Source organism: Jannaschia formosa, from assembly GCF_003340555.1.
Lineage (GTDB): Bacteria > Pseudomonadota > Alphaproteobacteria > Rhodobacterales > Rhodobacteraceae > Jannaschia > Jannaschia formosa.
Window position 1 is genome coordinate 54,939 of the sequence record NZ_QPLJ01000012.1, and the last position, 56,699, is coordinate 111,637.

Annotated in this window: 49 protein-coding genes (1 of these 49 only partly in view); 27 read left to right on the plus strand and 22 right to left on the minus strand. The window is 71.5% G+C overall.

Annotation, left to right across the window (positions count from 1 at the left end; genetic code table 11):
- Positions 1-111 precede the first annotated feature (111 nt).
- Positions 112-1,458, plus strand: a complete 1,347-nt coding sequence (locus DR046_RS13460) for a nitrate- and nitrite sensing domain-containing protein (protein ID WP_115382910.1) — start codon at positions 112-114, stop codon at positions 1,456-1,458.
- A gap of 158 nt (positions 1,459-1,616) precedes the next feature.
- Here DR046_RS13460 and DR046_RS13465 read toward each other — a convergent pair whose 3' ends face one another.
- Positions 1,617-3,182, minus strand: coding sequence for a phospholipase D family protein (locus DR046_RS13465; protein WP_115382911.1), 1,566 nt, complete (start codon positions 3,180-3,182; stop codon positions 1,617-1,619).
- 195 nt (positions 3,183-3,377) lie between these two features.
- Between DR046_RS13465 and DR046_RS13470 the strand changes: the two genes are divergently transcribed.
- The 7 genes from DR046_RS13470 to DR046_RS13500 are packed head-to-tail and all read left to right on the plus strand — an operon-like array spanning position 3,378 to position 17,644.
- Positions 3,378-5,168, plus strand: coding sequence for an autotransporter assembly complex protein TamA (locus tag DR046_RS13470; RefSeq protein WP_167767109.1), 1,791 nt, complete (start codon positions 3,378-3,380; stop codon positions 5,166-5,168).
- Positions 5,168-11,716: a translocation/assembly module TamB domain-containing protein gene (locus tag DR046_RS13475; protein WP_115382913.1), complete on the plus strand. Its 6,549-nt coding sequence runs from the start codon at positions 5,168-5,170 to the stop codon at positions 11,714-11,716. The genes DR046_RS13470 and DR046_RS13475 overlap by 1 nt, the downstream gene beginning before the upstream one ends.
- Positions 11,717-11,718: 2 nt before the next feature.
- Positions 11,719-12,342, plus strand: coding sequence for a paraquat-inducible protein A (locus DR046_RS13480; RefSeq protein ID WP_115382914.1), 624 nt, complete (start codon positions 11,719-11,721; stop codon positions 12,340-12,342).
- Positions 12,309-12,962 (plus strand): paraquat-inducible protein A, encoded by a 654-nt coding sequence (locus tag DR046_RS13485; RefSeq protein WP_115382915.1) that lies wholly within the window; start codon positions 12,309-12,311, stop codon positions 12,960-12,962. Before DR046_RS13480 ends, DR046_RS13485 begins: the two co-directional genes overlap by 34 nt.
- On the plus strand, positions 12,955-16,341 hold the full coding sequence (locus tag DR046_RS13490; protein ID WP_115382916.1) for an MlaD family protein: 3,387 nt from the start codon (positions 12,955-12,957) through the stop codon (positions 16,339-16,341). The genes DR046_RS13485 and DR046_RS13490 overlap by 8 nt, the downstream gene beginning before the upstream one ends.
- Before the next feature lie 4 nt (positions 16,342-16,345).
- Entirely contained in the window at positions 16,346-16,882 is a 537-nt protein-coding gene (locus DR046_RS13495) for a PqiC family protein (protein ID WP_167767110.1), read from the plus strand.
- 51 nt (positions 16,883-16,933) lie between these two features.
- Entirely contained in the window at positions 16,934-17,644 is a 711-nt protein-coding gene (locus tag DR046_RS13500) for a CDP-alcohol phosphatidyltransferase family protein (RefSeq protein WP_115382918.1), read from the plus strand.
- On the opposite strand, the gene DR046_RS13505 is transcribed toward DR046_RS13500, so the two are convergent.
- From DR046_RS13505 to cobS, 4 genes are read right to left on the minus strand one after another with little or no spacing between them, the layout of a single operon-like run.
- Positions 17,631-17,951 (minus strand): hypothetical protein, encoded by a 321-nt coding sequence (locus tag DR046_RS13505; RefSeq protein WP_115382919.1) that lies wholly within the window; start codon positions 17,949-17,951, stop codon positions 17,631-17,633. The two genes, DR046_RS13500 and DR046_RS13505, sit on opposite strands and share 14 nt — an antisense overlap.
- Before the next feature lie 3 nt (positions 17,952-17,954).
- A complete protein-coding gene (locus DR046_RS13510) occupies positions 17,955-18,977 on the minus strand; it encodes an endonuclease/exonuclease/phosphatase family protein (protein ID WP_115382920.1) in 1,023 nt (340 codons plus the stop codon).
- Positions 18,974-19,654, minus strand: a complete 681-nt coding sequence (locus DR046_RS13515; RefSeq protein WP_115382921.1) for a molecular chaperone DjiA — start codon at positions 19,652-19,654, stop codon at positions 18,974-18,976. Before DR046_RS13515 ends, DR046_RS13510 begins: the two co-directional genes overlap by 4 nt.
- A 9-nt stretch (positions 19,655-19,663) precedes the next feature.
- Positions 19,664-20,398, minus strand: a complete 735-nt coding sequence (gene cobS / locus DR046_RS13520) for an adenosylcobinamide-GDP ribazoletransferase (RefSeq protein WP_115382922.1) — start codon at positions 20,396-20,398, stop codon at positions 19,664-19,666.
- Positions 20,399-20,474: 76 nt separating this feature from the next.
- Between cobS and cobT the strand changes: the two genes are divergently transcribed.
- Positions 20,475-21,476 (plus strand): nicotinate-nucleotide--dimethylbenzimidazole phosphoribosyltransferase, encoded by a 1,002-nt coding sequence (cobT, locus tag DR046_RS13525; protein ID WP_115382923.1) that lies wholly within the window; start codon positions 20,475-20,477, stop codon positions 21,474-21,476.
- Between the two features lie 141 nt (positions 21,477-21,617).
- Here the strand turns inward: cobT and DR046_RS13530 are convergent, their stop codons facing one another.
- Together DR046_RS13530 and hemB are read right to left on the minus strand one after the other, a co-directional pair.
- Entirely contained in the window at positions 21,618-22,100 is a 483-nt protein-coding gene (locus DR046_RS13530) for a hypothetical protein (protein ID WP_115382924.1), read from the minus strand.
- Positions 22,101-22,310: 210 nt separating this feature from the next.
- Complete coding sequence (gene hemB / locus DR046_RS13535; RefSeq protein WP_167767112.1) at positions 22,311-23,324, minus strand: porphobilinogen synthase; 1,014 nt, start codon at positions 23,322-23,324, stop codon at positions 22,311-22,313.
- A 133-nt stretch (positions 23,325-23,457) separates the two neighbouring features.
- Between hemB and DR046_RS13540 the strand changes: the two genes are divergently transcribed.
- From DR046_RS13540 to DR046_RS13560, 5 genes are all read left to right on the plus strand, one after another.
- Positions 23,458-23,979: a component of SufBCD complex gene (locus DR046_RS13540; RefSeq protein WP_115382976.1), complete on the plus strand. Its 522-nt coding sequence runs from the start codon at positions 23,458-23,460 to the stop codon at positions 23,977-23,979.
- A gap of 65 nt (positions 23,980-24,044) precedes the next feature.
- A complete protein-coding gene (gene mfd / locus DR046_RS13545) occupies positions 24,045-27,551 on the plus strand; it encodes a transcription-repair coupling factor (RefSeq protein ID WP_115382926.1) in 3,507 nt (1,168 codons plus the stop codon).
- A gap of 68 nt (positions 27,552-27,619) precedes the next feature.
- Entirely contained in the window at positions 27,620-28,000 is a 381-nt protein-coding gene (locus tag DR046_RS13550; protein WP_115382927.1) for a SpoIIAA family protein, read from the plus strand.
- 161 nt (positions 28,001-28,161) lie between these two features.
- Positions 28,162-28,989 (plus strand): MBL fold metallo-hydrolase, encoded by an 828-nt coding sequence (locus tag DR046_RS13555; protein ID WP_115382928.1) that lies wholly within the window; start codon positions 28,162-28,164, stop codon positions 28,987-28,989.
- Positions 28,986-30,398 (plus strand): FAD-binding oxidoreductase, encoded by a 1,413-nt coding sequence (locus DR046_RS13560; RefSeq protein ID WP_115382929.1) that lies wholly within the window; start codon positions 28,986-28,988, stop codon positions 30,396-30,398. The genes DR046_RS13555 and DR046_RS13560 overlap by 4 nt, the downstream gene beginning before the upstream one ends.
- 184 nt (positions 30,399-30,582) lie before the next feature.
- Here DR046_RS13560 and DR046_RS13565 read toward each other — a convergent pair whose 3' ends face one another.
- The 4 genes from DR046_RS13565 to DR046_RS13580 all read right to left on the minus strand — a co-directional run bounded on the left by DR046_RS13565 (position 30,583) and on the right by DR046_RS13580 (position 33,967).
- Complete coding sequence (locus DR046_RS13565; protein WP_115382930.1) at positions 30,583-31,605, minus strand: extracellular solute-binding protein; 1,023 nt, start codon at positions 31,603-31,605, stop codon at positions 30,583-30,585.
- Between the two features lie 178 nt (positions 31,606-31,783).
- On the minus strand, positions 31,784-32,320 hold the full coding sequence (locus tag DR046_RS13570) for an adenine phosphoribosyltransferase (RefSeq protein WP_115382931.1): 537 nt from the start codon (positions 32,318-32,320) through the stop codon (positions 31,784-31,786).
- A 136-nt stretch (positions 32,321-32,456) separates the two neighbouring features.
- Positions 32,457-33,113: a DUF2927 domain-containing protein gene (locus DR046_RS13575; RefSeq protein ID WP_115382932.1), complete on the minus strand. Its 657-nt coding sequence runs from the start codon at positions 33,111-33,113 to the stop codon at positions 32,457-32,459.
- Positions 33,110-33,967, minus strand: a complete 858-nt coding sequence (locus DR046_RS13580) for an S-methyl-5'-thioadenosine phosphorylase (RefSeq protein ID WP_115382933.1) — start codon at positions 33,965-33,967, stop codon at positions 33,110-33,112. Before DR046_RS13580 ends, DR046_RS13575 begins: the two co-directional genes overlap by 4 nt.
- Before the next feature lie 120 nt (positions 33,968-34,087).
- On the opposite strand from DR046_RS13580, the gene meaB reads away from it, so the two are divergent.
- Positions 34,088-35,068 carry a methylmalonyl Co-A mutase-associated GTPase MeaB gene (meaB, locus tag DR046_RS13585; RefSeq protein WP_115382977.1) on the plus strand — a complete coding sequence of 327 codons (981 nt, stop codon included), beginning with the start codon at positions 34,088-34,090 and terminating at the stop codon, positions 35,066-35,068.
- Positions 35,069-35,161: 93 nt separating this feature from the next.
- Entirely contained in the window at positions 35,162-35,467 is a 306-nt protein-coding gene (rpmB, locus tag DR046_RS13590; protein WP_115382934.1) for a 50S ribosomal protein L28, read from the plus strand.
- Between the two features lie 72 nt (positions 35,468-35,539).
- Here rpmB and DR046_RS13595 read toward each other — a convergent pair whose 3' ends face one another.
- The 3 genes from DR046_RS13595 to DR046_RS13605 form a co-directional block, all read right to left on the minus strand.
- Positions 35,540-35,722 carry a hypothetical protein gene (locus tag DR046_RS13595; protein WP_115382935.1) on the minus strand — a complete coding sequence of 61 codons (183 nt, stop codon included), beginning with the start codon at positions 35,720-35,722 and terminating at the stop codon, positions 35,540-35,542.
- 65 nt (positions 35,723-35,787) lie between these two features.
- Positions 35,788-36,465: an NAD-dependent deacylase gene (locus DR046_RS13600; protein ID WP_115382978.1), complete on the minus strand. Its 678-nt coding sequence runs from the start codon at positions 36,463-36,465 to the stop codon at positions 35,788-35,790.
- 50 nt (positions 36,466-36,515) lie between these two features.
- Positions 36,516-38,522 carry a protein-disulfide reductase DsbD family protein gene (locus tag DR046_RS13605; protein ID WP_115382936.1) on the minus strand — a complete coding sequence of 669 codons (2,007 nt, stop codon included), beginning with the start codon at positions 38,520-38,522 and terminating at the stop codon, positions 36,516-36,518.
- A gap of 168 nt (positions 38,523-38,690) precedes the next feature.
- Here DR046_RS13605 and DR046_RS13610 point away from each other — a divergent pair, with 168 nt between their 5' ends.
- From DR046_RS13610 to DR046_RS13640, 7 genes are all read left to right on the plus strand, one after another.
- Positions 38,691-39,410: a DsbA family protein gene (locus tag DR046_RS13610; RefSeq protein WP_115382937.1), complete on the plus strand. Its 720-nt coding sequence runs from the start codon at positions 38,691-38,693 to the stop codon at positions 39,408-39,410.
- 353 nt (positions 39,411-39,763) lie between these two features.
- Positions 39,764-40,966, plus strand: a complete 1,203-nt coding sequence (pcaF, locus tag DR046_RS13615) for a 3-oxoadipyl-CoA thiolase (RefSeq protein WP_115382938.1) — start codon at positions 39,764-39,766, stop codon at positions 40,964-40,966.
- Positions 40,967-40,969: 3 nt separating this feature from the next.
- On the plus strand, positions 40,970-41,947 hold the full coding sequence (paaA, locus tag DR046_RS13620) for a 1,2-phenylacetyl-CoA epoxidase subunit PaaA (protein WP_115382939.1): 978 nt from the start codon (positions 40,970-40,972) through the stop codon (positions 41,945-41,947).
- Positions 41,944-42,282: a 1,2-phenylacetyl-CoA epoxidase subunit PaaB gene (gene paaB, locus DR046_RS13625; protein WP_115382940.1), complete on the plus strand. Its 339-nt coding sequence runs from the start codon at positions 41,944-41,946 to the stop codon at positions 42,280-42,282. The genes paaA and paaB overlap by 4 nt, the downstream gene beginning before the upstream one ends.
- Positions 42,279-43,040 (plus strand): 1,2-phenylacetyl-CoA epoxidase subunit PaaC, encoded by a 762-nt coding sequence (gene paaC / locus DR046_RS13630; RefSeq protein WP_115382941.1) that lies wholly within the window; start codon positions 42,279-42,281, stop codon positions 43,038-43,040. The genes paaB and paaC overlap by 4 nt, the downstream gene beginning before the upstream one ends.
- 89 nt (positions 43,041-43,129) lie before the next feature.
- Positions 43,130-43,561 (plus strand): 1,2-phenylacetyl-CoA epoxidase subunit PaaD, encoded by a 432-nt coding sequence (gene paaD, locus DR046_RS13635; RefSeq protein ID WP_245190940.1) that lies wholly within the window; start codon positions 43,130-43,132, stop codon positions 43,559-43,561.
- Positions 43,558-44,604, plus strand: coding sequence for a 2Fe-2S iron-sulfur cluster-binding protein (locus DR046_RS13640; protein WP_115382979.1), 1,047 nt, complete (start codon positions 43,558-43,560; stop codon positions 44,602-44,604). The genes paaD and DR046_RS13640 overlap by 4 nt, the downstream gene beginning before the upstream one ends.
- Before the next feature lie 96 nt (positions 44,605-44,700).
- Here DR046_RS13640 and DR046_RS13645 read toward each other — a convergent pair whose 3' ends face one another.
- Genes DR046_RS13645 through paaI form a run of 3 tightly spaced genes read right to left on the minus strand, consistent with a single transcriptional unit; the run spans position 44,701 to position 47,038 of the window.
- The gene (locus DR046_RS13645) at positions 44,701-45,318 is read right to left on the minus strand and encodes a TetR/AcrR family transcriptional regulator (RefSeq protein ID WP_115382943.1); all 618 of its coding nucleotides are present in this window, start codon (positions 45,316-45,318) and stop codon (positions 44,701-44,703) included.
- Positions 45,318-46,613: a phenylacetate--CoA ligase PaaK gene (paaK, locus tag DR046_RS13650; RefSeq protein ID WP_115382944.1), complete on the minus strand. Its 1,296-nt coding sequence runs from the start codon at positions 46,611-46,613 to the stop codon at positions 45,318-45,320. The genes DR046_RS13645 and paaK overlap by 1 nt, the downstream gene beginning before the upstream one ends.
- Positions 46,610-47,038, minus strand: a complete 429-nt coding sequence (paaI, locus tag DR046_RS13655) for a hydroxyphenylacetyl-CoA thioesterase PaaI (protein ID WP_115382945.1) — start codon at positions 47,036-47,038, stop codon at positions 46,610-46,612. The genes paaK and paaI overlap by 4 nt, the downstream gene beginning before the upstream one ends.
- Positions 47,039-47,111: 73 nt before the next feature.
- Between paaI and paaZ the strand changes: the two genes are divergently transcribed.
- From paaZ to DR046_RS13670, 3 genes are all read left to right on the plus strand, one after another.
- The gene (paaZ, locus tag DR046_RS13660) at positions 47,112-49,133 is read left to right on the plus strand and encodes a phenylacetic acid degradation bifunctional protein PaaZ (RefSeq protein ID WP_115382946.1); all 2,022 of its coding nucleotides are present in this window, start codon (positions 47,112-47,114) and stop codon (positions 49,131-49,133) included.
- A gap of 71 nt (positions 49,134-49,204) precedes the next feature.
- The gene (locus DR046_RS13665; RefSeq protein ID WP_115382947.1) at positions 49,205-49,936 is read left to right on the plus strand and encodes a PaaX family transcriptional regulator C-terminal domain-containing protein; all 732 of its coding nucleotides are present in this window, start codon (positions 49,205-49,207) and stop codon (positions 49,934-49,936) included.
- 64 nt (positions 49,937-50,000) lie between these two features.
- Positions 50,001-50,228, plus strand: a complete 228-nt coding sequence (locus DR046_RS13670) for a DUF2798 domain-containing protein (RefSeq protein ID WP_115382948.1) — start codon at positions 50,001-50,003, stop codon at positions 50,226-50,228.
- A gap of 22 nt (positions 50,229-50,250) precedes the next feature.
- On the opposite strand, the gene DR046_RS13675 is transcribed toward DR046_RS13670, so the two are convergent.
- The 5 genes from DR046_RS13675 to DR046_RS13695 all read right to left on the minus strand — a co-directional run bounded on the left by DR046_RS13675 (position 50,251) and on the right by DR046_RS13695 (position 56,175).
- On the minus strand, positions 50,251-50,793 hold the full coding sequence (locus tag DR046_RS13675; protein WP_115382949.1) for a pseudouridine synthase: 543 nt from the start codon (positions 50,791-50,793) through the stop codon (positions 50,251-50,253).
- Positions 50,794-50,799: 6 nt separating this feature from the next.
- A complete protein-coding gene (locus DR046_RS13680) occupies positions 50,800-51,192 on the minus strand; it encodes a hypothetical protein (RefSeq protein WP_115382950.1) in 393 nt (130 codons plus the stop codon).
- A complete protein-coding gene (gene polA, locus DR046_RS13685; RefSeq protein WP_115382951.1) occupies positions 51,192-53,984 on the minus strand; it encodes a DNA polymerase I in 2,793 nt (930 codons plus the stop codon). The genes DR046_RS13680 and polA overlap by 1 nt, the downstream gene beginning before the upstream one ends.
- 254 nt (positions 53,985-54,238) lie before the next feature.
- Positions 54,239-54,916: a PAQR family membrane homeostasis protein TrhA gene (trhA, locus tag DR046_RS13690; protein ID WP_115382980.1), complete on the minus strand. Its 678-nt coding sequence runs from the start codon at positions 54,914-54,916 to the stop codon at positions 54,239-54,241.
- A 116-nt stretch (positions 54,917-55,032) separates the two neighbouring features.
- On the minus strand, positions 55,033-56,175 hold the full coding sequence (locus DR046_RS13695; protein ID WP_115382952.1) for an alpha-D-ribose 1-methylphosphonate 5-triphosphate diphosphatase: 1,143 nt from the start codon (positions 56,173-56,175) through the stop codon (positions 55,033-55,035).
- A gap of 20 nt (positions 56,176-56,195) precedes the next feature.
- Between DR046_RS13695 and DR046_RS13700 the strand changes: the two genes are divergently transcribed.
- Positions 56,196-56,699, plus strand: partial view of a DUF1045 domain-containing protein gene (locus DR046_RS13700; protein ID WP_115382953.1) — the 5' portion only. 162 nt of this gene lie beyond the right edge of the window; the window shows 504 of its 666 coding nt (coding positions 1-504); its start codon is at positions 56,196-56,198; its stop codon lies off the right edge, out of view.

The window sequence follows — 56,699 nt, forward strand, 5'->3', positions numbered from 1 at the left end:
AACCCTGACCCGCCCGCGCACGGGATGCAATGGCCGTCGCGCCCGCCGGCCATTGGTAAGGATTTGGCAAGACCTGATGCCCATAAGACCGGCAGAAAGTCGGAGTGAGACATGGACAGGTTGAAAACCTTGACCGTCAGTCAATCGATGGCGGTGATCTTCTTCGCGGGCCTGTCGGTGGCGATCCTGTTCGCCGCGGCCTCGCTGATCGGGGACCTGTCGGAACGACGGAAGCTGGCGCAGGACCGGCTGATCGTGGCCGAGGCGCGAGAAATCGGCGCCGTCGTCCACGAGATGCAGCGCGAGCGGGGGCTGACCGCAGCCTGGCTCGCCGCGCCGCTGGACGGGCTGCGCGAGGAGGTTACAGCCCAGCGGATGCGGACCGACGAGATGGTGACCCGCGCCCGGCTGCTGCTGCGCGAGGACCGGCGGCCCGGACAGGCCGGGGCGTCGGCCCCCGACTTCCCGGCGCTGGCGGCCTGGCTGGAGCAGGCCCGCGCGCGCGCCGACGCAGGCAGGGTCGGGTCGCGCGCGTATCGCGACCTCATGACCCGCGAGACGGCGCGCCTGATCGGCGCGGTCGCCGATGGCGGGACGGCGGCGCATTCGGGCCGCGTCGCGACGATGTCCCATGCGCTGGCCAGCCTGATGGCGGCCAAGGACGCGATCGGGCTGGAGCGGACGATCGGCCTCGTCCTCCACGCGGCGCGGGGCACCCCGCAGCCGGGCGAGGACCGCGCGGCGCTGACCGCGCAGGCGCTGGTCACCCGCACGCGGCTGCAGGCCTTCCGGCTGGTCGCCGACGACGAATCCCGCGGCTTCCTCGACCTCTGGGAAAGATCGAGCGCGGTCCGCCGGTTCGAGGCCGCCCGCGCCGACCTGCTGTCGGAGGAGGGTTCCGCGCGCGACGTGGTGCCGGCCGACTGGCTGGAGCGCGCGGACGCGGCCATCGGCGCGCTGCGCGCGGTCGAGACCGGCGAGACGGCGCGGCTTGTCGAGCGGCTCGACGGGGAGCTGGCCGCCATCCGCGCGGGGATCTTCCGCGACATCGCGTTGTTCTGCGCGCTGCTGCTGCTGTTCGGCGGCATCGCCCATGTGACGCGGCGGCGCGTCGACAGCTCGATCCGCAACCTGATCGGCACGGTCTGCCGGTTGACGACCGATGCCAGCACGACCCGGATCCGGCCCTGCCCACAGCGCGACCTCAACCAGATCTCCGACGCGCTCGACATCCTGCGTGCCGTGCAGATCGAACGCCACCGCTCGCAGCTGGCCACCGAGGCGCTGCGCAGCAGCGTCGATGCGGAGCTCGACCGCCTCTTCGCCGCGATCGAGCAGGGGGCGACCCATGGCCGGATGACCGTGCTGGGGCTCGACGCCCACGGCGCGACGCTGGCGCGCGGGGTGAACCGCCTGCTCGACCGGATCGAGCGGGACCGCACGCCGAAGGCTTCGTGACGGGTTTTGTGGGGCTGGCACCGTTGGCCCGGCTCCGGGCCTGACGCCGGGGCGGCTTCCCGGGCGGGGCGGGCGGAATCCGAGGCGGGGGATTGGGCGAGGCGGCCGGAGACCGAGGCAGGGGATCCGGCCGCCGCCCCGGCCGGCGCCAGGCGCGATCAGACCATCTCGTCCGGGACGACGGGCAGGTCGCGGCCGAGGCGCAGGCCCGGCCCGCTGGGATAGGGCACGAGCAGGCCGCGGCGATGCTCGGGCGCGCGGGCCGCGTTCTTTCCCGCCAGCTCGCGCCAGGCGGCGACGCAGCTTTCGCCTTCGAGCAGCGGGCCGCTCTCCCCCTCGCCCAGCCAGTGCTGAAGCAGCCGGCGGCGCGTGGCCGCGACCTCGGCGGCGCCGCGCAGCGGGACGCCGAACTCCGTGTCCCAGCGCAGGCTGCGGCCGTTCAGGTTGGCGCTGCTGATCAGGCCGCGGTCGTCGTCGAAGAGGCAGACCTTGGCGTGGACGTAGATCAGCGGCGCGCCGTGCAGGGTGTCGCGGCCCCGGCTCCGGGCCGGGCGGCGCTGCGCGGGCGCGCCGATGAAGGTCCGCGCCCCGAAAGCGCGGCGCAGTTTGCGCACGGCGCGGGCCTGCAGGTACTCGCCGAAACGCGCATCCGCGCGGCGCGAGCCGAAGAAGGCCACGTCCTCCGGCGCGCCGGGCAGCACCAGGAACAGCCGCAGCCCGGGCCGCGCGCGGGCGGCGCTGGCCAGCGCCCGGGCGATCAGGCGGTCGCGCATGAACTGGGTCTCGAGGTAGATCAGGTCGCGAGCCGAGGCGATGCCGTCCAGGATCGCCTCCTCCAGCTCCGACAGGACGGTCTGAGGCGAGAACAGCCTGGGCGTCCCCGGCGCGCGCGAGGACAGGGTGCGCAGGACGACGGGCGGCCCGGGCGGGGGATCGGCGGCGCGATGGGTGACGGCGACGAAGTCGATCAGATGGGCACGGGTCGCGGCGGCCGTCTCGGGGTCGTCGCGCAGAAGCTGGACGTCGTGCCAGGTCTCCTCGGCGGGGCGGTCGTGGTTCCAGTCGTCGTAGCGCCGGGCGTTGAGGTCGAGCCCGCCGCAATAGACGCGCCGCCCGTCGATCACGGCGACCTTCTGGTGATGCGTCACCGGGACCAGCTCCGGCAGGCGCAGGCGGCGGGGCCGGTGGCTGTTCTTCTGCCTGACGAGATGGGCGAGCAGCCCCGGCCGGTCGCGCAGCAGGTTGACCCGCGCCGCGTCGGGCATCGCATCGAGCTCGCGGATGCGGGCCTCGAGCATCTTCTGCACCCGCGGCCAGAGCGCGAGACGCACCGGCCAGGCCAGCCGCGCCGGGTGCAGCGCGGCGTGGGTCTCGAACACCGCCCCGGCCGGCGCCACCTCGCGCAGGGCGGCGGCGAGGCGCAGGGTGCGCCATGTGGACGCATGCAGCGCCTCGGCCACGACCGGGTCGAAATCCGACAGGATCAGCCGGACCCGCACCCCGCGCGACACGGTGTGGAGCAGCAGGTCGAACCAGTCCTGCCCCACCGCGCGCGCGCGCGACCCGACCAGCGGGGTCGACAGGTCGAAGATGCGAAAGCCCGCGAACACTTCGTCTTCTGCGTCGAGGACGGCATCCTCGAAGGCGGGATAGGCCTCGGACGCGGTGATGAAGACCCGCGTCCGGCCGTCTGGGGCGGGGTCGTTCTGAACTTGCAAGGCCATGGGCGAAGCGGTCGGTCCGGGTCGGTCAATCCCCTCTCCTATCCGCGACGGCGGGGCGCCGCACAACCCCGGCTTGCGCCCCCCGGCGGCTTTCCCCTTCCGGACCGGGATGCTAGCACCGGTGGAAACGAGGTTTGCATGGGCCATGTTCCGGCTAACTCGGCAGTGCCGGGCATGTCGGCTGGGGGGCAAAATATGAAGTTTCGGAATGCCTTCCTGGCTGTGCTGGTCAGCGGTGCGGCGACCGCGGACGCCGACGCGGCGGAGTTCCAGCTGACCTTCCAGGGCGACAACGAGGCCCTTGCCCAGACGATCCAGGCGACCTCGCTGGTGGCGAACACGATCCGCGAGGAAGAGGACGCGACCCGCCGCGAGATCGTCGCCGCCGCCCAGGCCGACTATTCCCGCCTGCTGGCGGCGATGTTCGAGGCGGGGCATTTCGGCCCGGTGATCTCGATCCTGATCGACGGGGTCGAGGCGGCGGAGCTTCCGGTGATCGGCACCGACGCGCCGGTCGACCGGGTCGAGATCCAGGTCGCGCCCGGCCCGATCTTCCTGTTCGGCGAGGCGCGCATTGGCCCGCTGCCCGAAGGCGTGGCGCCGCCCGAGGGCTTCGCCCCGGGCGCGCAGGCGGGCACCGACATCCTGCGCGAGGCCACCTCCGAGGGCATCGACGCCTGGCGCGCCCGCGGCTTCGCCAAGGCCGAGCTGGAGAGCCAGGAGATCGTCGCCCGGCACCCGGTGAACCTGCTGGACGCGCGGCTGACGCTCGATCCCGGCCAGCGGCTGAGCTACGGCCCGCTCCTGATCGAGGGCAACGAGAACGTGCGGGCGGGGCAGATCCGCCGCATCGCCGACCTGCGCCCGGGCCGCGTCTTCGATCCCGAGGAGGTGCGCACCGCCGCGCGGCGGCTGCAGCAGACCGGCGCGTTCCGCTCGGTCGCGGTGGTCGAGGCCGACGAGGCCCTGCCCGACGCGACCCTGCCGCTGACGGTGCAGGTCGTCGAACGGCTGCCGCGCCGCATCGGCTTCGGCGCCGAGATCAGCACGACCGAGGGCGCGGGCCTGTCGGCCTTCTGGCTGCACCGCAATCTGACCGGCTTCGCCGACAGCTTCCGGGCCGAGGCCGAGATCACCGGGATCGGCGGCGATTCGGGCGGCGAGGATTATCGCCTGGGCTTCGCCTACAACCGCCCGGCCACCTTCAACAGCGAGACCGACCTCTTCGTCACCGGCGAGGTCGAGAGCCTGGACCAGGACGACTTCACCTCCGACCGGGCGGAGCTGGTCGTCGGCGCGCGGCGCATCGTCTCGGAGGAGTTCCAGTACAGCTACGGGCTGTCGCTGGAATATTCCGACGTCGAGGACGCTTTCGGCGAGCGTGAGTTCCTGATCGCGTCGATCCCGCTCAAGGCGCAGTACGACCGCCGCGACGAACCGCTGAACCCGGCCGACGGCTATTACGTCGAGGCGGGGCTGGACCCGTTCTACGGGTTCGAGACCGCAGGCGGGGGCGTCCGCTTCACCGCCGACCTGCGCGGCTACCAGGGCTTCGGGGACGACCGCCGCACCGTCATCGCCGCACGGCTGCAGCTTGGCACGGTGGTCGGGCCGGACCTGGAGGACACGCCTCCGACCGACCTGTTCTTCTCGGGCGGGGGCGGAACCGTGCGCGGGCAGCCCTTCCAGTCGCTGAGCCTGGAGCTGCCCTCGGGGCGAGAGGTCGGTGGACGATCCTTCGTCGGCCTCTCGACCGAGCTGCGCCGGAGGGTCACCGACACGATCGGCGTGGTCGGCTTCATCGATGCAGGCCAGATCAGCGAAAGCTCCGACTGGTCCGGCGGCGAGAGCCATGTCGGCGCGGGCCTCGGCGTGCGCTACAATACCGGGATCGGGCCGATCCGGGTCGATCTGGGCGTGCCGGTCTCGGGGCCGGGCGACAATTCGGGCTTCGAGATCTATATCGGAATCGGGCAGGCCTTCTGATGCGCAAGTACCTCATCCCGCTGGCCTTCGTCGCCGCCCCCGCCCTGGCCCAGGACACCGAGGAGGCCCGAGACCGCGGCTTTCTCGTCGGGCTGATCGAGGACAACCTCTCGGCGCCGGGCCTGTCGGTGCGGCTGGACGGGTTCGAGGGGGCGCTGTCCTCGGAGGCGAGGCTCGACGCGCTGACGGTCTCGGACGACGAGGGCGTCTGGCTGCGGCTGGAGGACGTCGTGCTCGACTGGAACCGGTCCGCGCTGCTGCGCGGGCGACTGGAGGTCGAGGCACTGACCGCGGGGCTGATCCGGGTCGAGCGGGCACCGCTGCCCCCCGAGGGGGTCGAGGCGCTGCCTGACGCAGGGGCCTCGGGCTTCTCGCTGCCGAACCTGCCCGTTTCGGTCGATATCGAGACGCTCCGCGCCGACCGGATCGAGCTGGGCGCGCCGCTTCTGGGGCAGGACCTGGCGCTGACGCTGGAGGCTTCGGCGCGGCTGGCCGACGGGTCGGGGTCGGTCTCGCTGGAGGGGCGGCGGCTGGACGCCGTCGAGGGCGTATTCGACATCGAGGCGAGCTTCGACGCCGAGACCGAGGTGCTGGCGGTCGACCTGGAGGTGGCCGAGGCCGAGGGCGGCGTCGCGGCCACGCTGCTGCAGCTTCCGGGCGCGCCCGCGATCGAACTGTCGGTCGAGGGCGAGGGCCCGCTGGACGATTTCAGCGCCGACGTGACGGTCGCCTCGGACGGGGTGGAGCGGCTCGACGGCGCGATCACGCTGACCGGGGTGGACGCCGGCCGCCGCTTCGACGTCGATATCGGCGGCGACCTGACGGCGCTGCTGGCGCCGCGCTACCGGCCGTTCTTCGGCGAGGATGTGGGGCTGCGCGTCGCGGGCCTGCTGCGCGACGAAGGCGGGACGGTGCTGGACGCGCTGTCGCTGGAGACCCGCGCCCTGACGCTGGAGGGCGAGGCCGCGATCGGCGCGGACGGCTGGCCGACGCTTCTGGACATCGAGGGGCGGCTGGCGTCCCAGGATGGCAGTCCGGTGCTGCTGCCGACCTCCACCGCGATCAGCGTCGAGGGCGCGCGCTTCGTGCTGCGCCACGACGCCTCCGAATCCGAGGATTGGGCGCTGGAGCTGACGGTGGACGGGCTGGACCACCCCGAGCTCGCGCTGTCCTCGGCCGAGATCTCGGCCACCGGGGAAGTGTCGCGCGAGGGCGGCACGGTCACCGCAGCCACGGGCGACCTGGCGGTCGAGGCCAGCGGCCTCTCCTTCACCGACCCTGCCCTGCAGGAGGCGGTGGGGACACAGGCGGCCCTGACGGCCGACCTGAACTGGCAGAACGGCGCGCCGGTCCGGATCGAGAACCTGGAGCTGCGTGGCCCCGCGCTGGAGGCCGACGGCTCCGTCGCCTATGACGCCACGGCGGAGCTGCCGATCCTGCTGGACCTCGCCGCGCGCGTGCCGGACCTGACCCGTGTCGCCGAGCTGGCCGGGCTGGAGGCGCTGGCCGGCAATGCCGAGGTGGCGGTCGAGGGCGGTCTGGCGCCCGGGGGCGCCTTCGACCTGAGCGTCGCCGGCGAGGCCAGCGACCTGCGCACCGGCATCGAGCAGGCCGACGGGCTGCTCGACGGGCGCACGCAGCTTTCGGTCGAGGCGCGGCGCGACACGACCGGCACCTATCTCGACGCGCTGAGCCTTTCGAACCCGCAGGTTTCGGTGACCGGCGAGGCGGCGATCTATGCCGAGGACGCGCCGGAGCGCGCCGAGGGCCGGACCAGCGCGGCCGACCTGGAGATCGTGCTGGCTGACGGCTCGGTGATCGACCCGCGGCTTGCCGGAGAGACCCGCGCGACGGTCTCGCTGACGCAGGACGAGGGGGGCGTCTGGCAGGGCACCGCCGCCATCGACGCGCCGGAAGGCGTGGCGTTGCGCGCCGAGGGCACCCTGACCGGGCCCGAGGCCGATCTGGATTTCGCGCTGACCGTCCCGGAGATCGGCGACTTCGTCGAGGGCATCCCCGGCGGCGTCGCCGCCGAGGGCCGCGCCTTCGTCGACGCGGACGGGTTCTGGAACGTCGATGCGGACGCGACCGGACCCTGGGACCTGACTGCCGCCGTCGAGGGCCGCGTCACCGGCGACCGGCCGGAGATCAGCTATACCGCCCGCCTGCCCGACCCGACCGCCCCCGTCCCCGCACTGGAAGCCGTCCCGGCGCTCGCCGCGCCGGTGGAGCTGTCGGGGACGCTGGCGCAGGAAGGCGCGGCCTGGGTCACCGACACCCGCGTCGACGGGCCCGAAGGCATCGTGATCCGCGCCGAGGGCCCGGTGACCGGGCCGGGGCCGCGGCTGGATATCGCGGTGACCGTGCCCGAGTTGCAGGACTTCGTGGAGCAGGTCGAGGGCACGCTGTCGCTCGATGGCACCGTCGCCCGCGAGGGCGAGGACTGGCGCGCCACGGTGCGCGCCGCCGGTCCCTACGACGCGCAGGCGACCGTGGAGACGGTGCTGACCGACACGCCGCTCGCCATCGACTTCTCGCTGCTCGTGCCGGACCTGTCCGAGATCGTGCCGGCGGTGCCCGGGGGGCTGGATATCGCGGGCATGGCCGTGCAGGCGCCCGAGGGCTGGCGGGTCGATGTGACCGGCACCGGCCCCTACGATGCGGCGCTGGAGGTCATGGCCCGCCTGCCCGAAGCCGGGCCGGAAGTCGACGCGACCATCCGCATCCCCGATTCCTCGGCCATCGCCGAAACGCTGGAGGGCCCGCTGGTCGTCGAGGCGCAGGCGCGCCAGCGCGACGGGGTCTGGTCGGCCGACCTCGACGCCTCCGGCCCCTTCGGCGCGACCGCGACCGCGCAGGCGAGCCTGCGGCCGGAGGGCGCCGAGGTGACCGCCGACATCCGCATCCCCGACGTGAGCGAGATCGATCCGCGCCTCGACGGCCCGCTGACCGTCGATCTGGACGCGCAGCAGGTCGACGGCGTCTGGGAGGCCGAGTTCGACGCCGACCTGCCCTTCGACGGCACCGCCGTCGGCACCGCCCGGCTTGGAGGAGAGAACCCGGAGGTCGACCTGGAGATCGTGCTGGCTGACGGCTCGGTGATCGACCCGCGGCTTGCCGGAGAGACCCGCGCGACGGTCTCGCTGACGCAGGACGAGGGGGGCGTCTGGCAGGGCACCGCCGCCATCGACGCGCCGGAAGGCGTGGCGTTGCGCGCCGAGGGCACCCTGACCGGGCCCGAGGCCGATCTGGATTTCGCGCTGACCGTCCCGGAGATCGGCGACTTCGTCGAGGGCATCCCCGGCGGCGTCGCCGCCGAGGGCCGCGCCTTCGTCGACGCGGACGGGTTCTGGAACGTCGATGCGGACGCGACCGGACCCTGGGACCTGACTGCCGCCGTCGAGGGCCGCGTCACCGGCGACCGGCCGGAGATCAGCTATACCGCCCGCCTGCCCGACCCGACCGCCCCCGTCCCCGCACTGGAAGCCGTCCCGGCGCTCGCCGCGCCGGTGGAGCTGTCGGGGACGCTGGCGCAGGAAGGCGCGGCCTGGGTCACCGACACCCGCGTCGACGGGCCCGAAGGCATCGTGATCCGCGCCGAGGGCCCGGTGACCGGGCCGGGGCCGCGGCTGGATATCGCGGTGACCGTGCCCGAGTTGCAGGACTTCGTGGAGCAGGTCGAGGGCACGCTGTCGCTCGATGGCACCGTCGCCCGCGAGGGCGAGGACTGGCGCGCCACGGTGCGCGCCGCCGGTCCCTACGACGCGCAGGCGACCGTGGAGACGGTGCTGACCGACACGCCGCTCGCCATCGACTTCTCGCTGCTCGTGCCGGACCTGTCCGAGATCGTGCCGGCGGTGCCCGGGGGGCTGGATATCGCGGGCATGGCCGTGCAGGCGCCCGAGGGCTGGCGGGTCGATGTGACCGGCACCGGCCCCTACGACGCGGCGCTGGAGGTCATGGCCCGCCTGCCCGAGGCCGGGCCGGAAGTCGACGCGACCATCCGCATCCCCGATTCCTCGGTCATCGCCGAGGCGCTGGAGGGACCGCTGGTCGTCGAGGCGCAGGCGCGGCAGCGCGACGGGGTCTGGTCGGCCGATCTCGACGCCTCCGGGCCCTTCGGCGCGACCGCGACCGCACAGGCGAGCCTGCCGCCGGAGGGCGCCGAGGTGACCGCCGACATCCGCATCCCCGACGTGGGCGAGATCGATCCGCGCCTCGAGGGACCGCTGACCGTCGATCTGGACGCGCAGCAGGTCGAGGGCGTCTGGGAAGCCGAGTTTGACGCCGCCGGACCGCTCGACGCGACCGTGACCGCCTCGGCCCGCCTGCCCGAGGAGGGTGCGGAGGTCGTGGCCGACGTGCGCATCCCCGATTCCTCGGTGCTGTCGCCCCGGCTGAGCGGACCGCTGACCGCCGATCTGGACGCCGCGCAGACCGATGGCGTCTGGACCGTCGATTTCGACGCCGACCTGCCTTTCGACGGCACCGCCGTCGGGACCGCACGGCTGGATGGCCAGGATGCCGAGGCCGATCTGCGCCTGCGCCTGCCCGACAGCTCGGTCATCGCGCCGCAACTGAACGGACCGCTCGACGCGGACGTGGTCGCGCGGCAGGTGGACGGGGTCTGGACCGTCGATGTCGACAGCGAGGGGCCCTTCGGGGGCACGATCGTCGCCGATGCGCGGATCGCGCCGGACGGGATCGAGGCGGATGCCAGCGTCAGCCTTCCCGACAGCTCCCGCGTGGCGCCGCAGCTGAGCGGACCGATCGACGCGGAGATCGAGGCCCGGCAGAGCGACGGCGTCTGGACGGTGACGGCGAACAGCCAGGGGCCGTTCCAGGGCACCGCCTCGGTCGAGGCCAGACTCGACGGGTCCGACGCGGACGTGACGGCCAATCTCCGGCTGCCCGACGTCTCGGTGCTGGCGCCGCAGCTGAGCGGGCCGCTGACCGCAGAGGTCGACGCCAACCAGCGCGACGGGGTCTGGCGCGCCGACGTGACGGCGAGCGGCCCGCTGGGCGCCTCGGCCGAGGTGTCGGGCGTCGTCGCGGGTGCGCCAGTCAACGTCGACGTGTCGGTCTCGGTGCCGGACGTCTCGCCCCTGGTGCCGGACCTGTCCGGGCCGCTGCGCGCGACGGGACAGGTGGACCAGGTCGGCGACGACTACCGGCTGGACCTGGACGTCTCGGGCCTGTCGGGGACGCAGGCCGATGTCTCGGGCACCGTCGCGCCCGACGGGACGCTGGCGCTGGACGTGGCGGGAACCGCGCCGCTGGGCCTCGCCAATCCGTTCATCGAGCCGCGCCGCCTGGGCGGCACCGCCCGGTTCGACCTGTCCATCGACGGCCCGCCGGAGCCCGGCTCGGTCACCGGGACGATCACCACCGAGGCCGCGGCGCTGGAGCTGCCGACCCTGCGCACCAGCCTGGACCCGATCTCGGCCACGATCCGCCTGACCGGCGGGCAGGCGGTGATCGACCTGACCGGCGCGGTCGAGTCCGGGGGCGACCTGACGGTCACCGGGCCGGTCGGGCTGGCCGCGCCGTACAACGCCGATCTCGCCATCCGCTTCGACGGGACGATCGAGGACCCGAACCTCTATACCGCGCGCGTCACCGCGGCCATCGCCGTCCAGGGACCGCTGGCCGGCGGCGCGACGATCACCGGCGACGTGCTGATCCCCGAGGCCGAGATCGCGGTGCCCTCCACCGGCATCACCTCGGTCGGGGAGCTTCCCCCCATCGACCATCTCGGGGCGACCCGTCCCGTGCAGCGGACCCTGGCGCGGGCCCGTCAGGACGCCGCCTCGCAGGCGGAGGACGCCGCAGCGGCCGCGGTCCCGGGGCCGGGCTATCCGCTGAACATCACCGTGCGCGCGCCGGACCGCATCTTCGTGCGCGGGCGCGGGCTGGACGCGGAGCTGGGCGGGCAGTTGCTGGTGACCGGGACGACCAACAACGTCATCACCTCGGGCGGGTTCGAGCTGATCCGCGGGCGGCTCGACATCCTGCAACAGCGCTTCGAACTCGACGAGGGATCGATTACCTTTCAGGGCGACTTCGTGCCCTATATCCGCCTCGTCGCGGTGACGGAGGCCGAGGCGCTGACCGCCTCGATCGTGGTCGAGGGGCCGGCGGACGACATCGACGTGAGCTTCGAATCCTCGCCCAACGCGCCCGAGGAGGAGATCCTGGCGCAGATCTTCTTCGGCCGCGACCTGAGCCAGCTGTCGCCGCTGCAGGCGCTGCAACTGGCCAATTCCATCGCGGTGCTGGCCGGGCGCGGCAATGGCGGCCTGCTGGAGCAGCTGCGCGGTGGCGCCGGGCTCGACGATCTGGACGTGACCACCGACGCGGAGGGCGAGACCGCGGTGCGGGCGGGCAAATACGTCTCGGACAACGTCTACACCTCGGTCGAGATCGACCAGGATGGCGATGCGGCCGTGTCGCTCAACATCGACCTGACGCCCGACCTGACCGTGCGCGGCACCACCAGCGCCTCCGAGGGCAGCAGCCTCGGCCTCTATTTCGAGCGGGACTACTGAGCATGCAGCCCTCTCCCGACATGGTCTGCTGCCCGGTCTGCGACGCGCTCCACTGCTTCCCGGCCGATCCCGACCCGGGCGAGCGCGCGCGTTGCGTCCGCTGCCGCACGGTGCTCGCAAACGGGAAGGACCAGGCGATCCTGCACATCGTCGTGCTGGCGGCAACGGCGCTGGTGCTGATGACGATCGTGGTGTTCTACCCCTTCCTGGAGCTGCGCAACGGCGTCTTCGACAGCCGTGCCTCGGTCTTCGAGACCGTGATGAGCTTCAGCGAGGGCGTCATGGCGCCACTCTCGATCGCGGTGGCGGCCTTCGTGATCGTGCTGCCGATCGCGCGATTGTCGCTGCTGATCTGGGCGCTGGGGCCGCTGTCGGTCGACCGCGAGCCGTGGCCCGGGGCGGCCCGGGCGCTGCGCTGGGCCGAGATCCTGAAGCCCTGGGCCATGGCCGAGATCTTCATGGTCGGCGTCGCGGTGGCGCTGGTCAAGCTCGCCGATCTCGCCACGCTGTCGATGGGCCCGGCCTTCTGGTCCTTTGCCGCCATCGTCATCATCACCGCCCTCAAAGACACGCAGATGAGCAAGCATTCCGTATGGACGGCACTGGACACGGCCAAGACCCGCTAGGCGCGCACACGCTGACGGCGCGAGAGGCGGGGCTGGTCGGCTGCCGCCACTGCACGCGCGTCTGCGCAGCGACCGACGAGCGCTGCCCGCGCTGCGGCGGAAAGCTCGTCAGCCGCGACCCCGGGGCGCTGCAGCGGGTCTGGGCCTGGTGGGTCGCGGGGGTGCTGCTGTTCATCCCGGCGAACCTCTACCCGATGCTGATCACCTCGACGGTCGGGCGCGCCTCCGAGGCGACCATCGTCGGCGGTGTGATCGAGCTGATGCATTACGGCGCCTATGCCGTGGCCGGCATCGTCTTCTTCGCCTCGGTGATGATCCCGGTCGGCAAGTTCGTCGCCATCGCCTATCTCGCCGTGCTGGTCCAGCGGGGCCACCGGACGAAGCCCTCGCACCTGCTGCACCTGTTCGAATTCGTCGAATGGATCGGCCGCTGGTCGATGATCGACGTGTTCGTGGTGGCAATTCTGGTCGCGCTGGTGCAGTTCGACCTGATCGCAACCATCAACCCCGGAATCGCGGCGGTCTGCTTCGCGCTGTCGGTCGTGTTCACCATGCTCTCGGCGCTCAGCTTCGACAGCCGCGCCATCTGGGACCGGATCGAGACGCTTTCGGATGACTGACACGCCTTCGCCGCAGGACCGGCCCCCCGCGCCGCAGATGGAACGGCCGCGCCGCCGCCGCATGGTCTCGGCCGTGTGGCTGGTGCCGATCGTGGCAGTCATCATCGCGCTGGCCATCGCCTGGCAGTCCTATGCCAATCGTGGCGTGCTGATCGCCATCGCCTTTCCCGACGCGTCCGGCGTGCAGATCGGCACGACCCAGCTGCGCTTCCGCGAGGTGACGGTGGGCGTGGTCGAGGACGTGGGCTTCTCGGCCGACCTGACGCAGGTCAACGTCTATGTCCGCGTCTCGCGCAACATCGCCCCCTATCTCGACGAGGACGCCGCCTTCTGGGTCGTCCAGCCGGAGGTGACGACGCGCGGGGTCGAGGGGCTGAACACGATCCTGTCGGGCACCTACATCCAGGGCACCTGGGACAGCGAGATCGGCGAGCCGCAGACCGCCTTCCTCGGCAACGAACGGGCGCCCATCGTGCCGCCCGGCGTGGAAGGCACGGCCATCGTGCTGGCGTCGCGCGAAAGCTCGCGCCTCGGGCCGGGCGCCCCGATCCTCTACCGCGGGATCGAGGTCGGCGAGGTCGCGCAGCCGCGGCTGTCCCCCGACGGCTCCGAGATCCGGATCGACGCCTTCGTCCGCGCCCCCTACGACCGTCAGTTGTCGACGGCGACCCGGTTCTGGGACGCCTCGGGCGTGTCGGTCGACATCGGCGCGGGCGGGGTCGAGCTGAACATCGGCTCCATCGCGACGCTGGTCGAGGGCGGGCTGAACTTCGACACGCTGATCTCGGGTGGGAGCGAGATCGAGCCGGGCCATGTCTTCACCATCTATGCCGACGAGGAAGCCGCCCGCGCCTCGACCTTCGAATCGCCCGCGCAGCGGTCGATCCTGGTCTCGACCCTGCTCCCCGCCTCGCAGCAGGGCCTCACCGTCGGGGCGCCGGTGCGTTACCAGGGCCAGCGGGTCGGGACGGTGGCGTCGATCACCGGCTTCGTGCGGCCTGACGATCCGACGGGCTCGGTCGAGCTGCTGGCGGTCATGTCGCTCCAACCCGCGAAGATGGGGCTGGAGGGGATGCAGACCGATCTGGAGGGGATCGATTTCATCACGGAACTGGTCAATGAGGAGGGGCTGCGCGCCCGGCCGGCCGCGACGGGACTGCTGGGCGGCAGCCTCGCGGTCGAGCTGGTCGAGCTGCCCGACCCCCCGCCCGCGCGGGTCGAGATCGGGGTGACGGACACGCCGCTTCTTCCGGCGGTCGAGGGCGAGGAATCCGGTCTCGCCGCCAGCGCGTCCAGCGTGCTGGACAGGCTGGCCGCGCTGCCCGTCGAGGAGCTGCTGGACGCGGCGACGAGCCTGCTCAACAACGTCAACAGCATCGCCGCCGACGAATCGACCCGCGCGATCCCCGGCGCGGCATTGTCGGTGCTGGAGGAGAGCCAGGGCCTCATCGCCGAGGGCCGCAGCGTCATCGCGGCACCCGAGATCGCGCGCACGCTCGCCTCGATCGACACGGCTGCCGCCGACATCGCCGCGCTGTCGCAAGCGCTGCGCGAGCGGGAGGTGGCACGGGAACTGGCCGAGACCTTGGGCTCCGCCAACATCGCCTCCGACAACATCGCGCGGGCAACGCAGGACCTGGACGAGCTGGTGGCCGACCTGGCCGAGGTCTCGGCCGCGGCCCGGACCATCCTTGCGGACCCGGCGACGCAGGCGATCCCCGGCGCGGCGCTGGCCGCGGTCGAGGACGGGCAGGGGCTGATCCGCGACGGGCGCGCGATCCTTTCCTCGCCGCAGGTCGCGTCGGTCCTGATCGACATCGAGACGCTGGCCGACGACCTGGCGACCCTGTCCCAGCAGCTGGTCGAGACCGGCCTCGTGACCCAGGTCACGAGCACGCTGGAGACCGCCGACGCGGCGGCAGGCAACATCGCGCGGGGCACGCAGGATCTGGACGCGCTGACCGCCTCGATCCGGCAGGTCGCCGAAGAGGCGGGCGCGCTGCTCGCCGACGAGGCCACGCGCGCCCTCCCCGGCGCGGCGCTGGCGACGCTGGAGGAAGGTCAGGCCTTGATCGCCGAGGGACGCGAGATCGTCGCCAGCGGCCAGATCGCCACCATCCTCGACGAGGCGGCGCAGGCGACGGCCAGGATCAACTCCATCGTGGGCGAGTTCAGCGCGGCCGCGCTCGCGCCGCAGATCACCGAGGCGGTGTCGGCGGCGACCACGGCCGCGCGCAACATCGCGGACGCGACGGTGGGGCTCGACGCGATCGCGCAGGGCGTCGACCGCGTCGTCGCCTCCGCCGACGCGCTGCTCGCCTCCGAGGAGGCGCAGGCATTGCCCGGCGCGGCGCTGGCCACGCTGCAGGAAGGTCAGGCGCTGATCGCCGAGGGACGCGAGATCGTCGCCGGCGGCCAGATCGCCGCCATCCTCGATGACGCCGCCGCGGCGACGGCCACGATCAACGACATCGTCGGCGAGCTGGGCGCGGCAGCGCTGGCGCCGCAGATCACCGAAGCGGTGTCGGCGGCGACCACCGCGGCCCGCAACATCGCCGACGGGACCGTGGGGCTGGAGAACATCGCGCAGGGGATCGACCGCGTCGTGGCCTCCGCCGACACGCTGCTCGCCTCGCAGGAGGTGCAGGCCCTGCCCGGCGCGACGCTGGGCCTGATCGAGGACGGGCGCGCGCTGGTCGCCTCGCCCGAGATCACGACGCTCATCCGCGAGCTGTCCGAGACGGCGACGAGCATCCGCACGATCACCACACAACTGGCCGCCGAGGATGCCGCGAGCCGTCTCACCGCCGCGCTCGCCGCCGCGGAGGAGGCCGCGCAGTCCGTCGCGGAAGGCACGCGCAATCTGCCCAGCCTCTCGGCCTCGGCCGAGCGGGTGCTGGCGCAGGCCGAGGAGCTGGGCGCCGGGCTGAACCGCCTGACGGTCAAGGCCGAGAGCCTCGCGCTGGAGGAGCTGGTGAACGCCACGACGGACCTGATGGTCACAGCCGACGCCTTCCTCTCCTCGGACGAGGCGGGGGACGTGCCGGTCGTGCTGTCGAACACGCTGGAGGAGCTGCGGCTGACGATCGAGACGATCCGCACCGGCGGCACGCTGGAGAACCTGAACCGCACGCTGGTATCGGCCGGAAACGCCGCCGACAGCGTGGCCCAGACGACCGGAGAGCTGCCGGCGCTGGTCCAGCGCCTCGCCGCGCTGACCGAGCAGGCGGGTACGCTGCTGGAAAGCTATTCAGACGGCTCCCGCGTCAATCAGGAGCTCTATGCCGCGCTGCGCGCAGCCACGCGCGCCGCCGAGGACGTCAGTTCGCTCTCGCGGACGATCGAACGCAACCCGAACTCGCTCCTGCTGGGAAGATAGACCGATGCGCCTGACCCTCCCCTTCGTTCTGGCGCTGGCCGCCTGCAGCCAGACCCAGTTCTACGTCCCGCCGCCCAGCTCCTCGGAGCTGCGCCTGAACGTCGGGCCGGACACCGTGATGATCAACGAGGCGTCGATCCCGGAATACGCGGTCAACCAGGAGATCCCGATCCAGCAGCCGGACGGGTCGCTGACGACGGATACCGGCCAGCTCTGGGCCGACCTGCCGGACCGCGCGCTGGCGGGGTCGCTGATGCGCCACCTGAACCTGATCACGGACGCGGAGGTCGCGGTGGAGCCCTGGCCGCTGGGCGGCTTCCCCGATGCGGAGGTCTCGATCTTCGTAGAGGACATGATCGTGCTTGCCGCCGGCAGCCTGCGCTTCACCGGCAGCTACGCCATCCGCCGCGAGGAGGGGCGCGGCGAGGTCGAGACCTTCTCGATCCAGGTGCCGATGACCTCCTTCGACTACGTCACCATCATCGCCGCCCACGAGGCGGCCTGGCTGCAACTGGCCGAGCAGATCGCCCGCGCGCTCTGAGGCGTGGGAAGTCCGCTTGCGCCCCCTGCCCGGCTCCGCCATCGTCGCGGCATGCAGCAGACCCCCAAATGGTCGCGGACCCGGGCCCATTCCGTCCACGCGCTGACGGCGACGGGCGCCGTCTTCGCCATGTTCGCCCTGCTCGCGGCGGTCGAGGCGAACTGGTCGTGGATGTTCCTGTGGCTGCTGGCCGCCCTGTTCGTCGACGGCATCGACGGGCCGCTGGCCCGCCGCTACGACGTGAAGCTGCATGCGGCGCGCTTCGACGGGGTGCTGCTGGACCTGATCATCGACTACCTGACCTATGTCTTCATCCCGGCCTACGCGCTCTATGCGTCGGGGATCGTGCCGGGCTGGGCGGGCTGGGGCATGCTGATCGTGATCCCCTTCGCCTCGGCGCTCTATTTCGCGGATGTGCAGATGAAGACCGAGGATGCCAGCTTCGAGGGCTTTCCGGGCTGCTGGAACATGGTCGCGCTGGTCGTCTTCGTGCTGCAGCCCAACCCGTGGGTCGTGCTGGTGCTGTCGCTGGTGCTGTCGGCGGCGATGTTCCTGCCGATCCGCTTCGTCCATCCGACGCGGACCGCGCGCTGGCGGCCGCTGACGCTGGCCGTCTCGATCGCCTGGATGATCCTTGCGGTGATGGCCGCCTGGGGCGAGTTCGGACTGTCGGGGGCCTGGGCCTGGGCCTTCGGGCTGAGCTCGACCTACCTGCTGCTGGCGGGGGCGGCGCAGCAGGTGCTGAGCCTCAGAGGTCGATAGACCCGTCCTCGTTCGGCGTGACCTCGATCTCGCCGGGCTGCTTGCGGCGGATGAGGATGTCGCCGTTCTCCAGCACTTCGGGCGCGTGGTAGCGGTTCAGGTCGATGCCGCTCAGCGTCTCGCCCCAGTTCTCCAGAAGCGGTTTGGCACCTTCGGCCAGATCCTCCAGATCACGGAAGGCAGGCTCCATCTCCTGCATGAGCCCGTCCATGAAGAGCCGCAGGCCCCGTTCCATGACCGAGGGGGGCTCCACCTCCTGAGCGGCGGCGGGCAGGGCGAGGAAGGGCAGGATCAGCAGGACTCTCATGCCCTATATGTTGGCGTCGGCGCCCGTCAGATCAAGGACGACCGGGAAATGGTCCGAGGCGTCGAGCAGGTCGCGCTGCAGCTCCGGGTCGGCCAGCGCCTCGGGGGAATCGAACGGGTGCAGGATGCGCCAGCGCGCGCGGGGTATCAGATCGGCGCTGACCATCGCGAAGTCGAGCAGCGCGTTCATGTAGCGCTCGGCCGAGGCGTCCCAGAACCGCGCCGTACTGGGCGCGGCGGCCCCGATCCGGGGCGGGACGGCCGCCGGGTCGTGCAGCGCGGTCGGGCCGCTGCCCAGCACGATCTCGACGCCCGAGCGGCCGAAGAGCGATTCGAACCGGTCGAGCCCCGGCCCGTCGTTGAAATCGCCCGCGACGACCAGGCTGCGCCCCTCGGCCAGCCGCTGGTCGACCCGGGCGCGAAGCCAGATGCATTGGGCGAGCTGCTTGCGGCGGTTCAGGATCGCGATGCGCAGCGCGTCCTGCGCGTCCGTCGCGCCATGGGCGGCCTTGGACTTGGCATGCACGCCGATCAGGTGCAGCGCCCCGGCAGGCGTGTCGAGGTCCAGCTCCAGCGGGGGCTTCGACCAGAGCAGCGTGTCGGATCGCAGGTCGAGATCGAGATCCATCCCGAAGACCTTGTCGAAGCGGGGGGCGGCCGCGCTCTCGCCCGGGGCGTGGCGGGGGGCGACGCGGTCGGGGTCGTAGAGCAGCGCGATCTCCTGCTGGGTCTCGTTCGGGAAGCCCAGCCGCGCGCGCCGGGTGCGCAGCCCGGCCTCCTCGGCGAAGATTTCCAGGGCGGCGCCCCCGGCGCGGCGTTCGGAGACGTCGGGCGCCTCGACGATCACCAGCGCGTCGGCGTCGATCCGGCGCATCACGGCGGCGACGGCATCGAGCTGGCGGGCCTTGCTCACCCCGTAGCGGCCGATCCCGGCGGAGCGGTCGGGCCGGGCGGCGTCGTCGAACAGCCGGTCGAACCATTCCACGTTCCAAGCCGCCAGCCGGAACGCCCCCGGCGCATCGGTCACGCGGTGCCCGCCTGGATCCTCTCCCAGGCGCGGTTGACGGCGACCAGCCGCTTCTCGGCAAGCTTCACGGCCTCTTCGGGCAGGCCGCGGGCGACCATCCGGTCGGGATGGGTCTCGCGCACCAGGGCGCGCCAGGCGGCGCGGACCTCCTCCATGGGCGCGCCGTGCTCGACGCCCAGCACCTCCCAGCAGTCGGGGTCGCGGCCGGGCACCAGACGGGCCCGCAGCGACCGGAAGACCCGCTCCTCCAGGCCGAAGATCTCGGCCACGCGGGTGAGGAAGGCGTCCTCGGCCGGGTGATAGGCGCCGTCGGCCACCGCGATGTGGAACAGCCCCTCCATCAGGTCGAGGAGAACGGCGCGGTCGCTCTCGAACATGGCGGCGATGCGGGTGGCATAGGCCTCGAAGCCGGCCACGTCGGTTCGGGCCAGGTCGAAGACGCGCGCGGCGTTGTCCTCCTCGCCCTTCGGGATGAGGAAGACCTCGCGGAAGGCCGCGACCTCGGCGCGGGTCACCTGCCCGTCGGCCTTGGCCATCTTCGCGCCCAGCGCGATCACCGCGATGGTGAAGGCGACCGACCGCTCCGGCGGGGTGCGGAGTCGGTCGAACAGGGACAGCAGGCGCTCGCCGGGGGCGAGCCGGGCCAGCGCCTCGAGGATTCGCTGCCAGAGCGTCATGCCCGGACCCTAACGCGCGACGAGCGCGGCGAGAACGGCGATTTCGGAAAGTTGTTGGGTTGCGCCCAGGACGTCGCCGGTCTGCCCCCCGATCTTGGCGCGGGCGAGCGCGGCGACCCCCGCCGCCGCCAGCAGGGCGAGCCCCGCGCCGAAGAGCGCGTGCAAGACGCCCTGGCTGGCCAGCGCCAGCGCGGCGAAGCCGAGCCCGACCCAGACCGCGCGTGCGCCGGGCCGCCCCGCCCCATGCGCCAGCCCGTCCTCGCGCGCGGGCGGCAGGTGGCGCAGCAGCACCGCCATCGGCGCGCGGCTGACGACGCCCGCGACGAGGCAGGCGCCCAGCAGGTTTCCCTGCGCCAGCGCCAGTTCCAGCAGGACCCAGCGGGCGATCAGCGACAGGCCCAGCGCCAGCACGCCATAGGTGCCGATGCGCGAATCGCGCATGATCTCCAGCCGACGCGCGGGATCGAAGCCGCCCCAGAAGCCGTCGGCGCAATCGGCCAGCCCGTCCTCGTGCATCGCCCCGGTCAGCACCACCAGGACGGTCAGCGCGACCGCGGCGGCCAGCCCGCCGGGCAGGTTCGACGCCGCGACCGCCATCCCGGCAAGACCGGCGGGCAGGCCGACGAGAAGGCCGGCCAGCGGCCAGGCCCAGGCCGCGTCGGCGGCGCGCGCCGTCGGCGTCCCGCGCACCGGCAGGCGGGTCAGCAGCAACGTGGCCGAGACGAGGTCGGAGCGGAGAGACATGGGCGGCTTGTGCTCAGGGTTTCCGCGCCCTTAACCGGCGCTTGCGCCCCGGTAAAGACGCGGCCACACGGGCACCATGACCGACCTCAGCAGCTTCTCCGCCCTCCGTGCCGCGCTCGCCGCCCTGCCCGGCCCCGACGCCGCGGCGGCCGCGGGCGCCGCCGACCGCAACGCCCAGCTGACCAAGCCCCCGGGCGCCCTGGGAAGGCTGGAGGAGCTGGCACAATGGTATGCCGGCTGGCGCGGCGACCCGCGGCCGCAGATCGCCGCGCCGCAGGTGGTCGTCTTCGCGGGCAATCACGGCGTCGCCGCGCGGGGCGTCAGCGCCTTCCCGGCCGAGGTGACGGTGCAGATGGTCGCAAATTTCCGCGCGGGCGGGGCAGCGATCAACCAGCTGTCGGAACTGGCGGGGGCGCGGATGGACGTCCACGCGCTGGAGCTCGACCGGCCCACGGCGGACTTCACCGAAGGCCCTGCGATGACCGAGGCCGACTGCTGCGCCGCCTTCGCCACCGGCTGGGCGGCGGTGGACGCAGGCGCCGACCTGCTGGTGGCCGGCGAGATGGGAATCGGAAACACCACCTCGGCCGCCGCCATCGCCGCCGCGCTGCTGGGCGGGACCGGCTGGGCCGGGCGCGGCACCGGGGTCGACGATTCGGGGCTGGCCCGGAAGGAGGCGGCGGTCGCGGCGGGGCTCGCCGCCAATCCGGGGCGCGAGGGGTTTGCCGTGCTGGCCGCGCTGGGGGGGCGCGAGATCGCGGCGATGGCGGGGGCCATCGCGGGGGCGCGGGCGCGGCGGGTGCCGGTGATCCTCGACGGCTTCATCTGCGGCGCCGCCGCGCTGGCGCTGCGGGCAGAGCGGGCGGACGCGCTGGACCACTGCGTGGCCGGGCATCTGTCGGAGGAGGGCGCGCATCGGCGGATGCTCGAGGCGATGGGCAAGCGGCCCCTGCTCGACCTCGGGCTGCGGCTGGGCGAAGGCTCGGGCGCGGCGCTGGCGGTGCAGGTGCTGCGCGGCGCGCTGGCCTGCCATTCCGGCATGGCGACCTTCGCCGAGGCGGGGGTGGCAGGGGGCTGAGCGCTATGGGCGGCAACGCGCCGGCGTGTCTGCGCGGCAGGGTCCCCGGCGAGGCTGCATCTCCCGCCTTTCGTCGGAGGCGGACCAGCGGGTCGATATTGTGCCTCGGCCGGTCGAGGCGCGCGCCCCGTGTGACGCGGCTCAGCCTTCCCGGGCGTCCCGCTGCGCGATCATCAACGACAGCGCGTCGGCCATGATCTTCGTCTCGGCCCCGCGGGTGACGCCGCCGATGCCGACGCGCCGGCCGATCCGCCACCACATGCCCGGGACCCAGGCGCGGCCGAGCGGCGCGTCGAGCCGGATCAGGAAACCGTTCGAGGGCTTGAAGCTGAACAGCGCCCGGTCGACCGAGGCGATCCGGTCGAGCGGGGCGATGGAACGCCCGCTCTCCTCGCGCAGGCCATGGGCATCGAGCACGATTCCCTGCGCGGAGCCGGTCCAGCCGCGCTGCCCCAGCATCAGCGCGGCGATCCCCAGCGCGATCAGGAACAGCCGCCAGCCCAGAACCTGCGGCGGGTGCGCCACCGCGAGATAGAGCAGCGCCAGCCCCAGCGCGACCTGCACGGCAAAGCCGAAGGCGCGGCGGGGCGCCGAGGGGCGCAGGATGTGGATGGGCTCGTTCATGGGGTGGACCTAGCGGGCGGCGGGCGGCTCCACAATCGTCCGCAGCGCGGGGCGGAGGATCCGCGGGCCTCCGTGCCCGCCTAGGCGTGCCGAGAGCACGGGATCCCGGGGGGCTCTGGCCCCCGCACGACCCTCAGGCAGAGGAATGAAGGGATGTCGCCCTCGTAGGGACGTCGAAAACGGGTCCCGGCGGAACTTTCTACGACAGCCCTACTCCCATCCCGCCCGGATCAGCGCCGCCGCCTCGGGGGCGAAATAGGTCAGCACCCCGTCGCAGCCGGCGCGGCGGAAGGCCATCAGGCTCTCCATCATGGCCTTCTCGCCGTCGATCCAGCCATTGCCCGCCGCCGCCCGGATCATCGCGTATTCGCCCGAGACCTGGTAGGCATAGGTCGGCAGCCCGAAGTGGTCCTTCACCCGGCGGCAGACGTCGAGATAGGGCATGCCCGGCTTGACCATGACCATGTCCGCGCCCTCCGCGATGTCGCGGCCGACGCAGCGCAGCGCCTCCTCGGCGTTGAGCGGGTCGAGCTGGTAGGTCTTCTTGTCCCCCTTCAGCGCGCCCGAGGCGCCGACCGCGTCACGGAAGGGGCCGTAGAACGCGCTCGCGAACTTGGCGGCGTAGGACATGATCGTCACCTGGCCGTGGCCCGCCTCCTCCAGCGCCGCACGCATCGCGCCGATGCGCCCGTCCATCATGTCCGAGGGCCCGAGAATGTCGGCCCCCGCCTCGGCCTGGGCCAGCGCCATCTTCACCAGCGCCTCGACAGACTCGTCGTTGAGGATGATCCCGTCGCGGACGAAGCCGTCATGCCCGTCCGGGTTGTAGGGGTCGAGCGCGATATCGGTCATCACCGCGATGTCGGGGACTGCGGCCTTGATGCCGCGGATCGCGCGGTTCGTCAGGTTCTCGGGGTTCCAGGCCTCGGCGCAGTCGGGGGTCTTCACCGAGGCGTCGGTATAGGGAAAGAGGCAGATCGCCCGGATGCCCGCTGCATGCGCCTCGGCGGCGGCCTCGACCGTCAGGTCGACCGAGCGGCGGAGGACGCCGGGCATCGACGCCACCTCCTGGGTGACGCCCTCGCCGTCGCACAGGAAGACGGGCCAGATCAGGTCGTCGGTGGAGAGCCTGTCCTCGCGCATGAGCGCGCGGAGCGCGGGCGTGCGGCGCATCCGGCGCGGACGCGACAGGGGAAAGGCGGGCGGGGCTTGGTTCGGCATGATGCACCTGTGCGACACCTCGGATGGGTCGCATGGCGGGGGACGGGGTTCAAGCGCCCCGCGCCCTTGCACCCGCCGGGGCGCCGGGCGACACCGGGGGGCCGCAGAAGACACGAGGCAGCAGGGCCCCTTGGACATCTCCCTTCTGGACACCGCGCTCGAGCTGATCGACTTCCGCTCGTTCTCGAACCTGTGGTTCTGGATCGCGCTCGCGGCGCTGTGGTCGACCGCCTCTCACTGGGTGGTGGGCGTGCCCTTCGACCTCGTGCGCCGGGCCGCCGCCGGCGAGCCGCAGGCGCTGGACGACATGGTCGTGCTGGCCAACATCCAGGCGCGGCGGATCCTGTTCATCGCCGACGCGACGGGGCTGATCTCGACAGCGCTGACCTTCTTCATGGTCACGACCCTGACGCTGCTGGGCTTTCTCTACTGGATCGAGTTCGCGCAGGCGCTGCTGCTGCTGTTCCTGCCGATGATGGTCGTCTTCTGGCTGACGGTGCGCACGGCGCGCCGGATCGACGAGGGGCTGGACCCGGTCGACCTGGGCAACCTGCTGGCGCAGCACCGGCGCATGGTGCAGGGCGTGGGCGTCGTGGCGATCTTCGTGACCTCGATGTTCGGCATGTGGATCAACATGAACCATTCCGCGCTCGGCTGACGTCTTCCCATGAGGGCATCGCCCCGCGCCGTTGACACCGCCGCCGGAGCCGTTACCTGACCGCGATGCCCGACAGCGCCGCCCCCGAGACCGAAGCCGACACCGCCCGCCGCCCCCTTCCCGCCGGGCACATCCGCGCGGGCGGCGCGCCCGAGGGGTTCGACGCCCGCCTCGTCCTGCGCGAGCTGGAGCGGGGCCATCCCGTCGTCCATGTCGCCCGCGACGACAAGCGGGCCGAGGCGATGGCCGCCGCGCTACGCTTCCACGCGCCGGGCACGACCGTCCTGCGCCTGCCCGCCTGGGACTGCCTGCCCTATGACCGGGTGTCCCCCGCCGCCGAGATTTCGGCCACCCGCATGGCCACGCTCACGGCGCTGGCACATGGGCTGTCGGGGAAGTTCGTCCTGCTGACGACGCTGGCCGCGGCGACGCAGCGGGTGCCGTCGCGCAGGACGCTGAAGGGCGCCGGCTTCGCCGCCCATGTCGACCAGCGCATCGATGAGGCCGCCCTGCGTGACTTCCTCGTGCGCATGGGGTTCACCCAGACGCCCACGGTGATGGAGCCCGGCGACTGGTCGCCCCGCGGCGGCATCATCGACATCTGGCCGCCGGGCCAGCCCGCGCCGGTGCGGCTCGACCTCTTCGGCGACACGCTCGACGGGCTGCGCCGCTTCGACCCCGTCACCCAGCGCACGACCGAGCAGCTGAAGGCGATCGAGCTCGCCCCCGTCTCCGAGGTCATCCTCGACGGGCCGGCCATCACCCGCTTCCGCCAGACCTACCGGATCGAGTTCGGCGCGGCGGGGACGGACGACCCGCTCTATGAGGCAGTCACGGCGGGGCGGAAGGCGCAGGGCATCGAGCACTGGCTCAGCTTCTTCCACGAGACGCTGGAGACGCTGCCCGAGGTCCTGCCCGACGCCTCCTGGGTGCTGGACGACGCCACCCCCGCCCACCATGCGGAGCGGTGGGCCCAGATCATCGACATGTACGACAACCGGCGCGAGGCGATGACCGCCAAGGGCCGCGTCGATTCGGTCTACAAGCCCGCCCCGCCCTCCGGGTTGTACCTCTCGCCCGACGCCTTCGAGGCGGCGCTTGCGGGCAGGCGGGCGCTGCACCTGTCGCCCTTCGCCGCCGCCCCCGGCCCCGGCGTGATCGACGCGGGCGGGCGGGTCGGGCGCAGCTTCGCGGCCGAGCGGCAACTGGAGGGGGTGAACCTGTTCGAGGTGCTGGCCGGGCACATCGCCGAGAAGCGCAAGGAGGGGGCGGTCGTCATCGCCTCCTATTCCGGCGGCGCGCGGGAGCGTCTGCAGGGCCTGCTGGAAGACCAGGGCGTGGCGGGCGCGCGGCCCATCCGCTCTGCGAAGGACGTGGAGAAGGGCGAGGTCGGCCTTGCCGTCTGGCCGCTGGAACGGGGCTTCGAGGGCCCGGCGGGCAAGACCCGGCTGACGGTCATTTCGGAACAGGACGTGCTGGGCGAGCGCCTGATCCGCGGCAAGAAGAAGAAGCGCCGGGCCGAGAACTTCCTCAGCGAGGCGCAGTCGCTGTCGGTCGGCGACCTCGTCGTCCATGTCGACCACGGCGTCGGCCGGTTCACGGGCTTCGAGACGGTCACGGCGGCCGGCGCCCCGCACGAATGCCTGGCGCTGGAATACGCAGGCGGCGACCGGCTGTTCCTGCCGGTCGAGAATATCGAGCTGCTCAGCCGCTACGGCTCCGAGGAGGGGCTGCTCGACCGGCTGGGCGGCGGCGCCTGGCAGGCGCGCAAGGCCAAACTGAAGGAGCGTATCCGCCAGATCGCCGAGCGGCTGATGCGCATCGCCGCCGAGCGCGCCCTGCGCAAGGGCAACATCCTGGAGGCGCCCCGCGACATGTGGGAGAGCTTCGCCGCCCGCTTCCCCTACGAGGAGACGGACGACCAGATGCAGGCCATCGAGGACGTCGCCACGGACCTCGCCAGCGGCACGCCGATGGACCGGCTGATCGTGGGGGACGTGGGCTTCGGCAAGACCGAGGTCGCCATGCGCGCGGCCTTCATCGCCGCCACGAGCGGAAAGCAGGTCGCCGTCATCGCGCCGACCACGCTGCTGGCCCGCCAGCACGCCAAGTCGTTCCAGGACCGGTTCCGGGGCCTGCCGCTCGCGGTGCGCCAGCTCAGCCGCTTCGTGCCGGCGAAGGTCGCCACCGAGACCCGGCGCGGCATCGCCGAAGGCACCGTCGACATCGCCATCGGCACCCATGCCCTGCTGGCCAAGCAGGTGAAGTTCCGCGACCTCGGCCTGCTGATCATCGACGAAGAGCAGCATTTCGGCGTCACCCACAAGGAGCGCCTGAAGGAGATGCGGTCGGACGTCCACGTCCTGACGCTGTCGGCCACGCCGATCCCCCGCACGCTGCAGATGTCGCTGACCGGCGTGCGCGACCTGTCGATCATCGGGACGCCCCCGGTCGACCGCCTCGCCATCCGCACCTATGTCTCGGAATTCGACGCCGTGACCGTCCGCGAGGCGCTGCTGCGGGAGCATTACCGCGGCGGCCAGTCCTTCTTCGTCGTCCCCCGCATCTCGGACCTGCCCGAGATGGAGGCCTTCCTGCGCGAGCAGCTGCCCGAGCTGACCTATGTGATCGCCCACGGCCAGCTCGCTGCGGGCGATCTCGACGAGCGGATGAACGCCTTCTACGACGGGCGCTACGACGTGCTGCTGTCGACCACGATCATCGAAAGCGGGATCGACATCCCCACCGCCAACACGATGGTCATCTGGCGCGCCGACATGTTCGGGTTGAGCCAGCTCTACCAGATCCGGGGGCGGGTCGGACGCTCCAAGACGCGGGCCTATGCTTACCTCACGACCAAGCCCAAGTCGAAGCTGACCCCGCAGGCGGAGCGGCGGCTGAAGGCGCTGGGGTCGCTCGACGCGCTCGGGGCGGGTTTCAACATCGCCTCGCAAGACCTGGACCTGCGCGGCGGCGGCAACATCGTCGGCGAGGAGCAGTCGGGCCATATCAAGGAGGTCGGGTTCGAACTCTACCAGTCGATGCTGGAAGAGACGATCCAGAAGCTGAAGGCGGGCGACGCGGGGCTGGCCGATGCGCTGTCGGACGACTGGTCGCCGCAGATCGCGCTGGGCGTGCCGGTGCTCATCCCCGAGGACTACGTCGTCGACCTGGATGTCCGTCTCGGCCTTTACCGCCGCCTGTCGGGGCTGGAGAAGAAGGTCGAGCTGGAGGGCTTCGCCGCCGAGCTGATCGACCGCTTCGGCCCGCTTCCGCGCGAGGTGAACGTGCTGATGCGCGTCGTGCGCATCAAGGCGATGTGCAAGGCCGCCGGGATCGAGAAGCTGAATGTCGGCGACAAGGGCGCCACGGTGGAGTTCCACGGCAACCGCTTCGCCCGCCCCGAGGGGCTGGTCGAGTTCATCCAGGACCGCAAGGGCGGCGCGAAGATCAAGGGCGACAAGCTGGTCGTGCTGGAGGAGTTCCCGACCGAGGCCGACCGCATCAAGGGCGGCTTCGCCATCGCCCGCGATCTGGCAGTAAAGGCGGGAACGGTGAAGGCCCGGGACTGAGAACGGCGCGAGACGCAACCGCAGGGCGGCCCCGCGCGTTCGGCCACGACACATCCGAGGAGAGCCCCATGCCCCACGCCGTCCGCCAGATCAGCACCACCTCCCCGACCGTCTACGCCTTCGAGATCGACGGGAAGGTCTCCGCCGCCGAGATGAAGGCCATGGGCGAGACCATGAACGAGGCCTTCGACCGGCACCAGGAGGTCAACATGCTGCTGATCTTCCGCCGCTTCGAGGGCAGCGAGATGGGCGCCTCGATGAACTGGGACGCGATGACCTCGCAGGTCCGCTCCGTCGCCAAGGTCGGCCGCTACGTCACCGTCGGCGCCCCCGACAGCGCCAAGGCGATGATCGAGGCGATGGGCAAGATCATCCCGGTCGAGGCTAAGACCTTCGACATGCACGAGCTGGACCTCGCCTGGAGCTATGTCGGCGCCCGCCCGGCCTGAGGCCGGCGGCGCGGGGGCCCTGCCGCCGTCGCCCTGCGGGCGACTCCCCCGGCATATTTTCGGAGCATCGAAAGCAGGGCGCGCCCGGATGAGGGCGGGGCGCGGATTGTGAGGTGAAGCCTGATGCCGGTGCGCTATGCTGTCCCGCAGGAGGGACCGCCATGCTACGACTGCTCGCCTGCCTGATGCTCCTGCCCGCCGCGGCGCTGGCGCAGGACCGGGATCGCCGCCCCAGCCATTGCATCGCCATCGCCGAGGCGCCGGGGCTGGAATATGTCCGGAAGGCCAGCTACCGCGCGCCGCTGCCGGACGAGTACACCGTGCGGCTGAGCTATATCGACCATGCCATGTTCATGCTGGAGACGGCGGGCGGCCTGCGCGCCGTGACCGACTATGTCGGCTTCATCGGCGCGGCCGACCTGCCCGACGTGGTGACGATGAATCGCGCCCATATCTCCCACTGGGACCCGACGCCCGATCCCGGCATTGCCCATGTCCTGCCCGGCTGGTCCGAGATCGTCGGCGAGCCGGTGGACCACCATCTGGACCTCGGCGAGATGCTGGTGCGGTCCGTCTCGACCGATATCCGGTCGCGCTTCGGCGGCGGGGTCGAAGAGAACGGAAACGCGATCTTCGTCTTCGAGGTCGGCGGGCTCTGCATCGGGCATCTGGGCCACCTGCATCACGAGCCCTCGGCCGAGCAGTATGCCGCGCTCGGGCGTCTGGACGTCGTCATGGCGCCCGTGGACGGAGGGCTGACGCTGGACATCGACACCATGATCCGGGTCCTGACCCGGCTGCGTTCGTCCATCGTGATCCCGATGCACTGGTTCGGGGAGAGCGCGCTGCAGCGCTTCCTCGCCGGGATGGAGGGCGATTTCCTTATCGAGCGCCGCGACGACAACCATCTCGAGGTCTCGCTGCGGACCCTGCCCTCGCGGCCGACCATCGTCGTGCTGCGTCCCGCCTACCTGACGGAGCCCGAATGACCTACGCCCCGGCGAATGCCGCCTTCGCCGACGCGCTGCGCGCCGACCTCTCCGCCTCGGCCTTCCGCGAGCTGGAGCCGCGCTTCCTGGAGGAGCCGCGGGGCCGCTGGGCCGGGACCGGCGGCCTGCTGCTCGCGCCCTCCTCCACCGAAGAGGTCGCGGCCATCGTCCGGGCCTGCGGGGCGCGGGGCGTGCCGATCGTGCCCTATGGCGGGGGCACCGGGCTGGTCGGCGGGCAGGTCTCGGGCGACCTCGAGTCCCCGGTGATCCTGTCGCTGGAGCGGATGACCGCCATCCGCTCCGTCGATCCGGTCGAGAACGCCATGGTCCTCGAGGCGGGCGTGATCCTGCAGCGCGCGCAGGAGGTCGCGGCCGAGGCCGACCGGCTGTTCCCGCTGACCATCGCCTCGCAGGGCTCGGCCCGGATCGGAGGCATCCTTGCGACCAATGCGGGCGGCGTGAACGTGCTGCGCTACGGCAATGCGCGCGACCTCTGCCTCGGGCTGGAGGCGGTGCTGCCGGACGGGTCGGTGCTGCGCGGGCTGTCGCCGCTGCGCAAGAACAACACCGGCTACGACATGCGCCACCTGCTGATCGGGGCCGAGGGGACGCTGGGGATCATTACGGCGGCGACGCTGAAGCTGCTGCCGCGGCCCGCGAAGACCGGGGCCGCGATGATGGTCGTCCGCGATCCGGCCGCCGCACTGGAGCTGCTGAACCTCGCGCGCGACCGGATCGGCGAGGGCGTGTCCGCCTTCGAGTTGATCGACGGGATGGGGCTCGACTTCCTGGCAGAGACGATGCCCGACATCCGCCTGCCGCTCGGGCGGCCGGACTGGTCGGTGCTGATCGACCTCGGACTCGGCGGCTCCGGCGATCCGGAGGCGGCGCTGACCGGCCTGTTCGAGGCGGCTGCCGAGGCGGATCTGGTCAGCGACGGGGTGATCGCGCAGTCCGAGGCGCAGCGTGACGATTTCTGGGCGGTGCGCGAATCCATCCCGCAGGCGAACCGCAACATCGGCGCGGTCAGCAGCCACGACATCTCGGTCCCGCTGGCCGCGATCCCGCGCTTCATCGCCGAGGGGTCCGAGGTCGTGGCGAAGGTCGGCGACTTCCGCATCAACTGCTTCGGCCATGTCGGCGACGGCAACCTGCATTACAACGTCTTCCCGATGCCGGGCCGCAGCCGCGCCGATCACGAGCACCAGCGCAACGAGATCAAGCGCGCCGTGCACGATCTGGTCGAGGCGCATGGCGGCTCGGTTAGCGCCGAGCACGGCGTCGGGCGGCTGAAGGTCGGCGACCTGGAACGCTATGTCGACCCGACCAAGCTGGCCGCGATGCGCGCGATCAAGGCGGCGCTGGACCCGAAGGGGATCATGAACCCCGGAGCGGTGCTGCGGCCATAGGCGCGCCGCCGGGCCAAAAGGAAACGCGCCCCGTCTTCGGGGGGAGACGGGGCGCTGGGGGAATGAGTGGCTGTCTGCCGAAGCCACCAGCCTTGGGTAGCCTGCAGAGTCTTACCAATTCGCTAACGAGCGGAAAGAATCCTCAGGCGGGTTGCCGGGCCGCAGGGAGGGCCCGGCACGGCGCTCACTCCCAGCCGACCTCGGCGAAGATGCGGTTCGCGGTCTCGAGGTTCTCGGCCACCGACGAAAGTTTCACGTCGTCCGCGGTGAAGTCGCCCAGCTGCTGGACCGCCGCAGTCGTCTCGACGCTCTCGACGACCGGGTATTCGTTGTTGCCGGCGGCGAAGTACTGCTGCGCGCTGTCCGAGGCGAGATATTCCAGGAAGGCCACTGCGTTCTCGCGGTTCGGCGCGTTCGCGGCCACGCCGCCTCCCGAGAGGTTCACATGCGCGCCGGTCGAGTCCTGGTTCGGGAACACCCAGCCGACCTGGTCGGTGTTTCCGGTCAGACCATCCACATCGCTGGCGAGCGCGCGGGCGAAGTAATACGTGTTCGACACGGCGATGCTGCACTCGCCCGAGACCAGTCCGAGAAGCTGGTCGGTGTCGCCGCCCTGCGGATCCCGTGCCATGTTCTCGACGATGCCCTGCGCCCACTCGCGCGCGGCCTCTTCGCCCTCGTTCTCGATGATCGAGGCCAGAAGCGTCTGGTTGTAGGTGTTGGTCGAGGACCGGATGCAGATCATGCCCTCGTACTCGTCGTTCGCGAGGTCGGCATAGGTCTGCGGCGGGTTCTCGACCGCCTCCTTGTCAAAGAAGATGATGCGGCTGCGGAGCGAGAAGCCGAACCACTGGTTCTCGTCGTCCTGGTACTGCGCGGGAATGCGCTCTTCGAGGATCTCGGAGTCGACGCTTTGCAGAAGGCCCGCCTCGTCGGCGCGATGCAGGCGCGAGGTGTCGACGGTCAGAAGCACGTCCGCCGGGGAATTGGCGCCCTCGGCTTCCATCCGGGCGATCAGCTCGTCGGCATTGCCCTCGATGCGGTTGATGGTCACGCCGGTCATTTCCTCGAAATCGGAATAGAGCCGCTCGTCGGTGTCGTAATGGCGCGAGGAATAGAGGTTCAGCTCGCCGGACAGCTGCTGGTCCTGCGCGAAGACGGGCAGCGCGACGGTCGCGGCGAGGAAGGCGAGAAGGGATCGGGTCATCAGGAACTCCCAGAAGATTTTCCGACTATTATTGTCGGGTAGTGGTGCGCCCTTCATACCGAGGGGAAAGACAAAGGCAACCGTTTTTGTCGGAAATGCGCGACTGCCCGCGCGGCAGGGTCCCGCCGCGTCGGTGGTGGTCTTTAGGTGGCGGGCCTTACGGCCCGGGAAGTGGGAGTCAGGCGCCTTCGAATTCGCAGAGCGCGTGGATCGGCATGCCCATCGCCTCCAGCGCGGCGCGGCCGCCGAGCTCCGGCAGGTCGATGACGAAGGCGCAGCCGATCACCTCGCAGCCCAGCCGTTCCAGCAGGGCGATGCCCGCCCTGGCGGTGCCGCCGGTGGCCAGAAGGTCGTCGACCAGCAGCACCTTCGAGCCGGCGGGCAGCGCGTCCCGGTGCACCTCCACCGTGGCCTGCCCGTATTCCAGCGCATAGTCCTGTGCGAAGGTCGGGCCAGGCAGCTTGCCCTTCTTGCGGATCGGGACGAAGCCCTTGCCGAGCTGATGCGCCATCGCGCCACCGAGGATGAAGCCCCGCGCCTCCAGCCCCGCAATGGCGTCGATCTGGCCGCCCGCGAAGGGGTCGAGCAGCTGGTCCACGCAGAGCCGCATGCCGCGCGCATCCGCGAAAAGCGTGGTCACGTCGCGGAACATGATCCCCGCATGGGGGAAATCCGGGATCGTGCGGATGTAGTCGCGGACGGTCTTGTTCTGCATCGCACGGGGTCCCCTCGTTACAGCCGGGTCAGCGCGCCCGCCCGGACAGGCAAAGCGCATCGCGCCGGGGCGCGCAAGCGCCGGGCGAGGGGATGAAACGAGCGATCGAGGCGAACAGACCGACGTGCCGTTTGCGTCAGTCCCCCGGCTCGCCATAGTGGCGACGAAGTGCCATCGCGTCCTGCCCCTCCAGCCGGGTGACGGAGTTGCCGTCCTCGCTGAAGACCGAGCGGCGATAGGCGGGGCCGGAGATATCGGTCATCAGACCCATCGCCTGCGTGATCTCCTCCAGCAGGACCGAGGCGACCTCCCGCCGCCGGGCCTTGGCCGAGACGGCGATCATCGCCTCGGTGATCACGCCGTCCCGGGCGCGCAGGGCCACGCGACCCAGGGGCAGCAGCGCCCCGTCGAGCGCCGGGATCCCGGTCCCGGTCATCACCCCGCCGGGGGGCGTCGCGACGACGTGGATGGCGATGTCGGGCGCCTTGTCGTCGCGGCGCAGCCGAATGCCCGCCCCGAGGGCGTTGATCTCCTCCACCGCGCCGGCCAGCCCCTGCTCGAAGAGGCGCATCTGATAGGGCTGAAGCACATCGGCGACGCTGACCAGCCCGACGGTCAGGTCGGTGCGCCGCGCGTCCGACCAGCGCAGCAGCGGCTTGCGGCAGGACTCCCCGGGCGGGGCGGCGCAGGCGACGGCGCGGTAGAAGGCGTCGTCGGACAGCTTGGCGGGCGCCTCCACGAATTCCTGCGCCGCGACCGGCGTCGCGGCCAGCAGCAGCGCGACCAGCTTCACAACAGGCGGCCCGCGATCGGGCGCAGGCGCTCGACCATCGCGGAATCGCGCGCATCGGGGGCGGTCATGATCGCATGGTCCAGCGCCGTGGCGCAGCCGGTCTCGCAGGCGCCGCCGACCTCGGCGGGCAGGGCTGCCACCAGGGCGGCGGCGGTCGCCACGTTGGCCTTCAGCGTCGCGATCACGTCCGAGACCGCGACCGCGTCGTGGCCGTCGTGCCAGGCGTCGTAATCGGTGACCATCGCGACGGTCGCGTAATGCAGCTCCGCCTCACGGGCGAGCCGGGCCTCGGGCAGGTTGGTCATGCCGATGACGTCGCAGCCCCAGCTTCGGTAAAGCCGCGATTCGGCAACCGAGGAGAATTGCGGCCCCTCCATCGCGAGATAGGTCCCGCCCTCGTGCACCGTCGCGCCCGCCGCGCGGCCCGCCCGCGCGCAGGCGGCGGCGAGCGCGGCGCAGACCGGGTGCGCCATCGAGACATGGGCGACGAGCCCCGTGTCGAAGAAGCTGGCCGCGCGCGCCACAGTCCGGTCGACGAACTGGTCGACGATTACCAGGTGGCCCGGCGCCATCTCCTCCCGGAAGGAGCCGACGGCCGAGACCGAGACGAGATGGGTGACCCCCGCCGCCTTCATCGCGGCGAGGTTGGCGCGGTAGGGCACGGTCGAGGGCGTGTGGACATGGCCGCGCCCGTGACGGGGCAGGAACACCATGCGCGTGCCGTCGAGCGTGCCGTGCAGCAGCGCGTCCGAGGGCGCGCCCCAAGGTGTCTCGACCGCGCGCCATTCGGCGCCGGTCAGCCCGTCCACGCCGTAGAGGCCGGAGCCCCCGACGATCCCGATTACTGGTTCCATTGTCCCGCTCCGGCCGTTCGGCCGCCAAGGTAGCAGGCTCGGGACCGGAGGCAATTCGGAACGCGCGTCAGGCACGGGACCGGCTTGCCCCGCCCTGCCGCCTCGGGCATCCCCGGCGTCATGACCGATGACCCGCTCCATCGCCCGCTGCTCGAGGGAGACCGCCGCGCCCTGTCGCGCGCGATCACCCTCGTCGAGAGCACCCGCACCGACCACCGCGCGCGGGCGGCGGCGCTGCTCGACGCGCTGCGCCAGGAAGGGCGGGAGGCGCTGCGGATCGGCCTGTCCGGCACGCCCGGCGTCGGCAAGTCGACCTTCATCGAGGCCTTCGGGATGAAGCTCTGCGCCGAGGGCAAGCGCGTCGCCGTGCTGGCCGTCGATCCGAGCTCGACCCGCACCGGCGGCTCGATCCTGGGCGACAAGACACGGATGGAGCGGCTGAGCCGCGAGCCCCGCGCCTTCATCCGGCCCTCGCCCTCGGCCACGCATCTGGGCGGCGTCGCACGCCGCACGCGCGAGGCCGTCAGCCTCTGCGAGGCGGCCGGGGTCGACGTGGTGCTGATCGAGACGGTGGGCGTCGGCCAGTCCGAGACGATGGTGGCGGGGATGTGCGACCTCTTCACGCTGCTGCTGGCCCCGGCGGGGGGCGACGAGCTGCAGGGCGTCAAGCGCGGCATCATGGAGATCGCCGACCTGATCCTGGTCAACAAGGCGGATGGCGACCTGAAGGCTGCCGCAACCCGCACCGTGGCCGACTACGCGGGCGCGCTGCGCCTGTTGCGCAAGCGGCCGCAGGACCCGGCGGGCTTTCCGAAGGCCCTGCCCGTCTCGGCCGTGACCGGCGACGGGCTCGACCGCGCCTGGGACGAGATGCGGGCGCTGGCCGACTGGCGCCGCGAGACGGGCCATTGGCAGGGGACTCGCGCCGCGCAGGCCGCGCGCTGGTTCGAGGAGCAGGTCCGCGAGGGGCTGCTCGCGCGGCTGGAGCGGGACCCGGCGACGCGCGACCGGATGCGCGGGCTCGCGCAGGCCGTGGCCCAAGGCGACCGCGCGCCCGAGGCCGCGGCGGCGGAGATGCTGGAATCGTTGCGGGGCGCTTGACGCCCCGGCCCCGGCCCCTTAGACGGGCGCGACCGCGGGGCCGTTTACGGCCCTGCTCGCCTTTTGATGAACCCTGATCCCCATAGGTGCCCCATGTCGCGCGTCTGCGAGCTCACCGGAAAAGGCCCGATGTCGGGCAACAACGTCTCCCACGCCAACAACAAGACCCGGCGTCGCTTCCTGCCGAACCTGAACGACACCACGCTCCAGTCCGAAACGCTGGGCCGGTCGTTCAAGCTGCGCATCTCGGCCTCGGCGCTGCGCACGGTCGATCATCGCGGCGGGCTCGACGCCTTCCTGGCCAAGGCCAAGGATGCGGACCTGTCGGCGAAGGCGCTGAAGATCAAGCGCGACATCCAGAAGTCGTCGGATACCACCGCCGCCGCGCTGCAAGCCTGATCCCGTCCCCAGGACGGCAGAAGGCCCCCGCCGCTGGCGGGGGCCTTTTTCGTCCGAAGGCGGAGGACCGGCTCAGTCCTCGTTCGCCTTCCTCTCGTCCGCCTTCTTCTTGTCTTCCTTCGCCTGGTCCATGACGGCGCCGCCGCCCATGCCGCCGACGGGCTTGCCCTTGTCGACAGCGGCCGAGGTGGCGCGCAGGAAATAGACCGTCATCGCGAGCAGTCCGAGAAGCAGGATAAGGGGCAGGTAGGCCATGGGCAGGATCCTTTCGAGAACGTGACGGATTTAAGCTAGACCGGCCATCGCTGTCGGCAAAGGTCTCATTGCGGCAGGATCTCCGCAACCCAGGCCGGCACGATCCGGCTGGCCGGTCCTTCGCGGGTGACGTCGAATCGGCCGCCGGATGCCTCCAGATTAAGCTCCAGCGTCTCGGCGCCCGCCATCCGGGCCAGTTCGACGAAGCCCGCCGCCGGGTAGACCGTGCCCGAGGTGCCGATGCTGACGAAGAGGTCGGCGCGGGCCAGCGCCGCCTCGATCTCCTCCATGCGGTAGGGAATCTCGCCGAACCAGACGATGTCGGGGCGCGTGGCCGCTCGCGCGCAGGCGGGACAGGGATCGCCGGGGGCCATCGCCTCGGGCGCCTGCCAGCGGGCGCCGCAAGCGTGGCAGAGCGCGCGGGTCAGCTCTCCGTGCATGTGGATCACGCCTTCGGCGCCCGCCCGCTCCAGCAGGTCGTCCACGTTCTGCGTCACCAGCGTCACCCCCGGCCGGCGCGACAGGCGGGCCAGCGCCTCATGCGCCGCGCCCGGCACGGCCTCCCGCATGTTGGCGCGGCGGGCGTTGTAGAAATCGTGAACGAGCGCGGGATCGGCGGCGAAGCCCTCGGGCGTGGCCACCCGTTCGAGCGGATAGCGGGTCCAGAGCCCGTCTGCGTCACGGAAGGTGCCCAGCCCCTGCTCGGCGCTGAGGCCCGCGCCGGAAAGGACGACGATGTTCATGGCCGCCAGCATGGGGCGGGCGGCGGAGAATTGCCAGCGGCACGCGCCGATTAACGCGCCGCCTCCAGCGCTTCGGTCACGGAGGCGGCAGTCAGGATCTCGGGCAGCGCGATCCCCTGCGGCGCGCCCGGCCCGTAGACCGCGTTGAACGGAATGCCGAAGCGACCGTTCTCCTGCAGGTATACCGTGATCGCGTCGTCCGCGCGGGTCCAGTCGGCCCTGAGGGCGACGAGGCCGGCGCCCCGCAGTTGGGCAGCGACAGGGTCGGCGTCGAGCACGAGGCGCTTGTTGACCTTGCAGGTCAGGCACCAGTCGGCGGTGACGTCGACGAAGACCAGATTGCCCGCCGCGACCTCCTGCGCGATGCGGTCGCGGGCGAAGGGCTGCCACGGTCCCGTCAGCGGTGCCTGGCCTGGCCCCGAGGCCGGAACGGCCAAGGCAAGTCCCGCCGACAGCACGAGCCCGCCCAGCGCCACCGCCCCAGCGCGGCGCCGCAGCGCCAGCGTCCCGAAGGTCAGCAGGGCGGCCACGCCCACCGCCCCCGCCACCGCGGCCCCGGCCGACCCCGCCAGCACCGTCAGCAGCCAGAGCGCCGCAAGACCGAGCATCGCGCCCAGCACGACGCGCAGCGTGCCCATCCAGCGCCCGGGCCGCGGCAGGTGCCGCACCAGCGACGGCCACGCGGCGACGAGCAGGAACGGCAGCGCCAGTCCCAGCCCCATTGCGAGGAAGACCCCCATCGCCCGCAGGGGATCGGCCGTCAGCGCATAGGTCACCGCCGTCCCGAGGAACGGGGCCGAGCAGGGCGTGGCCATCACCGCGGCGAAGGCGCCGGTGGCGAAGTCGCCCGTCAGCCCCTCGCGCCCGGCGCGGCGCGACATGCCGGTCATCGCGAAGCCCGGCAGGCCGATCTGGAAGAAGCCAAGCAGGTTGGCGGCGAAGATCGTCATCAGCAGGACCATCAGGGCCAGGAAGACCGGGCTCTGGAACTGGACGCCCCAGCCCACCGCCACGCCCGCCGCCTGCAACCCGATCAGCGCCGCCGCAAGCAGCGCGAAGAAGGTCAGGATGCCCGCGGCCGAGGCGAGGAAGCCCGCGCGGACCTGCGCCGGGCCGCGATCCCGGGCCTGCAGCGCCGAGGCCAGCTTGATCGACAGAACCGGCAGCACGCAGGGCATGACGTTCAGGAGAAGGCCGCCGAGCCCGGCCAGCACCAGCATCCAAAGCAGGCCGGTTCCCCGCCCCGGCGCCGCCGGCGGCATGTCCGAGAGCGGTGCCGCAAGGCTCGCCGCCCGGTCGCCGTCGACGATGGTAAGGTCGAGCGGCCCCTCCCCTTCCCCGACGACCGGCAGCCTTGCCCAGAGCACGCGGCCGCCCTCCCCCAGCCGGATATCGGGCTTGCCGAAGGCGCCGTACTGGCCGTGCTCGGGGAAGATGTCGGGCGCCACGAAGGGCGTGGCGGAGGTCGCGCGGATGGTCAGCGCCGCCTCGTCCAGATGCGCGGCGGCGAGCGCGATCCCGGCTTCGTCGCCGGTCAGCGGCACGCGGGCGACCCAGTCGGCCAGGGTCGCGGCGTTGCCCTCGTCGATGCCGCCTCCGGCGGGCAGGTCGAGCCGCAGCTCCACCGTCTCGGGGATGCAGACATCGGCGCAGACCAGAAGGTCGGCGCGCAGGTCCAGCCGCGCGGGCGCGCCCGGCTCGGCCAGGGTCACGGCGAGGGGGAAGACGACCTCGCCGCCATAGCCGAAATTCTCGATCTCGAAGGCGGTGAAGCGGGTCGGCGCCGGATAGGCGAGCGTCACGCCCGCGACGTTCTCGCTGCCCTCCCAGGCGAGCTCGGGCGGCAGGCCGACCTCCCCGGGCGAGCGCCAGTAGGTCTTCCAGCCCGGCGCCATCTCCAGCGCGAGCCCCGCCTGCAGGGTCGAGACCCCGTCGCCCACGCCCTCGGAGGCGGAAATCAGCCGCGCAACCAGCGTCCGCGTCTCGACCGGCGGCGAGGTCGCGGCGAACGCGGGCTGCGCCAGCAGCGTCAGGAGGAGGAGAAGCGTGCGGATCATGCGTTGCAGCTAGGCCATCGCAGGCCCCGGGGGAAAGGGGCGGCGTCGGGAATGACGGGAGTGTGACCGCGCGTCGCTGACGATGACGTGATCGCCCTGCCGCCTTGCGCCCGGGCGCCGCGCGGTGTCTCGTGTCTCCCGACCCGAGCCAGCCCGGAGCCTGCCCCCATGTCCCGTCTCGCCGCCCTCGCCCTCTCGACGCTGCTCGCCCTGCCCGCCTCGGCGCAGAGCTTCACCGAGGAGGAGATCAAGCAGCTCGCCCTGCAGGCCATCCTCGAGAACCCGGAGATCGTGATGGAGGCCGTCTCGATCCTCCAGCAGCGGGAGGAGGAGGCCGCCGCCGCCGCTGCCCGGACCACGCTCGACGCGGAGCGGGACCTGCTGGAGCGCGACGCGAACGCGCCGGTGCTGGGCAACCCGGACGGCGACGTGACCGTGGTCGAGTTCTTCGACTACAACTGCCCCTATTGCCGCCGCGCGGGCGAGCAGGTCGACGCGCTGCTGGAACGGGACGGGGGCGTGCGGATCGTCTACCGCGAATGGCCGATCCTGGGCGAAGGGTCCGACTTCGCGGCCCGCGCGGCCTTGGCCTCGCGCGAGCAGGGGAGATATGGCGAGTTCCATAAGGCGCTGATGGGCGCACAAGGCCGCATCGACGAGCGGATCGTGATGCAGATCGCCGGCGATCTGGGGCTCGACCTCGACAAGCTGCGCGCCGACATGCAGTCGCCCGAAGTGCAGGCTCATATCGACACCACCTTCGAGCTGGCCCGGTCGCTCGGCTTCTCGGGCACGCCCAGCTTCGTCATCGGCGAGGCGCTCGCCCCCGGCCTGATCGACGCCGATACGCTGGTCGAGATGGTCGAGGCGGCGCGCGAGCAGGAGTGAGGCCGTCCCCGAGGACCTTCCGGGGCTGACGGGGCACGCCTCGCGGATGGCCGGCGATAGCCCGGTCCTCCTGCCCCTCGATTCGGGACCGCTTACGCTAAGGCCACCGCGCCGATGACGCCCGCCGACATGTGGGTGGAGCCGCTCGGCCCCGCCTGCCCTCGGCCGAATGTGGCCCGGACCATTGCAGATACAGGGAGCCCGCCGCTATCCGGCTTCGGTGACGGGCGCGGGAACCGGACGCCTCCGCGCCCCTATTCGTTACAAAATCGCCACCACCGCGTGATCTCGTAACGCGTCGTTGCGCGGCCTCGCCGGATATGCTACCTCTCCGCCATCTCGGGAGACATGACTTGCACGCCTATATCTGCGACGGCCTTCGCACGCCCATCGCCCGCTTCGGCGGCGCTCTGGCCTTCGTGCGCGCCGACGACCTCGCCGCCCATCCGATCCGCGCGCTGCTGGCGCGCCATGCCGATCTGGACCCGGCCGCCGTGGACGAGGTGATCCTCGGCGCCGCCAACCAGGCGGGCGAGGACAACCGCAACGTCGCGCGGATGGCCGCGCTGCTGGCCGGCCTGCCCGAGACCGTACCGGGCATCACGCTCAACCGGCTCTGCGCCAGCGGGCTCGACGCCGTCGCCTACGCCGCGCGGGGCATCGCGGCGGGCGATTACGACCTCTGCATCGCGGGCGGGGTCGAGAGCATGACGCGCGCGCCCTTCGTCACCGCCAAGGCCGACAGTGCCTTCTCCCGCAAGGTCGAGACCTACGACACCACCATCGGCTGGCGCTTCGTCAATCCGAGGATGAAGGCCGAGCACGGCACCCATTCCATGCCCGAGACGGCCGACAACGTCGCTGCCGACCACGACGTCTCGCGCGAGGACCAGGACGCCTTCGCCGCCCGCTCGCAGGCGCGCTGGCAGGCGGCGCAGGAGGCCGGGTTCTTCGCCGGAGAGATTGCGCCAGTCGAGATCCCGCAGCGCAAGGGCGACCCGATCCTCTTCGACACCGACGAGCATCCCCGCCCCGGCACCGACGCCGCGAAGCTGGCGAAGCTCCAGGGCGTGAACGGTCCGGACCTGACGGTGACGGCGGGCAATGCCTCGGGCGTGAACGATGGGGCGGCGGCGCTGCTCGTCGCATCGGATGCGGCGGCGGAGCGGCATGGCCTGACGCGCATGGCACGGGTGGTCTGCACCGCCTCGGCGGGCGTCGCGCCGCGCGTGATGGGCGTCGGCCCGGTCCCTGCCATCCGCAAGGCGCTGGACCGCGCGGGTCTGACCATCGGCGACATGGACGTGATCGAGCTGAACGAGGCTTTCGCCGCGCAGGCCCTTGCCGTGACGCGCGCCTTCGGCCTGCCCGATGACGCGGCGCATGTGAACGCCAAGGGCGGCGCCATCGCGCTCGGCCACCCGCTCGGCATGTCGGGTGCGCGGCTCTGCCTCACAGCGGCGCGGCAACTGGCGGAAGGGGGCGGACGTTATGCCCTCGTGACGATGTGCGTGGGCGTCGGTCAGGGCGCCGCGATGATCCTGGAAAGGAGCTGAGACATGTACGCGCAGATGATCAAGTCCGAGGCGACGCAGGACGATCCCGAGAAGCTCGCCGCTTTCCAGGCCCGCATCGACCGGGGCGAGAAGATCGAGCCCAAGGACTGGATGCCCGAGGGCTATCGCAAGACGCTGATCCGCCAGATCGGCCAGCACGCCCATTCCGAGATCGTGGGCCAGCTGCCCGAGGGCAACTGGGTCACGCGCGCGCCCACGCTGGAGCGCAAGGCGATCCTGCTCGCCAAGGTGCAGGACGAGGCGGGGCATGGGCTGTATCTCTACTGCGCGGCCGAGACGCTGGGCGTCAGCCGCGACGAGATGACGGAGATGCTGCTCGACGGCCGCATGAAGTATTCGTCGATCTTCAACTACCCGACGCTGACCTGGGCCGACATGGGCGCCGTCGGCTGGCTGGTCGACGGCGCGGCGATCATGAACCAGGTGCCGCTTCAGCGCACCTCCTATGGTCCTTACGCTCGCGCCATGGTCCGGATCTGCAAGGAAGAAAGCTTCCACCAGCGCCAGGGCTTCGACGTGATGATGAAGATGTGCCGGGGGACGGACGCGCAGAAGCGCATGGCGCAGGACGCGCTGAACCGCTTCTGGTTCCCCTCGCTGATGATGTTCGGGCCGTCCGACAAGGACAGCAAGCACTCGGCGCAGTCGATGGCCTGGAAGATAAAGATGAACACCAATGACGAGCTTCGCCAGAAGTTCGTCGACCAGACCGTCCCGCAGGCCGAATACCTGGGCCTGACCGTCCCCGACCCGGACCTGCGCTGGAACGAGGAGACCGGGCATTACGACTTCACCGAACCCGACTGGTCCGAGTTCATGGACGTGCTGCAGGGCAACGGTCCCTGCAACCGCGACCGGCTGGAGGCCCGCAACAAGGCCTGGGACGACGGCGCCTGGGTCCGCGAGGGGCTTATGGCCCATGCCGAGAAGCGCCGCGCGGCGCGGGTGGCGGCGGAATGAGCAACCACGCCCCCGCCCCCTATCCCGGCACCGGCACGCCCGAGGGCAAGGCGCGGCGCGAATGGCCCCTCTGGGAGGTGTTCATCCGCGGCCAGCACGGGATGAGCCATCGCCATGTCGGCTCGCTCCACGCGCCGGATGCGGAACTGGCGATGCGCAATGCCCGCGACGTCTACACCCGCCGCCACGAGGGCGTGTCGATCTGGGTCGTGCCCTCGGCGCAGATCACGGCCTCGGCGCCGTCCGAAAAGGGGCCGATGTTCGACCCGGCGGACAGCAAGACCTACCGCCACCCGACCTTCTTCGACATCCCCGACGACGTGGGGGCGATGTGACCCGCGACGCCGCCCTGTTCGAGTTCCTCTGCCGGATGGGCGACAGCACGCTCGTCCTCGGCCACCGCCTGTCGGAATGGTGCGGCACCGCCCCCGCGCTGGAGGAGGACATCGCCACGGCCAACACCGCGCTGGACCTGATCGGGCAGACGCAGATGTGGCTGGGCCTCGCCGCCGAGGTCGAGGGCGCGGGGCGCTCTGCTGACGACCTTGCGATGCGCCGCGACGCCTGGGACTTCCGCAACCTCCTGCTGGTCGAGCAGCCCAACGGCGATTTCGGCCGCACGCTGATGCGCAGCTTCCTCTTCGACGTCTGGCACAGGCGGATGCTGGAGCGGCTGACCGCCTCTTCCGACCCGCGCGTCGCCGCCATCGCCGCCAAGGCCGTGAAGGAGGTCGCCTATCACGCCGACCGCTCCGCCGAGCTGGTCGTTGCCCTGGGCGACGGCACCGAGGAAAGCCACCGGAGGATGCAGGACGCGCTCGACCGGCTCTGGCCCTACACGGGCGAGATGACGTCCGACGACGAGGTGGACCGCGAGATGGCCGAGGCCCGGATCGCGCCCCTGCCCTCCGAGTTGCGGCCCGGCTGGGAGGAGGCCGTGCGCGCGACGCTCACCCAGGCGACCCTGACGGTCCCCGAGAGCGCCTTCGCCCATCGCGGCGGCAAGAACGGCGCGCGGCACAGCGAGCATCTCGGCCACATGCTGACCACGATGCAATGGCTGCAACGCGCCTACCCGGAGGCGACGTGGTGATCCCCCGCCCCGCCCCCGCGCCCGTCCCCGGCTCGCTCGCCGACCGGCCCGCGCACCGCGCCGGTCCCCCGCCCGCGACGGAAGCCGAAATCTGGGCGCTGCTGTCGCGCATCCCGGACCCGGAGATTCCGGTCGTCTCGATCACCGACCTGGGCATCGTCCGCGAGGTCTCGCTGGACGGCACCGACGTTCATGTCGCCATCACCCCCACCTATTCCGGCTGCCCCGCCACCTCGGTCATCGGCATGGCCGTCGAGACGGCGCTGCTCGATGCGGGGCTGACGCCGCGCGTCACCACGCGTCTCGACCCGCCCTGGACGACCGACTGGCTGACCGAGGCGGCGCGCGAGAAGCTGCGCCGCTACGGCATCGCGCCCCCCGCCGCGAAGGGCCCCGAGGCCTGCCCGCATTGCGGCGCCGCCACGCTGACGCAGGTCAGCCGCTTCGGCTCCACTCCCTGCAAGGCGCAATGGCGCTGCGAGACCTGCCGCGAACCCTTCGACTACTTCAAGTGCCACTGATGAAGTTCCAGCCCCTCACCGTCGCCGCCGTCGAGCGGCTCACCCGCGACGCGGTCGCCGTCAGCTTCGATGAGGCGCCCGGCTTCGACTTCCGCGAGGGCCAGTACCTGACGCTGCGCCGCGACTTCGACGGGACCGAGATCCGCCGCAGCTACTCGATCTGCGCCGCCCCCGGCGAGCCGCTTCGCGTCGGCATCAAGCGGGTCGAGGGCGGCGCCTTCTCAAGCTGGGCGCAGGACCTCGCCCCGGGCGACACGGTCGAGGCGATGCCGCCCATGGGCCGGTTCCAGACGGAGCCCCGGGACGACACGCATTACCTGCTGGTCGCGGCCGGGTCGGGGATCACGCCGATCCTCTCCATCGCCCGCACCGTGCTCGACCGGGAGCCCCGGTCCCGCGTCACGCTGCTCTATGCCAACCGGGCGGTGAACACGATCATGTTCCAGACCGAGCTCGACGACCTGAAGTCGCGCTTCCTGACCCGGCTGGCGGTCGTCCACATCCTCAAGCAGGACGCGCAGGACATCCCGCTCTTCACCGGGCGGCTCGACGCCGGGAAGCTCGACGCGCTGTTCGAGACATGGGTGCAGGTCGACACGGTGGACGAGGCCTTCGTCTGCGGGCCCGAGGGGCTGATGCAAACGGTGCGGGAGCGGCTGGAGGCGCATGGGGTCGCGAAGGACCGCATCCATGTGGAGCTCTTCGCCTCGGCCCAGCCGGGCCGCCTGCCTCAGTCCGCCCGCAAGACCGCGACGGCGAAGCCCACCTCCGCGACGATCCGCATCGACGGCGCGGCCCACGAGATCACGATGGAGCGCGACCAGTCCCTGCTCGACGCCGCGCTGGAGAACGCGATCGACGCGCCCTATGCCTGCCGCGCCGGGGTCTGCTCGACCTGCATGTGCCGCGTGGTCGAGGGCGAGGTCGAGATGGTCCAGAACCACGCGCTGGAGGATTACGAGGTCGAGCGCGGCTATGTGCTGGGCTGCCAGTCCTACCCGCTGACCGACCGCGTGGTGGTGGAGTACGATATCGGGCATTGACGGGCGCCCCAGCCGGTATCCTGCAGGAACGGCATCCGGGTCTGGCGGACGCTGAGGCCTGTCGAGGCGCGCGATCCGGCTCCTCCGATGGGGGCTTCAAAGCCCCCGAATCCGCGGCGCCGCCTTCGGCCGCGCCTGTCGGACCCCGCCCAGCGCTATCCCCGTCACGGTCTCGGCATAGGCGCGGCGTGCATCGGCATCGGCGCCAGGGGACCAGATGTAGAACCAGTTCAGCATGCCGAAGACGCTCATGGTCGCGGCGCGCAATGCCCGCCCCTCCAGCTCCGGCGCGGAGCGGCGCAGGACCTCGGCCATGCGGTCCACGATCTGCCTCTGATACCCCTTCAGCACCTCCGCCTCGGCCTTGGGCAGCAGCGACATGCCCTCGATCTGGATGCGGTGCTCGTCGTCCATCCCCTCATAGGCCAGCAGCACCTCGGTCGTGAGCGCGAGCAGCGCGCGGCGCGGGTCCTCGGGAAGCTCCAGCCAGCAGAGCCGGTCGCGGAGCGCCGCGAGATAGGTGTCGAGGATCGCGAAGAGCAACGCGTCCTTGCTGTCGTGGTAGTGATAGAGGTTCGCCTTCGACACCCCGCATTCCCGCGCGACCTGCGCCATCGAGGCGCGGGCGCAGCCCTCGCGCGCGAAGACCCGCGCCGCGCCCCGGAGGATGGCGCAGCGCTTCGCGTCGTGGTCCTTGGCGAGCGTCCGGGCCACTAGCTTGCCCGGTTGTCGACGACGCGGCGGGCCTTGCCCTGGCTGCGCTCCACCCCGCCGGGCTCGGCCAGCACGATCTCGCAGGTCACGCCGATCCGTTCCTTGATCTCGCGCGACAGCACCACCCCGCAGGCGGCCGCGTCGGCCCCGGGCAGGCCTTCGACATGAATGCGCATGGCGTCCATGTTGCCCGCCTTCACCAGTTCGATCTGGAAGTAGGGGGCGAGGCCCTTCACGGCCAGCACCCGCTCCTCAACCTGGGTGGGGAAGACGTTGACGCCGCGCAGGATGATCATGTCGTCGGACCGGCCCGTCACCTTGGCCATCCGGCGATGCGTCCGCGCCGTGCCCGGCATCAGCGTGGTCAGGTCGCGCGTGCGGTAACGGATCACCGGCATGCCGCGCTTCGTCAGCGTGGTGAAGACCAGTTCCCCCTCCTCGCCATCCGGCAGCACCTCGCCGGTCCCGGGATCGACGATCTCGGGCAGGAAGTGATCCTCCCAGATATGCAGCCCGTCTTTTGTGTCGACGCATTCCTGCGCGACGCCCGGGCCCATCACCTCCGACAGGCCGTAGATGTCGACGGCGTGCATGTCGAAGGCCTCCTCGATCTCGGCCCGCATCGCGGGGGTCCAGGGCTCGGCGCCGAAGATGCCGACTTCCAGCGGGCAGGCCCCCGGGTCGAGGCCCTGGCGGTGATATTCCTCCAGGATGTTGAGCATGTAGCTGGGCGTGACGCAGATCGCCTTCGGCCGGAAATCCTCGATCAGCTGGACCTGCCGTGCCGTCATGCCGCCCGAGACCGGGACGACCGTCGCGCCCAGCTTCTCGATGCCGCAATGCGCGCCCAGCCCGCCGGTGAAGAGGCCGTAGCCATAGGCGTTGTGCACCATGTCGCCCGCCCGCACCCCCGCCGCGCGCAGGCAGCGCGCCACGAGACCGGCCCAATGGTCGAGGTCCTGCGCGGTATAGCCGACGACCGTCGGCTTGCCCGTCGTGCCCGAGGAGGCATGGATGCGTGCGATCCGGTTGCGCGGCACGGCGAACATCCCGAAGGGATAGGCCTGCCGCAGGTCGTCCTTCACGGTGAAGGGAAACTTCGCGAGGTCGGCCAAGGTCTTCAGGTCGTCCGGCGCGACCCCCGCCGCGTCGAACTTCGCGCGATAGGTCGCGACGTTCTCGTAGGCGTGGCGCAGGGTCTCGCGCAGCCGCTCCAGCTGCAGCGCCTCCAGCCGGTCGCGGGGCATCGTCTCTTCCGGGTCCAGCGTCGTCGGGTCCGGGGTCAGGTCCTTCATGTCTCCTCCTCGAAGAGCTGTCCGCGCACCTGGCGCGACATGCCGCGGAACTCCGCCACCGTACCCGCGGGGCCGGTGACGCGCACGTCGTAGATGCCGTTTCGGCCCGCTTGGTGGACCTCCCGCGCCTGCGCCGTCAGCGTCTCGCCAGCCCGCGCGGGCGCGGTGAAGCTGACCTGCGCGTGCTGCGCCACCGTGGCCAGGTTGCGGGAGTTGCAGGCGAAGGCGAAGGCGCTGTCGGCCAGCGCGAAGATCACCCCGCCATGGCAGGTGCCGTGGCCGTTGCAGTGATGCGGTGCGACGGCCAGCGTCAGAGTCGCATGGCCCTCGCCGACGGCGCCCAGTTCCATCCCCAGCCATTTCGACGCTTCGTCCGACGCCCACATCGCGGCGGCGGCCCGCGCGGCGCGTTCCTCTGGTGTCATCGCGATCCTCCCGAACGCGACGCTTGCACAAAACCGACCGAGCGGTCAATTAATGACGAAGGGAGGAACGCCGATGTCGTTGATGCAGGTGTCAAGCTTCGCCGAAGGCTGCTGGGTCGATCCCGGCCCCGAGGCGCGCGAGATCGAGAGCGCGGTGACCGGCGAGGTCATCGGCCGGGCGGGCGGCGGCGCGCTGGACGCGGAGGCGATGCTGCACCACGCCCGCACCGTCGGCGGCCCGGCCCTGCGCGCCCTGACCTTCCACGACCGCGCGCGGATGCTGAAGGCGCTGGCGCTGCACCTGACCGAGCACAAGCAGGCGCTCTACGACATCAGCTACGCGACGGGGGCGACGACGAAGGACCATGCCTTCGACATCGACGGCGGGATCGGGACGACCTTCGTCTACGCCTCGAAGGGCCGCCGCGAGATGCCGGACGCGCGGGTCTATCTCGACGGGGCGCCCGAACAGCTGAGCCGCAATGGCAGCTTCCTCGGCCAGCATGTCTGCGTCCCGCTGCAGGGCGTGGCCGTCCACATCAACGCCTTCAACTTCCCCGTCTGGGGGATGCTGGAGAAGCTGGCGCCCACCCTCCTCGCCGGCGTGCCGGCCATCGTGAAGCCGGCGACCGCGACCTCCTACGTCACCGAATTCGCCGTCCGGCTGATCCTCGAATCCGGCATCCTGCCCGAGGGCGCGCTGCAGTTCGTGGCGGGGGGCCTCGGCGACATGCTCGACCGGCTGGGGCCGCAGGATGCGGTGGGCTTCACCGGCTCGGCGGACACGGCGCTGAAGCTCCGGTCGAACCCGAACCTGCTGGCGAGTGCGGTGCGCTTCGTGGCCGAGCAGGACAGCCTCAACGCCTCGATCCTCGGTCCCGACGCGGCGCCGGGCACGCCCGAGTTCGACCTCTTCGTAAAGGAGGCGCTGCGCGAGATCACCACCAAGGCGGGCCAGAAATGCACCGCGACGCGGCGCCTGATCGTGCCCGAGGCGCAGGTCCAGCCGGTGATCGAGGCGATTTCGGGCAGGCTGGCCCAGACCACCGTCGGCGATCCGCGCGACCCCGCCACACGCATGGGCGCGCTGGTGAGCCGCGCGCAGAGGGCGGACGTGCTGGAGAAGCTCGCCGTTCTGGGCCGGGAGGCCGAGCGGGTCCACGGCGACCCGGAGGCTTTCGCCGACCGCCCCGGCGCCTTCCTGCCCCCGATCCTGATGCATTGCGCGGATCCCGACGCGGCCCGGCGCCTGCACGACACCGAGGCCTTCGGCCCGGTCTCGACGGTCATGCCCTATCGCGACATCGACCACGCCATCGCTCTGGCCAACCGGGGTCAAGGCAGCCTCGTCGCCTCGGTCATCACCCATGACCCGGAGGTGGCGTGTGCCTGCGTCGACGGAATGGCGGCCTGGCACGGGCGGCTCTACTTCAACGACCGGGACTCGATGGGCGAAAGTACAGGCCACGGCGCGCCGATGCCGCACATGGTCCATGGCGGCCCGGGCCGCGCGGGCGGCGGGGAAGAACTGGGCGGCGTGCGCGGCGTGATGCACTACATGCAGCGGACCGCTGTGCAGGGCAGCCCGACCCTGCTGCAGGCCATCGGCGGCCGCCATTTCGCCGGTGCCGCGACCCGCGAGGCGCCCGAGCACCCGTTCCGCCGGGCCTTCGACGCGCTGGAGATCGGAGAGACGCTGGTGACGCCCGAGCGCACCATAACCTCCGACGACATCGCCCATTTCGCCGATTTCACCGGCGACACCTTCTACGCCCACATGGACGACGAAGCCGCCGCGCGGAACCCGTTCTTCCCGGGCCGGGTGGCCCATGGCTACCTGATCCTGAGCTTCGCGGCGGGCCTCTTCGTCTCGCCCGAGGAAGGGCCGGTGCTGGCCAACACCGGGCTCGACGGCCTGCGCTTCCTCAAGCCGGCCCCGCCGGGCACGGCGATCCGGGTCCATCTGACGGTGAAGGCCAAGACGCCCCGGACCGAGGACTACGGCGAGATCCGCTGGGCCGTGCGCGTGGTGGATGGCGAAGGCGATGCGGTGGCGGAATACGACCTGCTGACGATGGTGGCGCGGGAGCGATAGCGCCCTGCCCTGCGCCACGGGCACGCCATTCCTGACTGTGTTTCGCAGGTGCAGCATTGTAAGGCGGGGCCATGTCCGATCCGCATCCCCTTGTCCTGCACCTAACCGAAGGCGTCCCGCCGCGAACCTGGTCGGTGCTGGTGACGATCTTCGGCGACCTCGCCCGCGCACCCGGCGACGAGATCGGCAGCCCCGTGCTCGCCCGCATGGGCGAGGCGATGGGGCTGCGCCCCGAAGCCATGCGCACCGCGCTGCACCGACTCCACAAGGAGGGCTGGCTGGAGCGGCGGCGCGAGGGGCGGCATTCGCTCTACGGGCTGAGCCCCCGGGGGCTCGCCGAATCGGAGGCGGCGGGGCCGCGCATCTATGGGCCGGAGCGGGCGACGCACGCCTTCGTCCTGCTCGGCCCGGCCACGGGGCCGGGTTATCCGGTCGCCCCCGCGATCAGCGTCGCGGGCGCGCCCTCGCCCGAGGGCGAGACCCTGTCCTTCCCGCTGGAGGCGCCGCCCGGCTGGATGCGCGACGCGCTGCTACCGCCCGAGACAGCCGCGCTGATCCGGGTGACGCGCAGGCGCTTCGACGCGCTCACTGCGGCGCTGGCCGGGACGCCGCCGCAGGACGCGTTGCTGGTCGCGGTGCTGCGCGTGCTCTGCGTCCATGCCTGGCGCCGGATCGCGCTGCGCCTGCCGGACCTGCCGGACCGCGTGCTGCCCGCCGGCGAGGACCTGGCTGCCGCCCGCGCCACCTTCGCCCGGCTGCGCAGCACCCTGCCCGCGCCGCCCCTCGCGGAGTTCGAGCCTTGAGCCGGGCTGGACGGCCCGGGGGCGCGGGGGTAGGCGCGGGGCGTCAGACCGAGGCCGCCCCCGCATGATCCCGCCCCGCTACGCGCCGATCCTGTTCGGCCTCATCCTCTCCGGCCTGATGTCGCTGCTGGTTTCCGGTATCGCGACGGTGCGGGCCGTCGGCCTTTCCGACGGGGTGCTCGCGCTCTGGCTCGGCAACTGGCTGTCGAGCTGGGCCATCGCCTTCCCCGCCGTCCTCATCGTGGCCCCGCTCGCCCGCCGGCTGGTGGCCCGGATGACGCGCGACGGCTGATGGGCGGCTGGGGACGGGGCGCCTATGCTCTCGCGTCTTCCTCCCGCCACCGGCCCGGCGGCAGATCGCCCAGCGCGTACGGCCCGATGGCGGTGCGCACCAGCCGCAGCACCGGCAGGCCGACATGGGCACACATGCGCCGGACCTGCCGGTTGCGGCCTTCGGTGATCGTCAGCTCCAGCCACGCCTCCGGCACCGTCTTGCGCAGCCGCACCGGCGGATCGCGGGGCCAGAGCCAGTCGGGGGCGGCGACCTGCTCCACCTCGGCAGGCCGCGTCGGCCCGTCCTTCAGCGCCACGCCCCGCCGCAGCGCGCCCAATGCGGCGGCGTCGGGTGTGCCCTCCACCAGCGCGAGATAGGTCTTCGGCATCTTCGCCTTCGGCTGGGCGATCCGGGCCTGCAACCGGCCGTCATCGGTCAACAGCAGCAGCCCCTCGCTGTCGCGGTCCAGCCGTCCGGCGGCATAAACCCCCTTCGGCAGACCGAAGCGCGACAGGCCGGGCCAGCGCCCCTCGTCGGTGAACTGGCTGAGCACGTTCATGGGCTTGTTGAAGGCGACCAGCATCCGGGATCAGGCCCCGAACCTTACCCTTCGGCGCATCCCGAAGGCGCCGAGCCAGGCCCCGAGACCGGTCGCGGCACCCACCGCCCCGAACAGGAGCACGATCATCAGCGGCCCGATCAGGGCGCCGCACAGTGCCCCGAGCCCGGCACCGAAGAGGACGGCGGAGCCGATCCAGACCTCCGCCCTCCGCCGCGCGGCGAAGCGGGCCGCGAGCAGCGCGAACCCCGTCAGCACCACCGCCACCCCGAACGCGATGGCGAGGACGACCGGCACGATGCGGCCCCAGTCCGGCCGGTCGGGCGACAGCGCCGAGACGGCGGCCGCGATGAGAAGCAGGGGCAGGAAGCTGCCCGCCGTGAAGGCGATCAGGCAGCCCCGCAGGATCGCCCGGGCGTGCATCAATGCGCCTCGGCCCAGTTCGCCCCCCGCCCGTCATCGACCGTCAGCGGCACCGACAGGTGAACCACCGGCATGTTGGCCCCTTCCATCACCTCGCGGGCGCGGGCGATCAGGGGGTCGACGTCGTCCTCGGCCACCTCGAACAGCAGTTCGTCATGGACCTGCAGAAGCATCTTCGCGTCGAGCCCCGCGATGGCGTCGTCCATGCGGATCATCGCGCGGCGGATCACGTCCGCCGCCGTGCCCTGGATCGGCGCGTTGATCGCGGCGCGGCGGGCGAAGCCCGCGCCGGGGCCCTTGGCGTTGATCTCGGGCGTGTGGATGCGGCGGCCGAACAGGGTCTCGACGCGGCCGTGCTTCTTCGCGAACTCCACCGTGTCGTCCATGTAGGCGCGGATGCCGGGGAAGCGCTCGAAATAGGTGTCGATGAAGGCCTGTGCCTCCGCTCGGGGGATGCGCAGGTTGCGGGCGAGACCGAAGCCCGAGATGCCGTAGATCACGCCGAAGTTGATCGCCTTGGCCTGCCGGCGCACGTCCGGCGTCATCGCGTCGAGCGGCACGCCGAACATCTGGCTGGCGGTGATGGCGTGGATGTCCTGCCCGTCCTTGAACGCCTGCTTCAGAGCGTCGATCCCGGCGATATGGGCGAGGATGCGCAGCTCGATCTGGGAATAGTCGAGCGAGACGATCACCCGCCCTTCGGGCGCGACGAAGGCCTCGCGGATGCGGCGCCCCTCGTCGGAGCGGACGGGAATGTTCTGGAGGTTCGGATCGGTCGAGGCCAGCCGCCCCGTATTCGCCCCCGCGATGGAATAGGAGGTGTGCACGCGCCCCGTCTCGGGGTTGATGTGCTGCTGCAACGCGTCGGTATAGGTCGATTTCAGCTTCGAGATCTGCCGCCAGTCGAGGATGAGGCGCGGCAACGTGTGCTCGGTCGCGAGGTCCTCCAGCGCGGTGGCATCGGTCGACCACTTGCCCGCCTTGGTCTTCTTGCCGCCGGGCAGGCCGAGCTCGCCGAACAGGATCTCGCCCAACTGGCTGGGAGAGCCGACGTTGAAGGGCTGGCCCGCGGCGGCATGGATCTCCTCCTCCAGCGCGGCCATCTTCTGGGCGAAGGCGCCGGACATGCGGCTGAGCACGTCGCGGTCGACCTTGACCCCGTGCCGCTCCATCCGCGCGAGCACATGGACCATCGGACGCTCCAGCGTCTCGTAGACCTGCGTCACCTTGGCCACGTGCAGGCGCGGCTTGAACAGCCGGTGCAGGCGCAGGGTGACGTCGGCATCCTCGGCGGCATAGGGCGCGGCCTTCTCGATGGCAACGCGGTCGAAGGTGACCTGGGACTTGCCGGTGCCGATCAGCTCCTTGATCGGAATGGGCTGGTGGTTGAGGTAGCGGTCGGCGAGCTGGTCCATCCCGTGGCCGTGCAGGCCCCCGTGCTGCGCGTAGCTCAGCAGCATCGTGTCGTCGATCGGCGCGACCTCGACCCCCTCGGCGGCGAAGATCTTGACGTCGTATTTCATGTTCTGCCCGACCTTGAGGATGGCCGGGTCCTCCAGCACGGGCTTCAGAAGCGCCAGCGCCTCGGCCTTGTCGAGCTGCCCCTCGGCGAGAGCGTCCGTATCGAACAGGTCGCCCCCGCCGGACCGGTGGGCCAGCGGGACATAGCAGGCGACGCCCGGCGCGGTGGCGAGGCTGATGCCCACCAGCTCGGCCCGCATCTCGTCGAGCGAGGTCGTCTCGGTATCGACAGCGACCGTGCCGGCAGCGTGGATGCGGTCGATCCAGGCGCGCAGCGCCTCCTTGTCGCGCACCGTCTCGTAGGCCCCGGCGTCGATGGGCGGGTCCTCGGGTGCGTCGGGCGCGTCCACCGCGGCCCGGGCTTCGGGCATAGGCGGCGGCTCCCGGTCGAGCCTGTCGGCGATGCGGCGCGTGAGGGTGCGGAACTCCATCTCGGTGAGGAAGGCCAGCAGCCGATCGGGAATGGCGTCGCGCAGCTCCAGGTCGTCGAGGGTGAAGTCGAGCGGCGTGTTGCAGTCGAGCTGGACGAGGCGCTTCGACAGCTCGATCTGGGCGCGATGCTCGATCAGGGTCTGGCGGCGCTTGGGCTGCTTGATCTCCTCGGCGCGGTCCAGAAGCTCCTCCAGGGAACCGAATTCGTTGATGAGCTGGGCGGCGGTCTTGATGCCGATGCCCGGCGCGCCGGGGACATTGTCGACCGAGTCGCCCGCCAGCGCCTGCACGTCGACCACGCGGGAGGGAGGGACGCCAAACTTGGCCTCGACCCCCTCGACGTCGATGCGGATGTTCTTCATCGGGTCGAGCATCTCGACCCCGCCGCCGACCAGCTGCATCAGGTCCTTGTCGGAACTCAGGATCGTCACGCGCCCGCCCGCATCCCGCGCCTGGCAGGCGAGCGTGGCGATGATGTCGTCGGCCTCCCATCCCTCGATCTCCTCGCAGGCGATGTTGAAGGCTCGGGTCGCCTCGCGGGTCAGCGGGATCTGCGGGGCCAGGTCCTCGGGCATCTCGGAGCGGTTGGCCTTGTAGAGGTCGTAGAGGTCGTTGCGGAAGGTATGGCTGCCCTTGTCGAAGATGACCGCGACATGGGTTGCGGCGTCAGGGCCGGAGTTCCCCTCGACGTAGCGGTCGAGCATGTTGCAGAAGCCCGAGACGGCGCCGATGGGCAGCCCGTCCGACTTGCGCGTGAGCGGCGGCAGCGCGTGGAAGGCGCGGAAGATGAACGCCGAGCCGTCGATCAGATGCAGGTGATGGCCCTTGCCGAACGTCATGGATGGTCTCCCTCGATGCCCGGCGGTGATGGCACGATCCGCCGCCCGCCGCCACTGCGGAGGGGCGCGCATCGCCGGGTCGCGGGGCGGTCATGGGCCCGAGGAGCGGTGCGCTTCAGGTCTGCCGTGTAAGGAAGACTTGCGACTGGCGCGCCGGACCTCGCCCGGTCGCCGGACCGGGGGCGTCCTGCCGATGCCGTTCCGCGTGGGACCCTGGATCGGGCACCGGGCCATGCAGGCGGCCCGCCCGGACCCTAGATCAGGCTCGTCGCCGCCAGGTGCCAGAAGATCGCAACGCAGAACACCACCGAGGCCACGACCACGAAGCCGTGCCAGATCGTGTTGTGGAAGCGCATCCCGCCCAGCAGCAGGAACGGCGTGCCCAGCGAATAGAGCAGCCCCCCCGCCAGCATCAGCCCGAAGACCGGCCAGCTGGTCGTCGCGATCACCTCGCCGCCCGCGACCAGCACGGCCCAGCCCAGCGCGAGCCCGATGCCGACGCTGATGACGCTCGACCGCCGACGTCTCAGGAAGACCGTCGCCGTGGCCAGCACCGCGCCCGTCCACATCGCCGACAGGAAGGCCATGCCGGTGCCCGACAGCACCACGAAAGGCGTCACCGTGCCCGCGATCTTGAGATAGATCGCCGACATGTCGAGGCGGCGCAGCAGGTCCGTCCAGTCCGGATTGGCAATGTGGTTGTAGGCCAGCGAGGCCGACAGCATCGCGATCAGCGTCGCGCCGTAGACCGACACGCCAAGGACGCCGGCGGCGTCGCCACGCCAGAGCGCCGTGAGCGTGATCAGCACCGGCACCGCCACGACGGCGAGGACCAGACCGGCGAGGTGGACAAGCGCGTCGCTAACCTTCTCCGCCCGGTCATAGGGGCGGGGCAGCACGTCGGCGGAGGGTGCGGGTATGTCGGAATCCATCATGTCAGCAGGCTAGCACGAATGCCTTCGCGTCCAGTTAATTGACCTCACGACAGCGCGACACTCTGTTGCGGCATCGGTCGGCGGGGCAGAGATACCCCAACGCGCTACCCCCCTCAGGCGATCCGTCGGCCTTCCGACCAGACCGATTGCAGCTGGGCGAGCGTGCCGTCCCGCCGCACCCGGATGACGTCCGCGCGCAGCCCGGGCGCGATCCGGCCGCGGTCGTCCAGCCCGACGGCGCGGGCCGGCGCGTCAGTGACGGTGGCGACGGCGCCCGGCAGGTCGCCGGTCATGTCGGCCACCCGGAACGCCGCGACCAGCAGCGCGGCGGGAACGTAGTCCGAACTGAGGATGTCCAGAAGCCCGGCCTCCGCCAGATCCGCCGCGGCGACGTTGCCGGAATGGGAGCCGCCGCGGATCACGTTCGGCGCGCCCATCATCACCGCGATTCCCGCCTCGCGCGAGGCTTCGGCGGCCTCGCGGGTGGTCGGGAACTCCGCGACCTGCACCCCGTGGCCTGCGCTGACCGCGACCTGGGCGGCGGTGGTGTCGTCGTGACTGGCCAGCGCCGCGCCAAGGCGGTGCGCGGCGGCGACGGCGGCGGCCTCGTGCCGGACTCCGACCTCGGCCTGGATGGCGCGCAACTCGTCGCAGTAGATGTCGAACTGCTCCGCATTCAGGCCCTTCCTGCCCTGGATATAGGCGCGCAGTTTGTCGGGATCGGCGAACTGGCGCTGACCGGGCGTGTGGTCCATCAGGCTGACCAGCCGCACCCGATCCTCGGGGCCGAAGCTGTCGAGCTCGTCCACCAGCTCCTGGCTGCAGATCTCGGCGCGCAGGTGGAGGTGATGCGAGATCTTCAGCGCGCCCGCCTCGTGCAGCGCCATGATTTCGGTGGCCAGATCGCGCGCATAGGCGCCGTAGCCGAGCCCGGTGGAGGTCATCAGCGTCCCGACCCGCAGCGCGTCGAAGACCGTCGTGATCCCGCAGGAGGCCAGCTCCCGGTCATGGGCGAGGATGGCGGCGTCATGCGGCCAGTCGACGCCGGGGCGGGGCTGGATGTGGCGTTCGAGGTTGTCGGTATGCAGCTCGACGAGGCCCGGCAAAACCAGGTCGCCCTCGCAGTCGAGCGCGCCGGCGACGCGCGTTGACCCGGGATCGACGGCGGCGATAGACCCGTCGCGAAGGGTCAGCGTTCCGAGGATCACCTCGCCCAGCAGGACGAGGCGGGCGTTGGTCAGGACGGTCTCGCTCATGAACGGCTCCGGAGAGGGAAATGGACTGGACGCGCTACGCGATCTACTGGCTGCCCGGCGGCGACCTGGGCCGCGCCGGGGCGGAGTGGCTGGGCTGGGACGCGCGGGCGGGCGCACCCTGCGGCGCGGGCCGTGAAGACGCCGCGACGCCCCGCCGCTACGGCTTCCACGCGACGCTGAAGCCGCCCTTCCGGCTGGCCCCGGGGAGAGCGGCCGAGGGCGTGCTGTCGGCGGCCCGCGACCTTGCGGCCCGGACGGCGCCGGTCGGGATCGGGCGCCTGTCGGTCGCCCGGCTGGGGAACTTCCTCGCACTTGTGCCCGAGACGAACCCCACCGGTCTCGCTGCGGCGCTGGTCGAAGGGCTCGACGACTTCCGCGCGCCCCCGGCCGAGGCCGAACTGGCTCGTCGCCGCGCCAGCGGGCTGGACGAGGCGGAGGAGCGGCTGCTGGCCCGCTGGGGCTACCCTTACGTGATGGAGCGGTTCCGCATGCATCTCACCCTGACCGGCCCCACGCCTGGGTCC

Coding starts and splice junctions, on each gene's coding strand:
- DR046_RS13460 (WP_115382910.1), top strand. CDS start 112: ATGGACAGGTTGAAAACCTTGACCGTCAGTCAATCGATGGCGGTGATC.
- DR046_RS13465 (WP_115382911.1), bottom strand. CDS start 3,182: ATGGCCTTGCAAGTTCAGAACGACCCCGCCCCAGACGGCCGGACGCGG.
- DR046_RS13470 (WP_167767109.1), top strand. CDS start 3,378: ATGAAGTTTCGGAATGCCTTCCTGGCTGTGCTGGTCAGCGGTGCGGCG.
- DR046_RS13475 (WP_115382913.1), top strand. CDS start 5,168: ATGCGCAAGTACCTCATCCCGCTGGCCTTCGTCGCCGCCCCCGCCCTG.
- DR046_RS13480 (WP_115382914.1), top strand. CDS start 11,719: ATGCAGCCCTCTCCCGACATGGTCTGCTGCCCGGTCTGCGACGCGCTC.
- DR046_RS13485 (WP_115382915.1), top strand. CDS start 12,309: ATGGACGGCACTGGACACGGCCAAGACCCGCTAGGCGCGCACACGCTG.
- DR046_RS13490 (WP_115382916.1), top strand. CDS start 12,955: ATGACTGACACGCCTTCGCCGCAGGACCGGCCCCCCGCGCCGCAGATG.
- DR046_RS13495 (WP_167767110.1), top strand. CDS start 16,346: ATGCGCCTGACCCTCCCCTTCGTTCTGGCGCTGGCCGCCTGCAGCCAG.
- DR046_RS13500 (WP_115382918.1), top strand. CDS start 16,934: ATGCAGCAGACCCCCAAATGGTCGCGGACCCGGGCCCATTCCGTCCAC.
- DR046_RS13505 (WP_115382919.1), bottom strand. CDS start 17,951: ATGAGAGTCCTGCTGATCCTGCCCTTCCTCGCCCTGCCCGCCGCCGCT.
- DR046_RS13515 (WP_115382921.1), bottom strand. CDS start 19,654: ATGACGCTCTGGCAGCGAATCCTCGAGGCGCTGGCCCGGCTCGCCCCC.
- cobS (WP_115382922.1), bottom strand. CDS start 20,398: ATGTCTCTCCGCTCCGACCTCGTCTCGGCCACGTTGCTGCTGACCCGC.
- cobT (WP_115382923.1), top strand. CDS start 20,475: ATGACCGACCTCAGCAGCTTCTCCGCCCTCCGTGCCGCGCTCGCCGCC.
- DR046_RS13530 (WP_115382924.1), bottom strand. CDS start 22,100: ATGAACGAGCCCATCCACATCCTGCGCCCCTCGGCGCCCCGCCGCGCC.
- mfd (WP_115382926.1), top strand. CDS start 24,045: ATGCCCGACAGCGCCGCCCCCGAGACCGAAGCCGACACCGCCCGCCGC.
- DR046_RS13550 (WP_115382927.1), top strand. CDS start 27,620: ATGCCCCACGCCGTCCGCCAGATCAGCACCACCTCCCCGACCGTCTAC.
- DR046_RS13555 (WP_115382928.1), top strand. CDS start 28,162: ATGCTACGACTGCTCGCCTGCCTGATGCTCCTGCCCGCCGCGGCGCTG.
- DR046_RS13560 (WP_115382929.1), top strand. CDS start 28,986: ATGACCTACGCCCCGGCGAATGCCGCCTTCGCCGACGCGCTGCGCGCC.
- DR046_RS13565 (WP_115382930.1), bottom strand. CDS start 31,605: ATGACCCGATCCCTTCTCGCCTTCCTCGCCGCGACCGTCGCGCTGCCC.
- DR046_RS13570 (WP_115382931.1), bottom strand. CDS start 32,320: ATGCAGAACAAGACCGTCCGCGACTACATCCGCACGATCCCGGATTTC.
- DR046_RS13580 (WP_115382933.1), bottom strand. CDS start 33,967: ATGGAACCAGTAATCGGGATCGTCGGGGGCTCCGGCCTCTACGGCGTG.
- meaB (WP_115382977.1), top strand. CDS start 34,088: ATGACCGATGACCCGCTCCATCGCCCGCTGCTCGAGGGAGACCGCCGC.
- rpmB (WP_115382934.1), top strand. CDS start 35,162: ATGTCGCGCGTCTGCGAGCTCACCGGAAAAGGCCCGATGTCGGGCAAC.
- DR046_RS13595 (WP_115382935.1), bottom strand. CDS start 35,722: ATGGCCTACCTGCCCCTTATCCTGCTTCTCGGACTGCTCGCGATGACG.
- DR046_RS13600 (WP_115382978.1), bottom strand. CDS start 36,465: ATGAACATCGTCGTCCTTTCCGGCGCGGGCCTCAGCGCCGAGCAGGGG.
- DR046_RS13605 (WP_115382936.1), bottom strand. CDS start 38,522: ATGATCCGCACGCTTCTCCTCCTCCTGACGCTGCTGGCGCAGCCCGCG.
- DR046_RS13610 (WP_115382937.1), top strand. CDS start 38,691: ATGTCCCGTCTCGCCGCCCTCGCCCTCTCGACGCTGCTCGCCCTGCCC.
- paaA (WP_115382939.1), top strand. CDS start 40,970: ATGTACGCGCAGATGATCAAGTCCGAGGCGACGCAGGACGATCCCGAG.
- paaB (WP_115382940.1), top strand. CDS start 41,944: ATGAGCAACCACGCCCCCGCCCCCTATCCCGGCACCGGCACGCCCGAG.
- paaK (WP_115382944.1), bottom strand. CDS start 46,613: ATGAAGGACCTGACCCCGGACCCGACGACGCTGGACCCGGAAGAGACG.
- paaI (WP_115382945.1), bottom strand. CDS start 47,038: ATGACACCAGAGGAACGCGCCGCGCGGGCCGCCGCCGCGATGTGGGCG.
- paaZ (WP_115382946.1), top strand. CDS start 47,112: ATGTCGTTGATGCAGGTGTCAAGCTTCGCCGAAGGCTGCTGGGTCGAT.
- DR046_RS13665 (WP_115382947.1), top strand. CDS start 49,205: ATGTCCGATCCGCATCCCCTTGTCCTGCACCTAACCGAAGGCGTCCCG.
- DR046_RS13670 (WP_115382948.1), top strand. CDS start 50,001: ATGATCCCGCCCCGCTACGCGCCGATCCTGTTCGGCCTCATCCTCTCC.
- DR046_RS13675 (WP_115382949.1), bottom strand. CDS start 50,793: ATGCTGGTCGCCTTCAACAAGCCCATGAACGTGCTCAGCCAGTTCACC.
- DR046_RS13680 (WP_115382950.1), bottom strand. CDS start 51,192: ATGCACGCCCGGGCGATCCTGCGGGGCTGCCTGATCGCCTTCACGGCG.
- polA (WP_115382951.1), bottom strand. CDS start 53,984: ATGACGTTCGGCAAGGGCCATCACCTGCATCTGATCGACGGCTCGGCG.
- trhA (WP_115382980.1), bottom strand. CDS start 54,916: ATGGATTCCGACATACCCGCACCCTCCGCCGACGTGCTGCCCCGCCCC.
- DR046_RS13695 (WP_115382952.1), bottom strand. CDS start 56,175: ATGAGCGAGACCGTCCTGACCAACGCCCGCCTCGTCCTGCTGGGCGAG.